Annotated in this window: 67 protein-coding genes, 1 pseudogene and 1 CRISPR repeat array (1 of these 69 cut by a window edge); of the genes and pseudogenes, 53 read left to right on the plus strand and 15 right to left on the minus strand. The window is 54.7% G+C overall.

The window, feature by feature from the left end; genetic code table 11:
* The 4 genes in view from H8711_RS03800 to H8711_RS03815 are tightly spaced (at most 30 nt apart) and all read left to right on the plus strand, a layout consistent with a single transcriptional unit that may run on beyond the window.
* Positions 1-237: the 3' portion of a pyridoxal phosphate-dependent aminotransferase gene (locus tag H8711_RS03800; protein ID WP_249282208.1), read on the plus strand. It extends 819 nt beyond the left edge of the window; only the last 237 of its 1,056 coding nucleotides appear in the window; its start codon lies off the left edge, out of view; its stop codon occupies positions 235-237.
* Positions 234-1,370: an alkaline phosphatase family protein gene (locus tag H8711_RS03805; protein ID WP_249282209.1), complete on the plus strand. Its 1,137-nt coding sequence runs from the start codon at positions 234-236 to the stop codon at positions 1,368-1,370. Before H8711_RS03800 ends, H8711_RS03805 begins: the two co-directional genes overlap by 4 nt.
* Positions 1,352-2,863 carry a cobyric acid synthase gene (locus tag H8711_RS03810; protein WP_249282210.1) on the plus strand — a complete coding sequence of 504 codons (1,512 nt, stop codon included), beginning with the start codon at positions 1,352-1,354 and terminating at the stop codon, positions 2,861-2,863. Before H8711_RS03805 ends, H8711_RS03810 begins: the two co-directional genes overlap by 19 nt.
* 30 nt (positions 2,864-2,893) lie before the next feature.
* Positions 2,894-3,532: a precorrin-8X methylmutase gene (locus H8711_RS03815; RefSeq protein ID WP_249282211.1), complete on the plus strand. Its 639-nt coding sequence runs from the start codon at positions 2,894-2,896 to the stop codon at positions 3,530-3,532.
* Positions 3,533-3,587: 55 nt separating this feature from the next.
* Here the strand turns inward: H8711_RS03815 and H8711_RS03820 are convergent, their stop codons facing one another.
* Entirely contained in the window at positions 3,588-4,931 is a 1,344-nt protein-coding gene (locus H8711_RS03820; protein WP_249282212.1) for an MATE family efflux transporter, read from the minus strand.
* 169 nt (positions 4,932-5,100) lie between these two features.
* On the opposite strand from H8711_RS03820, the gene H8711_RS03825 reads away from it, so the two are divergent.
* Positions 5,101-6,144, plus strand: coding sequence for a DNA adenine methylase (locus tag H8711_RS03825; protein ID WP_249282213.1), 1,044 nt, complete (start codon positions 5,101-5,103; stop codon positions 6,142-6,144).
* Between the two features lie 49 nt (positions 6,145-6,193).
* Here H8711_RS03825 and H8711_RS03830 read toward each other — a convergent pair whose 3' ends face one another.
* Positions 6,194-7,099, minus strand: coding sequence for a radical SAM protein (locus tag H8711_RS03830; RefSeq protein WP_249282214.1), 906 nt, complete (start codon positions 7,097-7,099; stop codon positions 6,194-6,196).
* A gap of 17 nt (positions 7,100-7,116) precedes the next feature.
* Complete coding sequence (locus H8711_RS03835) at positions 7,117-7,335, minus strand: helix-turn-helix domain-containing protein (protein WP_249282215.1); 219 nt, start codon at positions 7,333-7,335, stop codon at positions 7,117-7,119.
* 64 nt (positions 7,336-7,399) lie between these two features.
* On the opposite strand from H8711_RS03835, the gene H8711_RS03840 reads away from it, so the two are divergent.
* The 5 genes from H8711_RS03840 to ispF all read left to right on the plus strand — a co-directional run bounded on the left by H8711_RS03840 (position 7,400) and on the right by ispF (position 10,996).
* Positions 7,400-7,714 carry a DUF6809 family protein gene (locus H8711_RS03840; protein ID WP_249282216.1) on the plus strand — a complete coding sequence of 105 codons (315 nt, stop codon included), beginning with the start codon at positions 7,400-7,402 and terminating at the stop codon, positions 7,712-7,714.
* A 42-nt stretch (positions 7,715-7,756) separates the two neighbouring features.
* Positions 7,757-8,236 carry a Cys-tRNA(Pro) deacylase gene (gene ybaK / locus H8711_RS03845; protein ID WP_249282217.1) on the plus strand — a complete coding sequence of 160 codons (480 nt, stop codon included), beginning with the start codon at positions 7,757-7,759 and terminating at the stop codon, positions 8,234-8,236.
* Between the two features lie 93 nt (positions 8,237-8,329).
* Entirely contained in the window at positions 8,330-9,790 is a 1,461-nt protein-coding gene (locus H8711_RS03850; protein WP_249282218.1) for a S1C family serine protease, read from the plus strand.
* Between the two features lie 13 nt (positions 9,791-9,803).
* Positions 9,804-10,520: a 2-C-methyl-D-erythritol 4-phosphate cytidylyltransferase gene (ispD, locus tag H8711_RS03855; protein WP_249282219.1), complete on the plus strand. Its 717-nt coding sequence runs from the start codon at positions 9,804-9,806 to the stop codon at positions 10,518-10,520.
* On the plus strand, positions 10,517-10,996 hold the full coding sequence (gene ispF / locus H8711_RS03860; RefSeq protein WP_249282220.1) for a 2-C-methyl-D-erythritol 2,4-cyclodiphosphate synthase: 480 nt from the start codon (positions 10,517-10,519) through the stop codon (positions 10,994-10,996). Before ispD ends, ispF begins: the two co-directional genes overlap by 4 nt.
* 61 nt (positions 10,997-11,057) lie before the next feature.
* On the opposite strand, the gene H8711_RS03865 is transcribed toward ispF, so the two are convergent.
* From H8711_RS03865 to H8711_RS03875, 3 genes are read right to left on the minus strand one after another with little or no spacing between them, the layout of a single operon-like run.
* Complete coding sequence (locus tag H8711_RS03865) at positions 11,058-13,103, minus strand: carbohydrate-binding domain-containing protein (RefSeq protein WP_249282276.1); 2,046 nt, start codon at positions 13,101-13,103, stop codon at positions 11,058-11,060.
* Between the two features lie 15 nt (positions 13,104-13,118).
* Complete coding sequence (locus H8711_RS03870; RefSeq protein ID WP_343252367.1) at positions 13,119-13,796, minus strand: DUF4956 domain-containing protein; 678 nt, start codon at positions 13,794-13,796, stop codon at positions 13,119-13,121.
* Complete coding sequence (locus tag H8711_RS03875) at positions 13,789-14,505, minus strand: polyphosphate polymerase domain-containing protein (RefSeq protein ID WP_249282221.1); 717 nt, start codon at positions 14,503-14,505, stop codon at positions 13,789-13,791. Before H8711_RS03875 ends, H8711_RS03870 begins: the two co-directional genes overlap by 8 nt.
* Before the next feature lie 206 nt (positions 14,506-14,711).
* Between H8711_RS03875 and H8711_RS03880 the strand changes: the two genes are divergently transcribed.
* Together H8711_RS03880 and H8711_RS03885 are read left to right on the plus strand one after the other, a co-directional pair.
* Positions 14,712-15,389 carry a response regulator transcription factor gene (locus tag H8711_RS03880; RefSeq protein ID WP_249282222.1) on the plus strand — a complete coding sequence of 226 codons (678 nt, stop codon included), beginning with the start codon at positions 14,712-14,714 and terminating at the stop codon, positions 15,387-15,389.
* A complete protein-coding gene (locus H8711_RS03885) occupies positions 15,386-16,684 on the plus strand; it encodes a sensor histidine kinase (protein WP_249282223.1) in 1,299 nt (432 codons plus the stop codon). The genes H8711_RS03880 and H8711_RS03885 overlap by 4 nt, the downstream gene beginning before the upstream one ends.
* Before the next feature lie 112 nt (positions 16,685-16,796).
* On the opposite strand, the gene H8711_RS03890 is transcribed toward H8711_RS03885, so the two are convergent.
* The 4 genes from H8711_RS03890 to H8711_RS03905 form a co-directional block, all read right to left on the minus strand.
* A complete protein-coding gene (locus H8711_RS03890; RefSeq protein WP_249282224.1) occupies positions 16,797-16,991 on the minus strand; it encodes a FeoB-associated Cys-rich membrane protein in 195 nt (64 codons plus the stop codon).
* A 15-nt stretch (positions 16,992-17,006) separates the two neighbouring features.
* Positions 17,007-19,181 (minus strand): ferrous iron transport protein B, encoded by a 2,175-nt coding sequence (gene feoB / locus H8711_RS03895; RefSeq protein WP_249282225.1) that lies wholly within the window; start codon positions 19,179-19,181, stop codon positions 17,007-17,009.
* 128 nt (positions 19,182-19,309) lie between these two features.
* Positions 19,310-19,531 carry a FeoA family protein gene (locus tag H8711_RS03900; protein WP_249282226.1) on the minus strand — a complete coding sequence of 74 codons (222 nt, stop codon included), beginning with the start codon at positions 19,529-19,531 and terminating at the stop codon, positions 19,310-19,312.
* A 36-nt stretch (positions 19,532-19,567) separates the two neighbouring features.
* The gene (locus H8711_RS03905; RefSeq protein WP_249282227.1) at positions 19,568-19,777 is read right to left on the minus strand and encodes a FeoA family protein; all 210 of its coding nucleotides are present in this window, start codon (positions 19,775-19,777) and stop codon (positions 19,568-19,570) included.
* 308 nt (positions 19,778-20,085) lie between these two features.
* Between H8711_RS03905 and H8711_RS03910 the strand changes: the two genes are divergently transcribed.
* Entirely contained in the window at positions 20,086-21,684 is a 1,599-nt protein-coding gene (locus tag H8711_RS03910) for an ABC-F family ATP-binding cassette domain-containing protein (protein ID WP_249282228.1), read from the plus strand.
* Between the two features lie 116 nt (positions 21,685-21,800).
* Here the strand turns inward: H8711_RS03910 and spoVFB are convergent.
* From spoVFB to H8711_RS03930, 4 genes and pseudogenes are all read right to left on the minus strand, one after another.
* Positions 21,801-22,070 (minus strand): annotated as a pseudogene (gene spoVFB, locus H8711_RS03915) (dipicolinate synthase subunit B); the annotation flags it as partial.
* Positions 22,036-23,751, minus strand: a complete 1,716-nt coding sequence (locus H8711_RS03920) for a recombinase family protein (protein ID WP_249282229.1) — start codon at positions 23,749-23,751, stop codon at positions 22,036-22,038. The pseudogene spoVFB and the gene H8711_RS03920, both read right to left, overlap by 35 nt.
* Before the next feature lie 257 nt (positions 23,752-24,008).
* Positions 24,009-24,310: a CRISPR direct-repeat array (repeat unit 33 nt; unit sequence ATTTCAATCCACGCCCTCCGCAAGGAGGGCGAC).
* A 477-nt stretch (positions 24,311-24,787) separates the two neighbouring features.
* A complete protein-coding gene (locus H8711_RS03925) occupies positions 24,788-25,150 on the minus strand; it encodes a helix-turn-helix domain-containing protein (protein WP_249282230.1) in 363 nt (120 codons plus the stop codon).
* A gap of 554 nt (positions 25,151-25,704) precedes the next feature.
* Positions 25,705-26,037, minus strand: a complete 333-nt coding sequence (locus H8711_RS03930) for a DUF6173 family protein (protein WP_249282231.1) — start codon at positions 26,035-26,037, stop codon at positions 25,705-25,707.
* A gap of 181 nt (positions 26,038-26,218) precedes the next feature.
* On the opposite strand from H8711_RS03930, the gene H8711_RS03935 reads away from it, so the two are divergent.
* From H8711_RS03935 to H8711_RS04055, 25 genes are all read left to right on the plus strand, one after another.
* Entirely contained in the window at positions 26,219-26,377 is a 159-nt protein-coding gene (locus tag H8711_RS03935) for a hypothetical protein (protein WP_249282232.1), read from the plus strand.
* Between the two features lie 149 nt (positions 26,378-26,526).
* Positions 26,527-26,733: a hypothetical protein gene (locus tag H8711_RS03940; protein ID WP_249282233.1), complete on the plus strand. Its 207-nt coding sequence runs from the start codon at positions 26,527-26,529 to the stop codon at positions 26,731-26,733.
* A gap of 54 nt (positions 26,734-26,787) precedes the next feature.
* Positions 26,788-26,928, plus strand: a complete 141-nt coding sequence (locus H8711_RS03945) for a hypothetical protein (protein ID WP_249282234.1) — start codon at positions 26,788-26,790, stop codon at positions 26,926-26,928.
* Positions 26,925-27,089 carry a hypothetical protein gene (locus H8711_RS03950; RefSeq protein ID WP_249282235.1) on the plus strand — a complete coding sequence of 55 codons (165 nt, stop codon included), beginning with the start codon at positions 26,925-26,927 and terminating at the stop codon, positions 27,087-27,089. Before H8711_RS03945 ends, H8711_RS03950 begins: the two co-directional genes overlap by 4 nt.
* Entirely contained in the window at positions 27,090-27,473 is a 384-nt protein-coding gene (locus tag H8711_RS03955) for a pentapeptide repeat-containing protein (protein ID WP_249282236.1), read from the plus strand.
* A 115-nt stretch (positions 27,474-27,588) separates the two neighbouring features.
* Positions 27,589-28,053: a hypothetical protein gene (locus H8711_RS03960; RefSeq protein ID WP_249282237.1), complete on the plus strand. Its 465-nt coding sequence runs from the start codon at positions 27,589-27,591 to the stop codon at positions 28,051-28,053.
* Between the two features lie 35 nt (positions 28,054-28,088).
* The gene (locus tag H8711_RS03965; protein WP_249282238.1) at positions 28,089-28,520 is read left to right on the plus strand and encodes a hypothetical protein; all 432 of its coding nucleotides are present in this window, start codon (positions 28,089-28,091) and stop codon (positions 28,518-28,520) included.
* A 10-nt stretch (positions 28,521-28,530) separates the two neighbouring features.
* Positions 28,531-28,722, plus strand: a complete 192-nt coding sequence (locus H8711_RS03970; RefSeq protein ID WP_249282239.1) for a hypothetical protein — start codon at positions 28,531-28,533, stop codon at positions 28,720-28,722.
* Positions 28,723-28,724: 2 nt separating this feature from the next.
* Positions 28,725-29,954 (plus strand): DUF2800 domain-containing protein, encoded by a 1,230-nt coding sequence (locus H8711_RS03975; RefSeq protein ID WP_249282240.1) that lies wholly within the window; start codon positions 28,725-28,727, stop codon positions 29,952-29,954.
* Positions 29,951-30,328, plus strand: coding sequence for a hypothetical protein (locus tag H8711_RS03980; RefSeq protein ID WP_249282241.1), 378 nt, complete (start codon positions 29,951-29,953; stop codon positions 30,326-30,328). Before H8711_RS03975 ends, H8711_RS03980 begins: the two co-directional genes overlap by 4 nt.
* Before the next feature lie 20 nt (positions 30,329-30,348).
* The gene (locus H8711_RS03985) at positions 30,349-30,957 is read left to right on the plus strand and encodes a DUF2815 family protein (RefSeq protein ID WP_249282242.1); all 609 of its coding nucleotides are present in this window, start codon (positions 30,349-30,351) and stop codon (positions 30,955-30,957) included.
* Between the two features lie 12 nt (positions 30,958-30,969).
* Complete coding sequence (locus tag H8711_RS03990) at positions 30,970-32,961, plus strand: DNA polymerase (protein WP_249282243.1); 1,992 nt, start codon at positions 30,970-30,972, stop codon at positions 32,959-32,961.
* An 18-nt stretch (positions 32,962-32,979) separates the two neighbouring features.
* The gene (locus tag H8711_RS03995; RefSeq protein ID WP_249282244.1) at positions 32,980-33,249 is read left to right on the plus strand and encodes a DUF6378 domain-containing protein; all 270 of its coding nucleotides are present in this window, start codon (positions 32,980-32,982) and stop codon (positions 33,247-33,249) included.
* Positions 33,250-33,264: 15 nt separating this feature from the next.
* Positions 33,265-35,685 (plus strand): virulence-associated E family protein, encoded by a 2,421-nt coding sequence (locus H8711_RS04000; protein ID WP_249282245.1) that lies wholly within the window; start codon positions 33,265-33,267, stop codon positions 35,683-35,685.
* Between the two features lie 275 nt (positions 35,686-35,960).
* A complete protein-coding gene (locus tag H8711_RS04005) occupies positions 35,961-36,149 on the plus strand; it encodes a hypothetical protein (protein WP_249282246.1) in 189 nt (62 codons plus the stop codon).
* The gene (locus tag H8711_RS04010; RefSeq protein ID WP_249282247.1) at positions 36,146-36,424 is read left to right on the plus strand and encodes a PDDEXK family nuclease; all 279 of its coding nucleotides are present in this window, start codon (positions 36,146-36,148) and stop codon (positions 36,422-36,424) included. Before H8711_RS04005 ends, H8711_RS04010 begins: the two co-directional genes overlap by 4 nt.
* Positions 36,425-36,540: 116 nt before the next feature.
* A complete protein-coding gene (locus H8711_RS04015) occupies positions 36,541-36,840 on the plus strand; it encodes an HNH endonuclease signature motif containing protein (protein WP_249282248.1) in 300 nt (99 codons plus the stop codon).
* Positions 36,841-36,960: 120 nt separating this feature from the next.
* On the plus strand, positions 36,961-38,223 hold the full coding sequence (locus H8711_RS04020) for an SNF2-related protein (protein WP_346728184.1): 1,263 nt from the start codon (positions 36,961-36,963) through the stop codon (positions 38,221-38,223).
* A gap of 1 nt (position 38,224) precedes the next feature.
* Positions 38,225-38,989, plus strand: a complete 765-nt coding sequence (locus H8711_RS04025) for an adenine nucleotide alpha hydrolase family protein (RefSeq protein WP_249282249.1) — start codon at positions 38,225-38,227, stop codon at positions 38,987-38,989.
* Entirely contained in the window at positions 38,986-39,393 is a 408-nt protein-coding gene (locus H8711_RS04030) for a hypothetical protein (protein WP_249282250.1), read from the plus strand. Before H8711_RS04025 ends, H8711_RS04030 begins: the two co-directional genes overlap by 4 nt.
* Before the next feature lie 162 nt (positions 39,394-39,555).
* Positions 39,556-39,903: a phBC6A51 family helix-turn-helix protein gene (locus H8711_RS04035; protein WP_249282251.1), complete on the plus strand. Its 348-nt coding sequence runs from the start codon at positions 39,556-39,558 to the stop codon at positions 39,901-39,903.
* Entirely contained in the window at positions 39,893-41,128 is a 1,236-nt protein-coding gene (locus H8711_RS04040; RefSeq protein ID WP_249282278.1) for a PBSX family phage terminase large subunit, read from the plus strand. Before H8711_RS04035 ends, H8711_RS04040 begins: the two co-directional genes overlap by 11 nt.
* A gap of 205 nt (positions 41,129-41,333) precedes the next feature.
* A complete protein-coding gene (locus H8711_RS04045) occupies positions 41,334-42,728 on the plus strand; it encodes a hypothetical protein (RefSeq protein WP_249282252.1) in 1,395 nt (464 codons plus the stop codon).
* Positions 42,725-44,365 carry a phage minor capsid protein gene (locus tag H8711_RS04050; protein ID WP_249282253.1) on the plus strand — a complete coding sequence of 547 codons (1,641 nt, stop codon included), beginning with the start codon at positions 42,725-42,727 and terminating at the stop codon, positions 44,363-44,365. The genes H8711_RS04045 and H8711_RS04050 overlap by 4 nt, the downstream gene beginning before the upstream one ends.
* On the plus strand, positions 44,362-44,577 hold the full coding sequence (locus H8711_RS04055) for a hypothetical protein (RefSeq protein ID WP_249282254.1): 216 nt from the start codon (positions 44,362-44,364) through the stop codon (positions 44,575-44,577). Before H8711_RS04050 ends, H8711_RS04055 begins: the two co-directional genes overlap by 4 nt.
* A 96-nt stretch (positions 44,578-44,673) precedes the next feature.
* Here the strand turns inward: H8711_RS04055 and H8711_RS04060 are convergent, their stop codons facing one another.
* Positions 44,674-45,375, minus strand: a complete 702-nt coding sequence (locus H8711_RS04060; protein ID WP_249282255.1) for a DUF4352 domain-containing protein — start codon at positions 45,373-45,375, stop codon at positions 44,674-44,676.
* Positions 45,376-45,683: 308 nt separating this feature from the next.
* On the opposite strand from H8711_RS04060, the gene H8711_RS04065 reads away from it, so the two are divergent.
* The 15 genes from H8711_RS04065 to H8711_RS04135 form a co-directional block, all read left to right on the plus strand.
* Positions 45,684-46,286, plus strand: a complete 603-nt coding sequence (locus tag H8711_RS04065; RefSeq protein ID WP_249282256.1) for a phage scaffolding protein — start codon at positions 45,684-45,686, stop codon at positions 46,284-46,286.
* Positions 46,287-46,290: 4 nt separating this feature from the next.
* On the plus strand, positions 46,291-47,316 hold the full coding sequence (locus H8711_RS04070) for a N4-gp56 family major capsid protein (RefSeq protein ID WP_249282257.1): 1,026 nt from the start codon (positions 46,291-46,293) through the stop codon (positions 47,314-47,316).
* A gap of 16 nt (positions 47,317-47,332) precedes the next feature.
* On the plus strand, positions 47,333-47,695 hold the full coding sequence (locus tag H8711_RS04075; protein WP_249282258.1) for a head-tail connector protein: 363 nt from the start codon (positions 47,333-47,335) through the stop codon (positions 47,693-47,695).
* Complete coding sequence (locus tag H8711_RS04080; RefSeq protein ID WP_249282259.1) at positions 47,695-48,054, plus strand: hypothetical protein; 360 nt, start codon at positions 47,695-47,697, stop codon at positions 48,052-48,054. Before H8711_RS04075 ends, H8711_RS04080 begins: the two co-directional genes overlap by 1 nt.
* Complete coding sequence (locus H8711_RS04085) at positions 48,054-48,425, plus strand: DUF6751 family protein (RefSeq protein WP_249282260.1); 372 nt, start codon at positions 48,054-48,056, stop codon at positions 48,423-48,425. The genes H8711_RS04080 and H8711_RS04085 overlap by 1 nt, the downstream gene beginning before the upstream one ends.
* The gene (locus tag H8711_RS04090) at positions 48,422-48,832 is read left to right on the plus strand and encodes a minor capsid protein (RefSeq protein ID WP_249282261.1); all 411 of its coding nucleotides are present in this window, start codon (positions 48,422-48,424) and stop codon (positions 48,830-48,832) included. Before H8711_RS04085 ends, H8711_RS04090 begins: the two co-directional genes overlap by 4 nt.
* A complete protein-coding gene (locus H8711_RS04095; protein WP_249282262.1) occupies positions 48,829-49,269 on the plus strand; it encodes a hypothetical protein in 441 nt (146 codons plus the stop codon). Before H8711_RS04090 ends, H8711_RS04095 begins: the two co-directional genes overlap by 4 nt.
* Before the next feature lie 5 nt (positions 49,270-49,274).
* Complete coding sequence (locus tag H8711_RS04100) at positions 49,275-49,799, plus strand: hypothetical protein (protein ID WP_249282263.1); 525 nt, start codon at positions 49,275-49,277, stop codon at positions 49,797-49,799.
* A gap of 4 nt (positions 49,800-49,803) precedes the next feature.
* A complete protein-coding gene (locus H8711_RS04105; protein ID WP_249282264.1) occupies positions 49,804-50,223 on the plus strand; it encodes a hypothetical protein in 420 nt (139 codons plus the stop codon).
* A complete protein-coding gene (locus H8711_RS04110; RefSeq protein ID WP_249282265.1) occupies positions 50,220-50,774 on the plus strand; it encodes a Gp15 family bacteriophage protein in 555 nt (184 codons plus the stop codon). Before H8711_RS04105 ends, H8711_RS04110 begins: the two co-directional genes overlap by 4 nt.
* Positions 50,767-53,010, plus strand: a complete 2,244-nt coding sequence (locus H8711_RS04115) for a hypothetical protein (RefSeq protein WP_249282266.1) — start codon at positions 50,767-50,769, stop codon at positions 53,008-53,010. Before H8711_RS04110 ends, H8711_RS04115 begins: the two co-directional genes overlap by 8 nt.
* Positions 53,010-53,378 (plus strand): hypothetical protein, encoded by a 369-nt coding sequence (locus H8711_RS04120; RefSeq protein ID WP_249282267.1) that lies wholly within the window; start codon positions 53,010-53,012, stop codon positions 53,376-53,378. The genes H8711_RS04115 and H8711_RS04120 overlap by 1 nt, the downstream gene beginning before the upstream one ends.
* A gap of 4 nt (positions 53,379-53,382) precedes the next feature.
* Positions 53,383-55,122, plus strand: a complete 1,740-nt coding sequence (locus H8711_RS04125) for a hypothetical protein (protein ID WP_249282268.1) — start codon at positions 53,383-53,385, stop codon at positions 55,120-55,122.
* A gap of 2 nt (positions 55,123-55,124) precedes the next feature.
* A complete protein-coding gene (locus H8711_RS04130) occupies positions 55,125-55,526 on the plus strand; it encodes a hypothetical protein (RefSeq protein ID WP_249282269.1) in 402 nt (133 codons plus the stop codon).
* Positions 55,526-55,845 (plus strand): hypothetical protein (locus H8711_RS04135; protein ID WP_249282270.1); only part of this gene is annotated, 320 nt, incomplete at its 3' end. The genes H8711_RS04130 and H8711_RS04135, both read left to right, overlap by 1 nt.

Consider the following 55,845-nt stretch of genomic DNA (forward strand, 5'->3'; position numbering starts at 1 on the left):
CGGGCTTTCCTGAGGGAGGGGCTCGCAAAACTGGGCTGCACCGTCTATGGTTCCCATGCCAACTACCTGTTTTTCCGCCCGCATGTCCCCCATCTGCGCGAAAGATTGGAGCCCCGCGGCATCCTGCTGCGGGATTGCGGAAACTTCAAGGGTCTGTCCGGCGAGTTTTGCCGCATCGCAGTGAGGGGGCGGACGGACAACGAGGCGCTGCTGGCGGCGATGGGGGAACTGACATGACCCCGATGCTGTTGGTGATTCTGGACGGGCTGACCGACGAACCGTCGCCGCTGGGAACCCCGCTGGAGACCGCCGCTTGCCCCGCGCTTGGCCGAATCCGGCGGGACGGCGCGTATGGGACGCTGCTCACTGCGCCTGCGGGCCTGCCGGTGGATAGCCTCACCTGCATCTCCACACTGCTGGGGGTGCCGCGCGACCGAATTCCGGTCGGCCGCGCCTATTTGGAGGCGCTGTCCTGCGGTGTGCCGGTGGGGAAGGCGGACGCGGTCTGCCGCTGCAATCTGGTCACAGTGGAAGATGGCCGGCTGGTAAGCTCCTGCGCCGGGGACTGGGACAGGGCGCAGATGCAATGCTACTATCGCTCGGTTTTTCCGAGGATTGAAAGGGAGAGCGGGTTTCGATTGTTCCCGATGGGGGGATACAAAAATCTCTTGGTTGCACAAAGCGGCACGCAAGGATTAAAAGGACTTGTCGCTGTGCCGCCGCATGAACGGATCGGGCAGAAGGTGGATTCTCTCCTACCGCATGGCACGCCGTTGGCCGCGCAGTTGGCGGGTTTGGCGCGCCGCAGCCGGGCGGTGGACGCGGGTAAAACGGTGCGAGAGCATATGCTGTTCCCTTGGGATGCGACCGCTCCGCAGTCGTTCCCCAACTTTGCATCGCTGCACGGACTGCGCGCGGCAGCGGTGTGCGCTACCGAAATTGTGCGCGGAATCGCCATCGCCATGGGCCTGCGGGTGGTCACGCCGGACGGAGCTACCGGAGAAGCCGACACCGATTTAGCGGCAAAAGCGACGGCGGCGCTGCAGCTCTTGTCGGAATACGATCTGGTGCTGGTGCATGTCAACGGTGCGGACGAGCTATCTCACCGGCGTGACGCGGCGGGAAAAACCGCGTTCTTGTCCCGCGTAGACCGCGATTTGATCGCACCGCTTCTGTGGCATGCTCCGCCCAAAACGCGCATGTTGGTCTGTTCCGACCACGCCACCAGCGTCCGGACGGGAAAGCACCTCGCCCTGCCTCAGCCGTTTTGGCTTTGGGGTGCACAGATTCGAGGCGCCCTCGGTCCGTTTGCAGGCGATAGAGCGGTACAACTTTTGAAAGGAATGATCGAATGGCCAAGGCAATTATGATCCAGGGTACCACCTCCAATGCCGGCAAAAGTCTCTTGGCGGCCGCGCTCTGCCGCATCTTCCGGCAGGACGGCTACTCGGTGGCTCCCTTTAAGTCGCAGAACATGGCGCTCAATTCGTTTATTACCGCCGACGGCCTGGAGATGGGCCGCGCGCAGGTGATGCAGGCCGAGGCCGCCGGAATCGAACCGGACGTGCGCATGAACCCGATCCTGCTCAAGCCTCAAAGCGACACCGGCTCACAGGTGATCGTCAACGGAGAGGTTTGGGGCTGTATGGGGGCGGCGGAATACTATGAGAAAAAGCGCGAGCTCATCCCCCACATCCGCCGCGCCTATGACGAGCTTGCAGCGCAGTACGATATCATCGTGTTGGAGGGGGCGGGCAGCCCGGCGGAGATCAACCTGAAGGAAAACGACATCGTCAACATGGGTATGGCCAAGCTGGCGGGCGCGCCGGTGCTGCTGTGCGGCGACATCGACCGGGGCGGGGTATTTGCTGCGCTGGTGGGCACCCTGATGCTGCTGGATGATGACGAACGCGCCTTGGTCAAGGGGACGATCATCAATAAATTTCGGGGCGACCGGGAGATTCTACGGCCGGGGCTCGAGATGTTAGAAAAGATCACGCATACCCCGGTGCTGGGCGTGGTGCCCTATCTGCGGGTGGATATCGACGACGAGGACAGCCTATCCGACCGGTTTTCGCGCACGAGCGCGCCTGCGCCGGTTGAAGTTGCCGTCATCCGCCTGCCGCGAATTTCCAACGCCACCGATTTCAACGTCCTGGATTACCAGCCCGGGCTTTCCGTGCGGTATGTCACCACTGTAGCGCAGTTGGGCAACCCCGATTTGGTGATCCTGCCCGGCACCAAAAACACCATGGAGGATCTGCTGTGGCTGCGCCAATGCGGCCTGGAGGCGGCGATTCAGAAGCACGCCGCGCACGGCGGGGCGGTGTTCGGCATTTGCGGAGGCTATCAGATGCTGGGGGAGGAGCTGTGCGATCCGGATGGCGTGGAGCACGGCGGCAGCATGGCGGGCATGGGGCTTTTGCCCGTGCGCACCATCTTTGAAACCCACAAGGCGCGCACCCGCGCGGCTGGAAAGGTGGGGCAGGTGAAGGGCCCGCTGGATAGTCTTTCGGGTGCAAGGTTCGAGGGTTATGAGATTCACATGGGCCGCACCGAGCGCAGGGCGGGCTGCGCGCCGCTCAACCTCGTTGAGCAGGTGGGGGGCGAGGCGGCTGATCTGCTCGACGGCGCTTGGAGCGGCAGCGTCTACGGCAGCTACATGCACGGTTTTTTCGACAGCGAGGAGGTGGCGGGCGCGCTGGTGCGCTCGCTGTGCCGCGCCAAAGGGTTGGATTGCGACCCTGCTGCGACGGTCGATCTCGCATCATACAAACAGACCCAGTACGACCTGTTGGCCCGCGCGGTGCGCGAATCGTTGGAGATGGATCGGATCTACGGGATACTGGAACGCGGTGTATGACCACATCGCGTGGGCGGAGAGGAGTCAAATATGAAGGTACAACTGCAAAAGGTGCTGCCCGCTGAGATCGAGCGGCGCAGCTTTGAAATCATCGGCGAGGAGCTGGGCGGCATCAAACTGCCGGCCGACCAGGAGGCGGTCGTCAAGCGGGTGATCCACACCACAGCCGATTTTGACTACGCCCGCACCCTGTGCTTTTCGGATGGGGCCGTGGAACAGGGGATCGCGGCGCTGCGGGAGGGCGCTCGCATCGTGACCGACACGCAGATGGCACGGGCTGGGATCAGCAAGCCGACCCTTTCCGTGCTGGGGGGAGAGGCGCTTTGCTATATGGCCGACGAGGAGGTCGCGCGCGCCGCCAAGGAGAACGGCACCACCCGCGCCGTCGCCAGCATGGAGAAGGCCGCTGTTCTTGACGGGCCGCTGATCTTTGCCATCGGCAATGCGCCCACCGCGCTGGTGCGGCTGTATGAGCTGATCCTGGAGGGAAAGGTAGCCCCGCGCCTGGTGATCGGCGTGCCGGTTGGGTTTGTCAACGTGGTCGAATCCAAGGAACTCATCCGGGAATCGGGTGTGCCCTACATCGTGGCGCGCGGACGCAAGGGCGGCAGCAACGTGGCGGCAGCCATCTGCAACGCCTTACTTTATCAAGCAAAACCGCGGGAATAAGTCAAAAAACGGGAGGAAGCCGGTCGGCTTCCTCCCGTTTTTTGATTGGGCATCCTCAGCGCGTCACACAGCGAATCCAGTTTGTGCCGCGCAAGCGCATCAGGCAGAACATTGTTTTCAAAGGGTAATCCAGTTTTAAAATCAAAAATACCACGATTGGGGGAAGGTGAAACAAAAAAGCAGCCAGCGCGCCGAACGGGATAGCGAACCAAAGGCAGCCGATATCCACCAGCGCGGCAAACCGTGTGTCGCCCGCGCCCCGAAAGATGCCGGTGATCAAGGGGTTGGCGTAGGCGGTGAAAAAGATCGAGAAGGCATATGCGATCATCAGTTGATTGGCAAAGGCGAGGGTCTCAGGCTCGATGTTGTAGATCGCAAGCACCGGATTTTTGAGCAGAAGCAGCAGACCAGCCGATGCGATGCCCAGCACAAAGTAGATGCGTTTGAACCGTTTGACACACTCGAGTAGATATGGGATGTCGCCCGACCCGATGATATTGCCGGTCATCACCGCTGTGGCGCTGCCGACGCCAAAGATAAAGGAGGTGGCGAGCTGGTAGACCACGCTGCAAATGCTGTTGGCAGCCACCACCGTGGCGCTGATATGCCCGAGGATGACCGAATGCAGCGAGATGCCGACTGCCCAAAAAAATTCGTTGAGCATCACCGGCAGGCCGTAGTGGATCATATCGTGGATCAGATCGCGATCGTTTTGCAGAAAGGTGCGCAGGCGGTAGTGTATCTTCTTCTCAAAGAAAAGGAGGTACACCAGCAGGATCACACATTCGGTAGCGCGGGCGATCACCGTGCCGACCGCGGCGCCGGTCACACCCAGCTCGGGCGCGCCCATGCGGCCGAAGATGAAGCAGTAGTTGAAGAAAACGTTGACGCAAAAGGAGATGGAGTAGATCAAAACAGAGATGTTTACGGTGCCCACGCTGCGCAGCACCATCAAAAAGGTGGCGCTGATGCCGCCGGTGGTGTAGGAGAGCGCGACTACGCGCAGGTAGTGGATGCCCGCCTCGATCACCGCAGCGTCCGGGGAAAAGATGCGCATAATCTGCCCAGGGAACAACATGACAACGGCGGAAAACAGCAGAGAAAAGGCGGTGATGATCTTGACGGCCAGGCCGGTGATCTTTTGGATCGCCTCGGCGTCTTTTTTGCCCCAGTATTGGCTGGCAAGCACGATTGCGCCGCTCGATACACCGAAGCAGACCACGTTAAAGATAAAGAACATCTGATTGGCCAGCGCTGCGGCCGAAAGCGCCACCTCGCCCAGCTTCCCCAGCATCACGGTGTCCATCAGGTTGACGCTGAAGGAGATCAGGTTTTGCAGGGCGATCGGCAGGGCGATGGCGCAGACTGATGTATAGAATTTTTTGTCGATACAGCTCAATTTCGTATCCTCCTCGCAATAGCCATTTATTATAGCATTGCTGTCAAAAAAGATCAAGCTAATATTTCTTTCGCTTTTTTTCGTGCCTCGTTGCCATTTGGCACGGAATTGTTGTATAATAGAAATCACGAGTTTTTTTGACATTATTAGGATGGACGAGGATGTTATTATGAATTACATTGGCTCCAAGCTCACGTTGATCGACTTTTTGGTCGAGACGATCTGGGAGACCTTGTCGCAAAATGGCGACAACCGCAGGCCGCAGGAACTGCAATTTGCCGACCTGTTTGCGGGTACCGGCGTGGTATCGGTGGCCGCCAAGGAGATGGGATGCAATGTGATTTCAAATGATCTGCAATATTACAGCTACGTCCTCTGCCGCCATTTGGTCCAGGGTGGCGCAGCGCTGACCAAGCAGCAGGGCCAGTTGCTGTGCGACCAACTGTTTGCAACTCCGCCCGAGGAAGGCTTTATCTACCGCAACTACAGCGCAGGCGGTACCGCGGGCAGCCAGCATCCGCGGTGCTATTTTTCCGATTTCAACGCGGCCAAGTGCGATGGAATGCGCACTGAGCTGGAGCGTCTGCGTGAGAAAGAGGAAGTCAGCATGGAGGAGTATTATTTTCTGCTGGCCAGCCTCATCACTTCGGTCGACCGCTACGCCAACACCGCGTCGGTTTACGGGGCGTTTCTCAAAACCCTGAAAAAGACGGCGCAGAAGGATCTCGTACTCACTCCCATGCCGATTATCCACGGGTCTGCGAATTATCAGGTGTACAACGCCGACGCAAACGCATTGCTGAAACATCTGTCTGGTGATATCCTTTATGTCGATCCGCCGTACAATGTGCGGCAATACAGCTCCAACTATCACCTGCTCGAGACGATCGCCCGCTGGGATTTCCCGGTGATCGGCGGCAAAACGGGCGTGCGCAAGGTGCGGCAAAAGAGCGAATTTTGCTCCTACCGCTATGCGGAACGCGCGATGGAGGAGCTGATCTCCCAGGCGAATTACCGCTACATCTTCCTGAGCTACAACAACGAGGGGCTTCTCCCGCTGGAAAAGATCGAGGAGATCATGAGCCGCTATGGGTACTACAGCGCCGTAACGCAGCGTTACCGCCGCTTCAAGGCGGACAGCGATGAGAACCGCTGCCACAAGGGGCGCGCGACCACGGAATACCTGCACATATTAATCAAGGACTCTGTTTGAGGAAACGAAAAACGCCCCGTCGGGAGGAAACTCGCCGGCAGGGCGCATTTTATTGGCTGCGGGCCGGTTCCACCCCTGTGAGGTCGAACGGCGGGATGTACCGGCTGCTTGCGGATTCGGGTTCCTGGACGAATCCATCCTCGATGCCGCTGTAAAAGAGGTACTGCTCCACACGTTCGCGCTCTTCCTGCGTGATCGGCCGGTCGATTTCAGGGTACTCTGCGGCGCGCCCGCAGGGGATGTACTGGCTCATCAGGCTGAACAGTACCTTGCCGCGGCGGAAGTGGCCGGCTACCCAGTCGATCACATCAAAGGAGTTTTCCACATGATTGGGAAGGATGAGGTGGCGGATGACCACACCTTTTTGCAGGATACCGTCCTCGTCCATCTCCCACGGGCCGACCTGGCGGTACATCTCCTGGATGGCCGCAGTCGCGGTCTCGAAGTAGCGCTTCGCGTTGGAATAGCGCAGCGCGAGGGGGTCGTTGGCGTACTTGAGGTCGGGCAGGTAGATTTGCACTTTGCCCTCCAGCAGGCGGAGCGACTCCACGCGCTCGTAGCCGTTGCTGTTGTAGACCACCGGCACAGGGGGCGGCGGGGTCAGGCTCTCAGCGACAGCCTCGATAAAATGGGTGGGGGTGACCAGGTTGATGTTGTGCGCGCCCTGGCTCGCCAATTCGCGGTAGATTTCCCGCAGGCGCTCCACCGGGATTTCGCGTCCGAAGCCCCCGGCGCTGATCTCGTGATTTTGGCAGAAGCAGCAGCGCAGGTTGCAGCCGCTGAAAAATACCGTGCCGCTGCCGCGCGTCCCGCTGATGCAGGGTTCTTCCCAGGCATGCAGCCCGGCGCGCGCCACCACAGGGCGGCGGCCGACGCCGCAGAACCCCGCCGCGCCGCCCTGGGACGGCGCGCGCTCTACGCCGCAGCGGCGGGGGCAGAGATTGCAGATGCTCATATTGGATTCCCCTCGGTTCATCGGTTGATTTTAGGGTTGTTGGTTCGGCCGAGGATGTAGTCGGTCGAGACGCCGTAGTAGTCGGCTAACTGGATCAAGAGCTCGCTCGAAATATCTCGTTCGCCCGATTCGTAGCGCTGGTATTGCGGCTGTTTCATTTGTAACAGATCCGCAAGTTGCCGCTGAGTGAGATCGCGATCTTCGCGCAGGTCGCGTAACCGTCTATAATGGCTCATATGCTGCCCTCCTGATAACCAAACGATTATATTGACATTGTAACGCAAGGGTGCTATATTATGCTTGGCTGATAACCAAATGATTATCGAGGTGATTATAATGAAGTCGATTTTGGAGGAAATCTATTTCGGGGAGTGGCAGCCGGGCGAAGCGGTCACGCTCAAAGACGGCACCATCCAGGCTTTGGAACAGAGCGAAAAGTGGCTGATGGAGCACTTGGGCAGGGAGGAGCGCGGTTACCTTTTGGAGCTGCTCGACGCCCAAAGCAGCGAAACAGGAGAGGTCGCGGTGGAAAATTTTATCAGCGGGTTCCGAGCGGGCGCGCGGCTGATGCTGGAAATTTTCCCGGATGCGTGCTACAATGGGGAACAGATTTGAAAGAGGCCGCGCCTCAAACCGCGCGGCGGAAGGGAGCCTGCTATGGCCGAGACAAAAACCAATGTGATGCGCATTTTAGAAAGGGCGAAAATTCCGTACACCGCCCACGCCTATGACCACGGCGACGGGTTGATCGACGGGGTGAGCGTCGCCCAAAAGCTGGGCCAGGACCCGGCGGCGGTCTTTAAAACGCTGGTGACCAGGGGGGCGAGCGGGGCTTACCACGTCTTTGTCATCCCGGTGGCAAAGGAGCTCAACCTGAAAAAGGGCGCAAAGGCTGCGGGGGAAAAGTCGGTCGAGATGATCCACGTGAGCGAGATCAACAAGGTCACCGGCTATATCCGGGGCGGATGCTCCCCGGTCGGAATGAAAAAACAGTACGCCACCCTGTTTGATTCCTCCGCCCTGGCACAGGAGCACATCATGGTGAGCGCGGGTAAGATCGGCCATCAGGTGGAGCTGGAGCCGAAGGCCTTGGCCGATTTGGTGGGCGGCGGTTTTGCATCCCTCACCGACGAATGAGGGATGCAAAACCGCGCTTTTTTGCTTGTGCTTTCGTGTGAGATAGGGTATCATAGAAAATAATAACGCATGGAAACCAAAGGGGGAGACGGTATGTCAGAACAGCCAGAAAACAACTTTGAAGAGATTTCGCCGGAGCAGTCGGTCGATCGGGAGCCCGCCGTACCGCAGCAGCGGATGGAGGGGTCCCAGCAGGGCAGGCCTCAGCCGTCTCCATCTGAATCAGTCCCGCACCCGTCGCGCCGCCAACGCAAAAAGCGCGGCGCGTTCCAGGTGTTCGGGGTGGTTATCGGGCTGTTGGTCGGCCTCAGCCTGGCTGCGTTTGCAGCGATCGGGGTGATGACCACCCTCAACCTGCTGCCATCTCAAAATATGCCCGCGCCAATGCCCAGCGCGACCGACCCCAGCTCCCTGCCGCAGAATGTCAACCCGGATTATCCGGGGATGGAGCTCAACAACAAGCCGCAGGCCGCGCCCTCAGACGGAGAGTTCACCACTGAGCAGGCGGTGGAGAAGGCATCCCCCAGCGTGGTTACCATCCAGGTGACCGCGAATCTGATGGGCGTCACCTACCATGGCTTGGGCAGCGGCGTCGTCATCGACGAGGAGGGCTATATCATCACCAATGCGCATGTGGTGGAATATGCGCGGAACATCAAGGTCATCCTCAACGGCGAGGAGGAGGAGCTCCCCGCGACGCTGGTTGGAATCGACCGCCGCACCGATCTCGCCGTGATCCAGCTCACCCAGGAGGAAGGGGAGGAGCCCCGCACTCTCGTGCCCGCTGAGCTGGGCAATTCGGATGAAGTCAAGCTGGGCGAGAAGATTCTCATCATCGGTACTCCGCAGGATATCGACCTGGCGGGTTCGGTATCGCAGGGGATCATCTCCGGCGTCAACCGCTCCCTCACGTCGGCCACCACCCACTACACCGGCCTCATCCAGGTGGACGCCGCGATCAATCCCGGCAACTCGGGCGGCGCGCTGATCAACAGCTTCGGTCAGGTGATCGGCATCAACTCGGCCAAATATATCGATGTCAGCTCGGAGGGCTTGGGCTTTGCCATCTCGATCAATTCCGCCAAGCCGATCATCGACGAGCTCATCCGGGAGGGCAAGATCACCAGCCGCGTCTGCCTGGGCTTTACCGCATATGAGGTCACCGAGGAGATGGCCCGCCGCGATCGGATGCCGATGGGGCTCTATGTCGAATCCCTGCGCCGCGGCAGCGACCTCATCAATAAGGGCGTGCTGGAGGGCGATGTGATCACCGAGATCGACGGCGCACCGGTCACCACCTTCGAGGAGGTCAAGACGGCGATCGAGGGCAAGCTGGCGGGCGAGGTGGTCACGATCAAGCTCAACCGTTACAATGTCGAGACCAACGAGGACGAGGATATGGAGTTCACGGTGGCCTTGATGCAGGATATCGATGAGACGACCGATTACAGTGAGATGTTTCCGGACGACGGCTCGGACGATGAAACCAGCCGGCCGGATGTTCCGCCCGAGGTGGAAAACCTCAGCAGCAAGATCGAATGCCGGGCCATGTGAAGGGAGGAAAGCGATGTTCGAGCGGAAAAAGCGGCCGTTTGTCTCCGCGGTGATTGTGGCCGCGGGCGATGCCAGCCGCATGGAGGGGATCGACAAGCAGCTCCTGGATATCGGCGGCGTGCCGGTGGTGATTCGGAGCATCCTCGCCTTCGAGCAGTCCCGCAAGGTGGATGAGATCATCGTCGTCACCAAAAAAGAGAGCATCCCGGAGCTCAACCGGCAGGTGCGCGAGTTCGCCTGCGACAAGGTGAAATTCATCGTCAAGGGCGGGGACAGCCGCCAGCAGTCGGTGTTTTGTGGGATTCAATGTGTGGATGAACGCTGCGCCTATGTGGCTGTTCACGACGGTGCGCGGCCGATGGTGCTCACCGATGCGGTGGACGGCTGTATCGACGACGCGGTGGAATACGGCGCGGCGCTGCTCGCTGTCCGTGTGAAGGACACCATCAAGGCGGCGGACGCGCAGAATATGGTGGAACGGACGGTCAGCCGCGACAACCTGTACAGCGCACAGACGCCGCAGATTTTTGAAATTGGCCTGTACCGCCGGGCGATGCAGATGGCGTTGGATCGGGGAACCGATTACACCGACGACTGCCAGCTGGTCGAGGCGGCGGGGCAGAAGGTCTACCTCTCGCAGGGGGATGACAGCAATATCAAGATTACCACGCCGGACGATATCCCCTTTGCGGAGGCGCTGCTGGCGCAGAGGGAGGGGAATTTCCTGTGAGAATCGGACACGGTTACGACGTGCACCGGCTGGTGCCCGGCCGCAAGCTGGTGTTGGGCGGTGTGACGGTTCCGCACGAAACCGGGCTGCTGGGTCATTCGGACGCGGATGTGCTGACCCACGCTGTGATGGACGCGCTGCTGGGCGCGGCGGCGCTGGGCGATATCGGCGGCATGTTCCCCGATACCGACCCCGCCTACGAGGGGGCGGACAGTATTGCGCTGTTGGAAGCGGTGGCCGCCCGGCTGGCGGAAAGTGGCTATGCGGTGGGCAACATCGACTGCACGGTGATCGCTCAGCGCCCCAAGTTGAAGGAGTTTATCCCGCAGATGCGCGCCAACCTGGCCGCCGCATGCGGCATTGCAGAGGGCGCGGTCAACGTGAAGGCGACCACCGAGGAGCGCCTCGGCTTCACCGGCCGCGAGGAGGGTATCGCCGCCCACGCGGTTTGCCTGTTGCTTGAAAAGATTTTATAGACGGTCAAAAACATCCGGACGGCGCACCTGGGCCGTCCGGATGTTTTTTGGTGATCAGTGGTTACCTGCCAGGAGCTGCGGCATCGCCGGGCGCTGCGCCACGTCCAGGCCGTTCCCCATTCGGAAAACCGCCCTGTCCGCGGCCGCCGCCCATCATCCCGCCGCCCATGCTGCCGGTCATGGCGGTGCCGTCCTGCGCCACACGGGTGACCGCTGCGGAGAGGGTGATGTCGCTGAGCTTGGTCCCACCGGAGTAGGCGCTGGCCCCATAGTAACCGCCGTCGGCCTCCCCGTCGCAGCTGCCGCCGGTGGAGAGCTGGTAGCTCGCACCCTGCGTCAGGTCGGGGGTGCTGATGACGATGTTCTGGAACGACTTAGACGGGGCGAAAGTGAGGAGGGTATTGCCTTGTGCATCCGAGAGGTTGACCAATGTTCCAGCCTCCTGCACCTGCGTGAAGTTCACCATCAGGCTGCTTTGGGTGGAGCTGTCGCTCGGCGATTGCGCCATGTCCGCGCTGCCCGCCGCCGCTAGGACTCCTCCGGTGATTTCGCAGACGCCGTCGTAGTCGATCGCACTGTTGCCGCCGCTGGTCGGGCCGTTGATCAGCACTGTACCGCCGTCCAGGTAGAGCGCCCCGTTGGAATCGAGACCGTCTCCCGAGGCGTCCACCAGGACAAAGCCGCTGGTGATTCGGATATAGTTGCCGCTCCCGGTGCGGAAGGTGTCCGTGCGGCCGGTGTTGCCGTCGCTGCCGCCCGCTGCGTTGATACCGTCATCGCTGGCGGTAAGGCGGATATCACCGCCGTTGATCTCGACGGTCGCGCCCTCCAGGCCCTCGTAGGAGGTATTGATCCGGATGGAGCCGCCGTTGATGGCCAGCGCGCCGTCCGCGTGAAAGCCATCGTCGCCGGTGGAGATGGTGAAGTTGCCATCCTCCACGGTCAGGTCGCCGTTGGTGTGCACCGCATCGTCCGCCGCATCAATTGAAAAGCTGCCGCCTGAAATGGTCATACCGGTACCGGACTTGATTCCCTTGTAGCTGTCCGATTGATTGGAGCCGTCCGCTGTGTCGGTTACTGAAAAGGTCACCGCAGTAGGGATAGGTTGCTGTGCCCCGGCGGGCCCGCCCTCAAATTCCGGGGGAGTTCTGCCCCTGTCGTCCCGCATATCGCCCTCCGGCCGGACGCTGGGCCCGCCCATACCGCCGGGATTTTGCCCGAAATCGCCGCCTTGAACCGCTGCATTGGCGCTGCCCCCGCCGGCCACGATGGTGTAGGTGCCGCCAGTCACGGTCAGGGAGGTTTCCGCCTGGATGCCGTCATTGCCTGCGGTGATCTGATAGGTGCCGCCGTCCAGCCTGATCCATCCTTTGGAGGTATCCTCGTCATTGTTGGATTTGATGCCGTCTCCGCCCGACTCGATCGCAAAGCTGCCGTCGACAATCGAGACAGAATCCCTGCCGCGCAAACCGTCGTTTACCGCTTGGACCGAGAGGTTGCCCGCGGTTACGATGAGATTATCCTTGCTGCCGATGCCGTTGTGAAAATTCCCGGTGACTGCCAATTGCCCTTGGCCGGTGATGGTCAGATCGTCTTTGGCAAAGATCGCGGCGTCCGGTTCGTCGCCTCCGTCGGGATAGAGATATTCCGAACCGTCTGTGACAGCGTTCTGGGTGCCTTCCGCCAGGATCAAGACGGTTTTGCCCGCCTGTTTGGCGTAGATGCCGGCGCTGTGAGAGCAGGTGATGGACGCGCCGTTGAGCACCAGACGTACCAGGTCGTCCTTGCCCGCATCCACCACGATCTGCCCGTCGTCGAGCTGGCCGCTGACCTGATAGGTGCCGGCCTGGGTGATGGTGACAGTTGTGCCGCTGACGGAGACGCCGGTTCCCTCCGCGGTCGCTGAAGTACCGTTCAGGGTGATTTTTACAGCGTCCGAAGGGTCCCAGGAGTCGTCGCTGTCTTCGCTGGAAGCAGCGACTGTTTGAACAAGCTCCGCCGGTTGGCTGCCTGCAGAGCTGGGGGCGCTTTCTGCGCAGCCGGACAGGGGAAGGGCGCAGAGAGCCAGCACCAGCAGGACGATGGTGAGTTTGCCGGTATACTTCATCAAAGAATGCCTCCTTTACAGTTCGTCACGTTCACTGGAGAGGCGGCCGCACACGATGTTCAGGTTGCCGTTGCGGCACCGCAGCTCATCCAGGAACTCCTTGTTGATCGATTCGCCCTTGAGCTCGACGAGATAGACGAGCTCGTAAAGGCTGCCCATATTGGTGGTTTTCACACGGATGAGCTCCGCGCGACGGGTATATCTTTCAAACAGGTCGTCAAAAATTCCGTCGTAATCCAGGCTTTCAGGGATAGTGACCTTCAGTTCGCGCTGGGTGTGATCCGGTGCGCCAAAACGTGAAGCGGAAAGCGCCAGCATCGCGCTGCCGACCACAACCAAAAATAGCGTGGCGTAGGCCAGATATCCCATGCCGGTGGCCAACCCGATGGCCATGGCGAAGAAAATGCTGCCGATCTCGCGGGCACTGCCCGGCACCGAGCGGAAGCGCACCAGACTGAACGCGCCCGCCACAGCGACGCCGGCCCCAAGGTTGCCGTTCACCAGCATGATGACGATCTGCACCATGGCGGGCAGCAGCGCCAAGGTGACGACAAAGCTCTTGGTATAGGTGCTGCGGTGCATAAAGATGGCGGAGATGCACACGCCCAGCAGCAGCGAGGTTGCGGTACAGGCCAACATGTTCAGCAGGGTGAGGCCGTTTTGGGTGACACTGGCGAAGATAGAATTAAGCACAGATCATTCCTCCTGTCATGACTTTTTGCAGATGGTTCTGATAACATACCCCATACTTGGAAAAGCTCGTGGGGTAGAGCGCCAGGGAATCAAATAGGCGGCACATCCACAGCGGCATCGCGCCGGGGAGCTTGACTTCCATCAGGGTTGTGCCGCGGTCGAGGATGGGGGCGCCCCAATCGCCCTTATTGAGATCGAGTGAATCGCCGCGCCACCGGATACCGGTGTCGAAGGTGACGCGCAGAGAGGGATTCTCCCGGCCGAACAGGGCCACGCGGTCGTAGGCGATAAACGCCTTGGCAGCCACCGGATACCTGCTGCGGAACCAGTCGATCTCGCTGAGAATTTGATTCGGGAAGGGGCGCTGGCCGATGGCGAGGTAACGCCCCGCCTCCTCCAGCGTCAGGGGGACACGCCGCTTGTAGACCACACCGCGGAACTTCTTCTTCAGCTCCAGAAAAACGGTGCTGTCCGCCTGGGGAATGCCATAGCTGCGCAGCCGCAGTTTCTCCTTATAGATCGGTTTCTCGATCGATGCGCGGATGAGTGTGAACTGGTCGGTGTCGTAATACAGGTTGCAGATGGTGTGTTTTCCATAATCGTCCGGCTGCATTTTGTCACACAGCAGGGGATAGAGCGCCTGATACTGTGCCCAATCGAGCAGGTATTTCTTCTCGTAGCGCTCGAACACAGATTGAATTTGGGCCATATGACAACCTCCCTTTCTGTTGAGATGGATTGACGGGTTCGCCTGTAGGGCGCCGCCCTTCCGATGGTTTTATCATACAGGCTGTTTCTGAAATTAGTCTGAAAAAAGATTTCAGAGTAATTTCAGCTTTTTTCGCTACAGTAGAGAAAAAGAAAATTCCGCTTCACGGCGGATTGTGTTATGATAGAATGGAGGAGGGGGACAGGATGCGCGTATTGATTGTGGAGGACGAGCAGCGGCTGGCGGAAGCGCTCAGCCAGATTATGCTCGAGCAGAGGTATGCGGCGGATGTGGTGTATGACGGCAACGATGGGTTGGCTTACGCGCTCAGCGGCCAATACGATGTGGTGGTTCTGGACGTGATGCTCCCCGGGCGGAATGGTTTTGATGTGGTGCGTGAGATGCGTGCGCAGAAGAACGCCACGCCGGTGCTGCTGCTGACAGCGCGGGACGAACTCCCTGACAAGGTGAAGGGGCTCGACTGCGGCGCGGACGACTATATGACCAAGCCGTTCGCACCTGAGGAGCTGCTGGCGCGCGTGCGCGCTCTCTCGCGGCGGCAGGGGGATGTGGTGCTCGAGGAGCTCGCATTTCAGGACCTGACCTTGAGCCTTTCGACGCGCTCACTCGCCTGCGGGGCCAAATCGGTCACCCTGGGCTACAAGGAATTCGAGGTGCTGCGCCTGTTGCTGACAAATCCTCGGATGATCGTCCCGAAGGAGGATATCATTACCAAGGTCTGGGGGAGCGATTCCGATGCGGAGGACAACAACGTCGAGGCGTATATCTCGTTTTTGCGCAAAAAACTATACTTTTTGGGTTCGCGCGTTTCGATTGGAACCGTGCGCAAGGTCGGTTATAAATTGGAGGCGGTGGAGGTATGATTAAGCAGCTGCGCCGCAAATTCATCTGGATCAATATGCTGCTGGTCAGCATCGTCCTGTTCGCAGTGATCGGCGCGTTTTTGTTTTCCAACAGCCAGCGGCTGGAGCGGGAAAGCTTCGCTGCCATGAAACAGGCGGTGAGTCTGCGGCACGGCGAGGTACCGCCGCAGGTGGAGATGGGAAAGAAACCGCCGCGTCAGGCGCCGCCTGACGGGAGTCCCCAGGCGGAAGGGGGAGCGGCTTCGCCTGACAAGCGCCAGGCGTATTACAGCATTCCGGTGATCTGCGTGGAGTTGGACGGGCAGAATCAGGTGCAAACAGTACACGGCGAAGAAAACATCACCGTATCGGACGAGGCGCTCGACAAAATGGTGGAGATGGCGCTGGCAGATGGGGGGCGCAGTGGGCGGCTTGCGGAATACAGCGCACGGTTTTTGGTAGAACAGACGCCGAATGGCACGAAGATTGCCTTTGCAGATACCGGCGGCGAGCAGAGCCAGATGATGAGCCTGGTGCTTACCTCGTTGGCCGCAGGGGCGGGCGCATTATTGGCGTTTTTCCTCATCAGCCTGTTTCTGGCTCGCTGGGCGCTCCGCCCGGTGGAGCGCGCGTGGGCGCAGCAGCAGCAGTTTGTCGCTGACGCTTCGCATGAGCTCAAAACCCCGCTGACGGTGATTCTGGCGAACATGGGTATCGTGTTGTCCCACCCGGGGGATACGGTGCAGCAGCAAGAAAAGTGGATCGAGAATACCCAGGCTGAAGCGATGCGGATGAAGCAACTGGTGGACGACCTGTTGTTTCTAGCCAAGTCGGACGCTTCGGGCGTGCCCCGGCTCACTGGAACGTTCAATCTGAGCGACGCGGTTTTAGGCAGCGTCCTGCCGTTTGAATCGGTCGCCTTCGAACAGGGGGTGAGGCTCAACAGCGATGTCGCCCCGGGCATCGATTTTACCGGCAGTGAGGGGCAGATCAAACAGCTCGCCGCGATCCTGTTGGATAACGCCTGCAAATATGCGGGCAAGGGCGGCAGCGTCACCGTCCGGTTGTGGGTGGAGCAGGAGAAAATCCGGCTGGCGGTGAATAACACCGGGACGCCCATCGCTCCTGAAGATCAGCAGCACATCTTTGAGCGGTTTTATCGTGCGGACAAGTCGCGTGTGCGCAGCCGGGGTGGCTATGGTCTGGGGCTCGCAATCGCCAAACAGATTGTGGATGCCCACGGTGGCAAAATCGCAGTGGAATCGAGCGAAACGCTGGGGACGACCTTTCTGGTCTCCCTGCCAGTCAGAAAATAAACGCAAGAACGCCCGGCGATCGATAAGACCGCCGGGCGTTCTTTGCCTCGGGTATTTGGTAAAGTCCGCGCGCGGTAATTGTGGAGGTATCGCACGCGAGCGAGGTATGGCTTTATGATTTTCCGCCGGAGGGTGGAGCGGAATGGTGCTGCGGCGATGTGTGGGCCGCGGAATGGCAGTGTTCGCAGTGACAGCCGCAGCTATCGCAGCCGCCGGCACATCCGCCATTTTTCACATTTTTGTGGATCGACCAGGCTGCAAAGCCGGTGATCAACAGGAGTAACCCGCCGATAATCCAGGTTCCCATCCAAAAACGCCTCCTTTATTGCGCTTTGACTGCGGCCGGAACGACCGCCTTCAGGTGCCCATCTTCTTTGTATCCTTTGCGGAACAGGAGCCAAACGTAGCAGATCAGGAACACCACTGCGACGCCGGTTCCCAAACCGAACCCGTGGCCGGAGAAGAGCAGACCGAATTGATAGATCATCAAAGAAACGGTATAAGCGAAAATTGTCTGATAACCGATGGCGAACCAGGTCCACTTGGCGTTGTTCATCTCCCGCTTGATCGCACCGATCGCCGCGAAGCAGGGGGCGCACAGAAGATTGAACACCAAGAAGGAATAGGCCGACAGAGCGGTGAAGTGCTGCGCGATGTTGCCCAGCGCGCCGAAGTCTCCTGCTTCCACCAGTTCGAGCGCGTCGCCCGCCACCGCATACAGGGTGCCGAACACGCCCACGACCTCCTCTTTGGCCACCAGTCCGAGCACGGTTGCCACGGTAGACTGCCAGTTGCCAAAGCCCAAGGGCGCAAAGACCGGAGCGATCGCGCTGCCGATTGCGGCCAGGATGGAGGCGTCCATATCTTCAACCATGCCAAAGGAGCCGTCCACGAAGCCGAAACTGGATGTGAACCAGACAAAGATGGATGCCAACAGGATGACGGTACCAGCCTTCTTAATGAACGACCAACCGCGCTCCCAGGTGCCGCGCAACACATTGACTACGGTGGGCAGATGGTAGGCGGGAAGCTCCATCACAAATGGGGCCGGGTCACCTGCGAACATTTTGGTCTTTTTGAGGATGATGCCGGAGATAATTACCGCCGCTACGCCGATAAAATATGCGGAAGGGGCGACCCACCAGGCGCCGCCGAACAGCGCGCCCGCGATCAGCGCCACAATCGGCATCTTCGCGCCGCAGGGGATGAAGGTGGTGGTCATAATGGTCATCTTGCGGTCGCGGTCCTGTTCAATGGTGCGCGAGGCCATGATGCCCGGCACGCCGCAGCCGGAACCGATCAGCATCGGGATGAAACTTTTGCCCGAAAGGCCGAAGCGCCGGAAGATGCGGTCCATGATGAAGGCGATGCGCGCCATGTAGCCGCAATCCTCCAAGATGCACAACAGCAGGAACAGCACCAGCATCTGGGGGACAAAGCCCAGCACCGCGCCGACGCCCCCTACGATGCCTTCCACGACCAGGCCGACCAACCAGTCGGCGGTGTTGATGCTGACGAGGAAATTTTCCACAGCGGGGGAGATCCACTCGCCAAACAGGGTGTCGTTGGTGAACCCGGTGACGATGTCGCCGATGGTGGTCACCGAAATATAATAGACGAAGAACATCACCACCGCAAAAATAGGCAGAGCCAACCAACGGTTGGTGACAATTTGGTCGATTTTATCTGAGGTGGAAAGACCGGAATGCTTTTTATGTACACAGTTTTTGACCAGCTTGGCGATGTAATTGTACCGCTCATTGGTGATGATTGATTCACTGTCGTCGTCCATCTCCTGCTCACAGGCAGCTATGGCCTTTTCGATTTGCATCGATTCCACCGGAGAGAGGGCGATCTGGGCCAGAACCTTTTCATCCCGCTCGAACAGCTTTACCGCATACCAGCGGCGGTTTTCTGCGGGTATTTTGCCGGATGCGGCTTCCTCAATTTCCGTCAACGCTTGTTCGACGCGATCACAGAAGGTGTGCTGCGGTTCGGTCCGACGCCCCGATTGGGCCAGCTGCAACGCGGTCTGGGCAGCCTTCATCGAGCCTTCCCCTTTGACCGCTGCAGTTTCCACAACCGGGCAGCCCAGCGCGGCCGACAGCTTTTGCACGTCGATCCGGTCGCCGTTCTTGCGCACAACATCCATCATGTTCAGCGCGATCACCACCGGGATGCCCATTTCGGTGAGCTGGGTGGTAAGGTAGAGGTTGCGTTCGATGTTGGAGCCGTCCACCAGATCGAGAATCACATCGGGATGTTCCCCCACCAAATAGTTGCGCGTGACGACCTCCTCCAGTGTATAGGGGGAGAGGGAATAGATGCCCGGAAGATCTGTAATGGTCACATCCTTGTGGCCTTTGAGCCGGCCTTCCTTTTTTTCCACCGTCACACCCGGCCAGTTGCCCACAAACTGATTGGAACCGGTCAGGTCATTGAACATGGTTGTCTTGCCGCAGTTTGGGTTGCCTGCAAGCGCAATTTTGATTGACATATTCGGTTACCTCCTCTGCGGGCCTCCGCCCGCTGTTGTATCCGCCTTTGAAGTTTAAAGTTAGCATAAACTAACCATCGACCGCAAAAAACGCGGCTGCTTTGCATCGATTCAACCTGCGTTCCGCGTCATTCCACCAGAATGTTTTCCGCGTCGCCCTTGCGGATCGACAGCTCATAACCGCGCACAGTAATCTCAACAGGGTCGCCCAAAGGGGCCACCTTGCGCACATAAATTGACGTGCCCTTGGTGATGCCCATGTCCATGATGCGCCGGCGCAGCGCTCCTTCGCCGTCCAGCTTTTGAACGACTACTGTTTCGCCGCATTTGGCGGTTTTGAGAGTTTTCATATCGCTGTTCCTCCTTTGGATGGTATACCAACCGCATTAGACCATGATTTGATTGGCCATGCCTTTGCTCAGAGCAATGCGCGTGTCCTTCACATTGACGATCAGGTTGCCGCCGATCTCCGAAATTACAGTCACAGCTCCGCCCTCTACAAAGCCGAGGCTCTCCAAAAAGCGTTTGGTTGCGTCTTTTCCGTGGATCTTTTTCACTGTGTTGGTCTGTCCCGAAGGGGCCATAGTCAACGGCATAATGAAAACCACCCTTTCTTTTTTGGTTAGATTTGGCTAACCTCTGGTCTGTTTAGAAGGGGTTAGAAACTGCTAACCCCTTTACGCCCATAAGTTTACCATCGCTAACTGAGTTTGTCAAGGAATTTTTTTCTAAACTTAAAATATTTTAACCTGAACTCTCCGACGGAGGCAGGTTTTGCTAAGATTTCGCAAAACCGGGAAAAAGGGCTTTTTAAAAGGTGAAATCTATGCTACAATAATAAAGTATGCGGTTTGCCTGGAACGTGTGTTTCGGCAAAAGATAATCCGAGCAATTTGGAGGAACTATGATTACTGTAACCGATCTGGCCCTTTCCTTTAACGGGCAAACTTTGTTTTCCAACGTCAACCTGCTGTTTCAGTCGGGCAACTGCTATGGCGTTATTGGCGCCAATGGCGCGGGAAAATCCACCTTTTTAAAAATATTGAGCGGCGAGTTGGAGCCCACCAAGGGCGAGGTTGCTATTTCGCCAAAAACCCGCATGTCGGTTCTCAAGCAGGATCACTATGCGTATGAGGAGTACACAGTACTGGAGACCATTTTGCAGGGCAATCCGCGCCTCTATGAGGTGCTTCAGCAGAAGGACGCGCTGTACAATAAGGAGGATTTCACCGAGGAGGACGGCAATCTCGCAGCCGATCTCGAGGCGGAATTCGCGGAGCTGGGCGGCTGGGACGCGGAGACTGATGCGGGCAAGCTGATGCAGGGCCTGGGCATGGACAATAGCGTCCTGTATTCGCAGATGTCCGTCCTCTCAGAGAAGGAAAAGGTGAAGGTATTGCTGGCGCGCGCCCTGTTCGGCAATCCGGATATCATCATGATGGACGAGCCGACCAACGGCCTGGATATCAAATCGATCGCCTGGCTGGAGGACTTCCTGCTCGATTACGAGGGCACCGTCATCGTGGTATCGCATGACCGCCACTTCCTGAACAATGTGTGCACCCACATTGTCGACATCGACTACACCAAAATCAAGATGTATGTCGGCAATTACGATTTCTGGTATGAGTCCAGCATCCTGATGCAGCGGATGCTCAACGATCAAAAGAAAAAGGCTGAGGACAAGATCAAGGAGCTGCAAGCGTTCATCCAACGTTTTTCGGCCAACAAATCCAAATCCAAACAGGCAACCAGCCGCAAAAAGTTGATCGACAAGCTCACCGTGGAGGAGATGCCTGCCTCTTCCCGCAAATATCCCTATGTCGGTTTCACGATGGATCGCGAGCCGGGCAAGGAAATTCTCGCAGTTGAAGGAATCAGCAAGACGGTGGATGGGGTAAAGGTGCTCGATAACGTCTCGTTCCGTGTGGCCAAAGGGGATAAGGTCGCGTTTGTGGGCGAAAACGAGATCGCCAATACAACCCTGTTTAAAATTCTGATGGAGGAGCTGGAACCGGACGAGGGAACCTTCAAATGGGGCGTCTCCACCACTCAGAGTTACTTTCCGGCCGACAACAGCAGCTATTTTAACGATTGCGACCTCTCGATCATCCACTGGTTGGAGCAGTATGCCAGCGATACCCACGAGACCTACCTGCGCGGGTTCCTGGGGAAAATGCTCTTTTCCGGCGAGGATGTGAATAAGCCGGTTAAGGTGCTGTCGGGCGGCGAGAAGGTCCGCTGTATGCTTTCTCGCATGATGATGTTCGGCTCCAATGTATTGGTGCTCGATCAGCCCACCAACCACCTCGATCTCGAATCGATCACCGCGGTCAACGACGGCCTGATCGATTTCAAGGGGATCGTGCTGTTCGCATCGCACGACCATCAGTTTATCCAGACGGTCGCCAACCGCATCATCGAGATCACCGAGCACGGCTGCATCGACCGCATGGGCACCTACGACGAGTATTTGGAGAGCCGCTACCGTTTCAATCAATAAGTGCATATGAAATAGCGGGGCTGCATGTCAAGTGAAGCATGCTGCCCTGTTTTTTTGCTTAAAGCCGCCAACAGAGAGAGTCCGGAACCCCGCAGCGAGGTTCCGGACTCTTGCTATTATTGAATGATGGGTTGGAGCTGTAAGTTTTTTAATGCATGTTCCAACGTCGGCTGAATCAATGTGAAGTCAGCGACCAGCGAAGTGGGCTTTTTGATGCAGTCGTCCTGCCGATATGGAACAAAGTAGAGGTTGCGAACGTTCAGCAGTTGGCCAATGTTACGCGCCGATGCGCCCAGACCATCGTTGGTGGATACCGCGATAACCACCGGCCGCGCATTGCGCAGATGAGCCTTACAAGCCATGGTGACAGATGTATCTGTCACAGCTAAAATTACTAGAATCGGGAGAGCTACCCGGCCCTCCGCCAGCAATAGAGTCGTTAAATAGATCAATCACATATTCGTCACCGTGCCAAGTGATTTTTTTAATAACGAGCTTCAGAAGTTCGCGCTTCGCATCAAAGTCCTTTTGATCGATGGTGTCGCAGAATTCAGCGGTCGCCGCTTGAATGATTTGAATGTTGGAAATTTCATTGTTTGCGGCGTATTGCTTGCGTTTTAATTGCTCCAACTCCAATTTAAGTTTCTTGCTTTCCGCAACGTTCTGGCGCAGCGCCGCCTGAATTGGCGCGTCGGTCTCGTCGGAGCTGCTGCGCGCGAGGCGCAAAGCCAGGGCGATTCCATCCTCTTCATTCCGCTTGATCTTGGTGTTGCACTCCTTTATTTGCGCGGTGTAGTCCTTCCTCTCTGCTTCGGCGGCGCGATACGCCTGCTCCATGCTGGTGAAGGTGTCGCCGCCCACGGAAAAGTGCGCCTTCAGCAGGGCGATTACATTCTGGTCGAACTCAATTCCATTGATGTTCGCTATATCGCATAATTCCCCGGCACTGCGGTCTTTCCGGCTGCATTTATAATAGAATGTTTTGATGCCCTGGGAGTTGACGCGATTTCCTTTCACCATCATGGGCGCGCCGCACTTTCCGCACCGGATGAGACTTGCCAGCAACGCGACGCTACTGGTATCCCACCGGGGGTACTTATCTCCGTTTTCCTGAATTTTGGATTGAACCGCTATCCATTTGTCGCCGGGGATCACGCCGGGGTGAAGGGAAACCGCAACAATCCAATCCTCTGGCCGGCTTCGCCGGCGCGTGGTGTTTTTGGTGCCATTGGTGTAGGTCTTACCGTAACCGATAAGGCCGTGCTGTCCATCGTATTCGTGGCGGTCATTTGCAAGATTTGCCCCGCGCGATTGCAGAAAGTCGTGAACGCAAGGCTCATTGGTGGCATATACCGGATTGGTCAGGATTTGCCGCAATACCGCCTTGCTGAATTCTTTCCCACCCGGGGTGAGAATGTGGTTGCCAAGTAGATATCGTTCCAATCCACGCAGACTTCCAAATTCGATATACAGGTCAAATAGCTCGCGGACAAGGGGCAGTTCGCTTTCGACCGGTTGCAATACGTACCGGCTGCGCTTATCGCCGTTTTCATCCACGGATTTTTGTCGAACTGCGGTGAAGCCCATCGGCGGCGTCCCGCCTTGCCATCGTCCGGTGCGATACAGCCGATACTTGTTATCCTTGATGCGTTCGGCAATCGTCTCGCGTTCCAACTCGGCAAATACTGACGCAATGTGGATCATGGCGCGCCCCATCGGGCTGGATGTGTCAAAATTTTCGCGGATGGAAACAAAGCCGATCCCACGGTCCGTCAGATCATCCAGAATGGTGGAGAAGTCAGACACACTGCGGCTGATACGATCCAGACGGTAACACATAAGGATGTTATATCGGTCATTCTCCATGTCCCGCATCAGCCGCTGAAACTCTGGCCGGGCGGTGTTTTTGCCGGAAAAGCCTTCATCCTCATAGACCATAAACTCAGAATCGTGCCCAAACTTATGAAGCGCATATTCCTTGCACATTTCAACTTGATTTTCAATCGATTCGCCCGCGCCGGTATAACGCGATTTGCGGGAATAGATCGCTATGACCTGGTGATCCACAATAACGACCTCCTCCTATTCTTCATTTTATTCCGCTCCGGTGTTACAGCGCCGGAGCGGTTTTTTATACTTTTTTTGCGTTAATTCCGATTTGTTTTGTAATATTTGTACGGATAGGCTATATAATTTGATACGTTTGCTGGGATTATTGCTGTATATTTAGTGGCATTTTTTGTCGGATATGTAATTGTCATTTCAATCCACGCCCCCGCAAGGAGGGCGACCAACACCTCAAAGCCCGGCCTCCAGCTCATCAAATTTCAATCCACGCCCTCCGCAAGGAGGGCGACAGGAAATCTGCTCAACTTAATCAACACCAAGTCATTTCAATCCACGCCCTCCGCAAGGAGGGCGACCCAGCATCACCGTCAATATCTGACGGCGATAGAGATTTCAATCCACGCCCTCCGCAAGGAGGGCGACGTGCCACTTAAGCCCTGACTGGTCGATCTGTCCATAAATTTCAATCCACGCCCTCCGCAAGGAGGGCGACCGCTTCAACATGTTACCGCCTCCCCTCTTACTTATTTCAATCCACGCCCTCCGCAAGGAGGGCGACAGTAAAATTAAATAAATAGGCACACTATACAAACCATTTATTAGAGCATTACACTAGTTTTTTGATTATCTATCCGTCTCGAGCCCCTAGAACAATGCGGCGAATAGATCAATTTTTGGTGCGAACCCAATAGGATATCTATGTGCACTTGTATATCGCACCTTTTGTCCCATAAAACGGATTTTGACGAGGCGAGATTGAAAACTTTTTGGCCGCAATTTGGTAGGATTGGCATTTGATTGTGAACAGAAACTATGGTAAAATGATATCAGAAAAAACAAATGTTTTCTAACAACGGACAGAATGGAGGTCTAGCAATGTCAACCAATCCCGACCCGACAACCACATATCGCCATAATATCTGCGGCAGCATGGCAGATCGGCACGATAGCGGGCCGGGTATCATACGTTGCGGCGATATGCCGCGAGATATAATTGAATTTAGGGATTTACATGGCCAAATAGAGCGGAAAAACCTCATTTCTGCTTGTCTTCTTGCTCTACGAGATATCGCATGTAACGCAGAGCATCTTGACGAAGATTTTCGGGAAGCGACATAAATATATCTTCATGAATGGAGAGCTGATCGTCTGTATCGACGGTTGGCTCTTCTTTTCTGTATCCGAATGCAGATAGAATATCGGTGATCCCGTACAGGTCGCAAAGCTTCAGAAAATAATCCGGAGCGGGTTGACTGTTCCCGCTTTCCCAGCTGTATACAGTTTTCACTGATGCTTTTTCGTATCCCGATGACTTCATCAATTCAGACACATCCTGAACTTTCAGGCCCGCTTTAATGCGGGCCTGTTTTAATGTCTCCCCGATGCGGTGTTGTTCCACGGTTAACCACCTCCTTATATCAACTTTATTATATCCATTGAGATTTGCGGTGTCAATATTTTTTTCTAAGATTTTCAGAAAAAATGTATTGACATTCCATGTTTCTTGGAATATAATTAAATCAAATCCTGAGAAACTTAGAATTTTGGGGGTGAGAAAATGAAAATTAATAACCGAGTGAGCCCTGACAATGGAACAAAATTACTGGCTGCTCATATCAGGACAAAAGGAATTTCGATCAAGCAAGTGTCAGACCAAACTGGGATATCATATGACAAACTGATCAGGAGCCTATCAAAGGAATCCCGCGCCTTAAAAACAGATGAGTTTCTTTGCGTGTGCCAATTCCTTGAAGTTGACCCAATGAGATTCTACGTCCCGCAGAACCACAACCAAGCAAGCTAGGAAGGAGGCGTGAATCGTGGATTACGAAAAAACAATGGACACGCTTCAAAAGCAGCTGCAACTGCTGTCGAAGCGCGCCCAAAAGGCACGATCTGTAAGAGAACTTGCAAAAATAAGTGATTCAATGGCAAATATCGCAATGGTAAGCGTTAGTTTGGCTGAGCAAATCCGATTCTCCTCGCGGGGGTCTTCGGGTCTGGCCTCTCAACAGACATCAAAAGAAAATTCAACTCGCTCACATGCTGGATAAGCTGGGCTGGCTTTCCATCGACAAAACCACGGAAAACAATAATGGACGGATTGCAATACCCGACATCTGTAACGTGCAGTAAAATGCTTTGCCCAAAATGACATAACCTGAATGCAACTTCGTGGTCGCCGTCAAGCCCTTGCTCGAACTTTTGGATTTGCTTCATTATGATTTCGTATTGGTAATCGGCCAGATAATATTCGCGCGTGGGCCTAAGGTCTTTAAGTTCCAAAAAAATCACCCCCTTTCACCGCAATTGTACTGCGATGAAAGCGCAGAGGGTGGAAAAACCAGTCGAACGGGTGAAAAAATTGTTGACAAACATCGAAGCGTAACCGCTCCGATGAAACATCGAATCATGTCGTAAGATGAAGAAAAAGCCGTCCGGAGGGCGGCGGAAAGGAGCAAAAAGCATGTCAGAAAAGTCCATTGATAGATTAGAGGCGGCACTACTCAATTTTGTGGAGCGCGTGACAGATGGGAAAACCGCAACCTCTGAAACAGAAATTGCGGTTCTACCAGAGGTTGCGAAGGTGCTAGTACTTATAAAAATTTTCAATAGAGATTTATAAGAAAAACGGTTTATCGTGCATCCCCAGCCAAATTATACCACGGCGATAAGGGCGCGACAACACGATAAATCAAATAAGGCCGCCCTAAGGGCGGCGGGTGATAGGACATCCGGTCGAAATCATAAGATTCTGTGGGGAGGTGAAGCCCAGTGCCGAAAAAAGTAAACTACCGTGATATGCCACACAAAATCACCATTGGTGGAAAAACCAAGGAAGAGATGGGAACAAAAGCATACAACGAAGCATTCGCGCGATGCATGATTCGCGCGATGTTCAGGGCTCGCGATATGGGGCTGCTCACGGAAGATCAAAGAAGCAAGCTCGAAGGATGGGAATATAATCCCCCAGACGAATAGCGCCGTAGTCGGCGCGGAAAACATGTGGACAAGCAGGGAGGAGACGACTGCATAATGAGCGACCGACAACGGATCGAGCAGTGGATCAAAGGGATGGAACGGCTGCTTGCAAAGTGGAGCAGGCCGGATATCCAGAGATGGCGCAAGGCGCTGCAAGAGGAGGCCCGGCGCGAAGGACGGAAGGAGACAACATGACAAGGGCGGCACTGAGCATCATAGGAATATGGATTGGCTTGCCAATGACCGGCAGCCTGCTGGACGGCGGGCGGACCTGGGCGGGTATCATCGCAGGTATCGCAAGCCTAATCCTGATCGCCAGCGGAGCGATCACAATATATGACGAGGAGGATACATAGATGAGAGAGTTGACTGACAGCGAAAAGCGAATCCTGGATGACCACGAAAAATGGCTGCGCAGAGATGATAGTGGGGTGCGTGCCGACCTGTACGGTGCCGACCTGTACGGTGCCGACCTGTACGGTGCCAACCTGCGCAGTGCCGACCTGCGCAGTGCCAACCTGCGCGGTGCCGACCTGGACTATAGTTGTTGGCCGTTGTGGTGCGGCAGCCTTGACGCCATCATTGACAAGCGCATATTCGCGCAGCTCGCATATCACCTGTGCCGTACAGTATGTGATGATCCGGAGGTACAGGAGGCGCAGCGATCGTTAAGACACATCGCCAATCAATTCCATCGCGTGGATGAGTGCGGTCGGATAGGAGATGGCGAAGATGCTTGACCTGGGAATCGTGCGGTTTGAAGGCGTGGCAGGGGCGTTGGAGCTTATGGGCCTAATATGTGCCCTGATGCTGGGCTATGCGCTCGGGAAACTGGGGAGAGGGAGGTGATCGAAAATGAAGCAGGAGTACAACACTTACACCGAGATTACACAGAAGCTGTTGGACGGCCTCAAAATCGGGGACATGGTTAGAATCAACGATTGGAAACAGTCAATACCAGTGTGTGGCGTGTCAAAACATTATATTGTCATGGCGGCGCGACAATTTGGAAATTGGCGTTGCGTTGTTATCCAAAAAGAGACCTGGGCTGGCTACGACCGAGATACCTATGCCTGGCTTGTGGGCAGGTATGTGTGCCGCACACACGGACTGCCGGGTACCATGTTTGACCTCGACGACCCGTCCGAAGTCAAGAAGTACCTCAAAAACCTGGAATCCGTAAGCCTGGACGAGACGGCTCCATACGGGGCGACGGCGATCAATACGCTTAGGATTAGGAAGAGACAAAAAAAGAGCGCCCGGACGGCGGCAACCATCCAAGGCGCAAAACCAAATTGCTGTAAGTCAAGTATATCCTAAGGGGACAAAAAAGTAAATAGGGAGGATACATAACCATGGAGATCACAATTAAGCTCACGGCAACCCCCGAACTATGCAGAGCTCTCGATTCGCTGGCGAAGCTGATCAGCGTGACGGAGGAGATCAAACCCGGAGCCGTGAACGCGCAAGCAACCACCCAGGCGACAATGCCCGTGACGCAGACCCCCGCCTCAACGGTGCCGGCGGTACCGGTTGCGCCTGTACAAAATCCAACGCCACACACAGCTCCGGTCGCGCCCCCTGCACCCACAGTACCCGTGGCGGGCGCTCCTAGTTACACCATAGACCAGCTGGCAGTGGCCGGCGCGGCTCTCGTAGACGCCGGCAAGATGGAGCAGCTACTCGCCCTATTAGCTAAGTATGGCGTGGCGGCAGTCACCCAACTTCGGCCGGAGCAGTTTGGCGCGTTCGCTACAGAGCTCCGGGCACTGGGCGCTCAGATTTAAGGAGGTACTTATGAATCCAATTGTACTGAAATGCAACGGCCCGTCTTTAGAATGTATCGGGACGGTCCGGCTTACCCCAGAGGCTGAAAAAGTAGTTCGCCGCCTGCGCGAAAAGACCAATCTGCCCATTCGCCAAATTGTTTCCGAGATTATTATACAGGCGGAAAGCCTTATTGACATCGAGAACGGGGAGGAAGACTGAGCATGCCGCCCGAAAAACATGCATTGCTTTCCGCATCATCTGCATCCCGCTGGTTAGTCTGCACGGCGGCCCCCCGTTTTGAGGAGGGACTGCCAGAGAGCATCAGCACCTATGCGAAGGAGGGCCGCCTGGCTCACGCCATTGCAGAACTCAAGGTCCTCAAAAAATTTACCGCAGCCGTCACCCCTGGGGCCTACGCCACTCGCCTCAACAAGCTCAAGAAAGAGGAGCTTTATGACCCGGAGATGGACAAGACCACTGATCTCTACCTGGATCACCTGGTTGAGCAAGCAATGCTCTATGACAGCGCGCCCACCGTGGCGGCTGAGGTCAAGGTTGACTTTGGTGAGTATGTGCCAGAGGGGTTCGGCACTTGTGACTGTGTGATGATCGGTTGCGATACCCTGAGCATAACCGACTACAAGCACGGCAAAGGCGTGCCCGTGTCCGCGGTGGACAACCCCCAGATGCGCCTTTACGCCCTGGGCGCTCTCAAGCGCTACGTCCCCGTGTTTGGTGACACCATCAAGAAAGTCCGCATGACCATTGACCAACCCCGCCTTGACAGCTACACCTCAGACATCATCACCGTGGAGGAGCTGAAAGCGTGGGGTGAGAGCATCAAACCCATTGCACAAAAGGCTTTCTCCGGCCTTGGTGAGTTTGTCCCCGGTGAGCACTGCCGCTTTTGCCGTGGCAAGGCTCAGTGCCGTGCCCGTGCCAAGGTAAACACCGCTTTGGAGGATTTCAAGGACTGCGTGCCCATGAGCAAGGCTACCCCGGAACAACTTGCCCAAGCAGAGGAGGACGGCAGGGATGGCATCCCCACGCATCTCCTCTCTGATGCGGAAATTGGTGACCTGCTTATCCGTGGCCAGCAGCTTGTCCAGTGGTACAAGGACCTGGAGGAGTACGCCACCAAGGCCCTGCTGGATGGCAAGCCCATTGAGGGCTGGAAACTGGTGGCGGGCCGGAGCAACCGCACCTTTACGGACCAGGATGCCGCCATCAAGGCTGTCATTGCCGCCGGATATGATGAGGCTCTGGTTTATGATCGCAAGCCCAAGACCCTCTCTGAGCTTGAGAAACTGATGGGCAAGGCGGAGTTTGCTGAGAAAATCGGCAGCTTTGTGGTCAAGCCCCTTGGCAAGCCCGCGCTGGCGCTGGCCACGGACAAGCGTGAGGCCTACAACCCCGCCGCCTCCGATTTTGCTGGGGTGGTGCAGGAATGACCAACACAACCATCCATTTCCAATACGAAACCACCCGGTTTGAGATTTATCTGGATAAAATCACCGGGCTACCCGCTCCGAACATCCGCAAGCTGTTCAAACTGATGCTTTCAGAGCCTTGGAACAATCAAGCCGCCATTGACACCGTTGAGGCATTTCTGCCGGCGCAGATTGAGAAGTCCAAAGAGGCGTGGAGGCAGGCATCCGCTGATTTCAACAACGGTTGGCGGCTTGTGCAGAATAAACGGAGCAAACAGGGCCGTGCCATTATGGCCCAAAACAACAGGATCCATAAAGCCGTAAAGAGCACCAAGGGCATCCACCAACATTGGGTGCGGATTTATGGCTATTGGAATGACCACAATAAACAATGAAGTATAAGGAGATAACGATTATGTATCAGAATGATCCCATGAAAGTATTGACTGGAGAGGTGCGCCTGTCCTATGCCAATCTGACCACGCCCAGAGCTGCCCAGCAGGGCGCAGAGCCCAAGTATTCCGTCGCCATCCTCATCCCCAAGAGCGACGCGGCCACCAAGGCTGACATTGACAGCGCCATCCAGGCTGCGGCCAATGCCGCTCTGGCCAAGGTGTGGAATGGTGCCCGCCCCCCTGTTCTCAAGGTGCCCATCCATGACGGCGATGGCGTGCGGCCCTCTGGCATGCCCTTTGGCGATGAGTGCAAGGGGCATTGGGTGATGACCGCCTCCACCAAGAACAAGCCCCAGGTAGTGGGCATCGACAACATCAACTGTGAGCTGGCCCCCTCTGACATCTATAGCGGCATGTATGGCCGGGTCACGGTCCGTTTCTTCGGCTACTCCAACAGCGGCAACAAGGGCGTAGGCTGCAGCCTGGGCAACGTGCTCAAGACCCGTGACGGTGAACCTCTGGCCGGCGGCGCATCCGCAGCGGCTGACTTTGCGGGCCTCGGCGCCACTCCGGCGGCCTCCTGGAACACCAACAACGGCATCAACCCCATCACCGGACAGCCCATGTAAGGAGAGATCAACATGCGCCATCTCAGCATAGATCTTGAGACCTATTCCAGCGTGCCGATTGCAAAAGCCGGTGCGCAAAAGTACATATCAAGCCCGGACTTTGAAATCCTGCTTTTTGCGTACAGTATGGATGGCGCTCCTGTTGAGGTCATCGACTTGGCACGGGGGGAAACTCTCCCCCCGTGGTTGGTCCAGGCCATCACCAGCCCCGACTATATCAAGCACGCATACAATGCCCCCTTTGAGTGGGGCTGCCTGTCCAAATATCTGGACGCCGCTCTGCCGCCGGACCAGTGGAGGTGCACCATGTTTCACGGCCTCTACTGCGGCTATACAGCGGGCCTGGATGCCACTGGGCGGGCTCTGGGGTTGGCTGAGGACAAGCGCAAGCTCAACACGGGCAAGGCCCTCATCCGCTATTTCTGCGCGCCCTGCACCCCTTCCAAGGCCAACGGTGGCCGCACACGCAACTACCCGCACCACGACCCCGCCAAGTGGGAGCTGTTCAAAGATTACTGCCGCCAGGATGTGGTTACGGAGATGGAGATTGAGCGGCGGCTCTCTGCTTTCCCAGTGCCGGACTTCGTGCAGGAACAGTGGGAAACGGACCTTGTCATCAACGCCAGAGGCGTAGCCATTGACATGGACTTTGTAGAGGGCGCTCTATACCTTGGGGAGACCGTACGCAAAAATCTGATGCAGGAGGCCACTGAGCTCTCCAGGCTGAACAACCCCAACAGTGTGGCCCAGCTCACCCAATGGCTCCGGGAGGAAACAGGTGAGGAGCTGGCGGACCTGCGAAAAGATACCGTTTCCCGGTTGCTCCAGCAGGATGACAACAGCCCGCAAGTGCAGCGCATGCTGGAAATCCGCCAGGAGCTTGGCAAGACATCCACAAAAAAGTACAACGCCATTGAGATCGCTGTGTGTCCGGATGGCCGTGTCCGTGGGCTGCTCCAATTCTACGGCGCAAACCGCACCGGCAGATGGGCTGGGAGGCTGGTACAGGTCCAAAACCTGCCCCGCACCTACACAGAGCCGCTTGACCTTGCCCGTGATCTGGTAAGGAGCCGCAACCTGGATGCGCTGCGTGCGGTTTATGGTAGCGTGCCTGATACCCTCAGCCAGCTCATCCGTACGGCCTTTGTGGCCCCGGAGGGCCATGTCCTCATTGACGCCGATTTCAGCGCTATCGAGGCCCGTGTCATCTCCTGGCTAGCCGGTGAGCAGTGGCGGCTTGAGGTGTTCCGCACCCACGGGAAAATCTATGAGGCCTCTGCCTCCCAGATGTTTGGGGTGCCCATTGAGCGCATCAAAAAAGGCAACCCAGAGTATGCGCTCCGACAAAAGGGCAAGGTTGCAGAGCTGGCCCTCGGCTACCAAGGCAGCACCGGCGCGCTCATCAACATGGGGGCTCTTGATATGGGCATCCCGGAGGAAGATCTGCCGGACATCGTGAGCCGCTGGCGCGAGGCCAACAAGCGCATCCGTGATCTGTGGTATTCCATGGACAACGCCGCTGTGCAGGTCATCACCCAGGGCGGCTCTGTTGGCATCAACGGCCTCATCATCACCCGCGAGTACGACTACAACCAAGGCATCGACTGCATGACCATCCGGTTGCCTTCTGGCCGCAAGCTCTACTATGTGAGCCCCGGCATCGGTGAAAATCAATGGGGCAACCCGTCCATTTCTTACATGGGCATGGACCAGAAAACCAAACGGTGGAAACGCATTGAGACTTACGGCGGCAAGCTGGTGGAAAACTGCGTGCAAGCCATCGCCCGCGACTGTCTGGCGGAGACCATTGAGCGGCTGGAGGACGCAGAGCTCCCGGTGGTATTCCATGTCCATGACGAGGTGGTCATTGATGTGGCTCCCTGGAGTGATGAGGGCGCCATGCTGGAGCAGGTGGTCAATATTATGCGCCAGCCCATCCCCTGGGCGCCGGGCCTACCCCTCAATGCTGATGGCTGGGTGGGCGGCTACTTCAGGAAAGACTAATCGAAAGGAGACCGCATTGTGAAAAGAGCTGAAATTTTAGAGGCCGCCCGCGTCTGCGTGTGCGGTGAACGCGAACGGGACTACGGCGCACCGGAGGACAGCTTTGCCCTCATCGGCAGACTTTGGACTGCTTACCTGGGCACGCCGGTTACCCCCAAAGACGTAGCCATGATGATGGCGCTGTTGAAAATGGCCCGCATCAAGGTCGGTGACAAGGCGGACAGCTTCATCGATCTGGCGGGCTATGCAGCCTGTGCGGGCGAGATCGCGGGGAAGAACTCAGAATAAAGGAGTGCCGCCGTTATGCAATACGACCGCAAAATAACCATATCCGCCGGCAACAACCGGCGGGCAATGAACTGGACCGCCCAGACCATGCTCATTTCTGAACTGTGGGCCCGGCTCCAGACCCCCGCCAGGGGCACGGAGCCCCTGGCAGAATACCTGAACATGAAAAAGGCGCGGCAGGATGACCTCAAGGATGTTGGCGGCTTTGTGGCGGGCTCTCTCTCCGGCCCGCGCCGAAAAGCAAGCAATGTGACTGGGCGTGACATCATCACGCTGGATTTGGACAACATCCCCGCTGGCGGCACGGAGGACGTGATCCGCCGGGTGGAGGCGCTGGGCTGCGGCTATTGTATTTACAGCACCCGTAAACACAGCCCGGCGGCCCCCCGCTTGCGTGTCCTCCTGCCTCTGGACCGCACGGTGTCCGCGGATGAGTACGAACCCCTAGCCCGCAAGATGGCGGAGTACATAGGCATTGAGCTCTGCGACCCCACCACCTTTGAGGTGTCCCGCCTCATGTACTGGCCAAGCTGTTGTTCTGACAGCCAGTATGTATATCTCTGGCAGGACAAGCCCCTCCTCTCCGCCGGCGGCCTGCTGGCCCAATACGAGGACTGGCGGGACTGCACCCTCTGGCCACAGGTGCCGGGCGCTCTGAGCCTGCCCAAGCTGGCAGTCAGGCAAGGTGACCCGGTGGCCAAGACGGGCGTTGTGGGCGCTTTCTGCCGCACCTTTGATATCTACCGGGCCCTGGATGAGCTTATCCCCGGCATGTACGAGCCCGTGGAGAGTATGCCCGGAAGATACACCTATCTGGGCGGCTCTACCACCGGTGGCGCCGTGATCTATGACAACGGCAAGTTTTTATACAGTCACCACGCCACTGACCCGTGCAGCGGCCGCCTGGTCAATGCCTTTGACCTTGTGCGCCTCCACCGCTTTGGTGACAAGGACGATGAGGCCCAACCGGGCACACCCACCAACCGGCTCCCCAGCTACCAGGCCATGTGTGAGATGGCCGTCTCCAATGCGGATGTGGCCGCTCTGATGAGCCAGGAGCGATACCAGGAGGCCGTCAAGGACTTTGAGGGTGTGGAGCCCACCAACGAGAGGGACTCCGCCAACTGGATGAGCAAGCTGGCCGTGAATAGCCAGACAGGCCTCCCCAAAGCCACCATTGATAATGTCTGGATTATCCTGGAGCACGACCCTCTCCTCAAGGACAAGTTCGCCCTCAACTGCTTTGCGGGCCGCGGTGAGGTGCTGGGCGCCCTCCCGTGGGACGGCCGCACACAGCGCCGCCTCTGGGATGACAACGACAACGAGGGCCTCTATTGGTATATGGAACGCTACCATCACATCACCGGCAACGGCAAGATCGACGGAGCCCTGTCCCTGCACTCCACAAAGCACGCTTTCAACGAGGTGCAGGACTATCTTCAGGGCCTCAAGTGGGATGGCCAGCTACGGCTTGATACCCTTTTCATTGACTACCTGGGCGCTGTCGATACCCCATACACCAGAGCGGTGACCCGCAAGGCGTTCGCCGCCGCCGTCACTCGCGCCATGGCGCCGGGCAGCAAGTATGACACCATGCTCATCCTCTCCGGCCCCCAGGGCATAGGCAAGAGTACCCTGTTGGATAAGATGAGCCGGGGCTGGTTTAATGACAGCATCCGCACCTTTGAAGGCAAGGAGGCCTCTGAGCTCCTGCAAGGCGTTTGGCTGGTAGAGATAGCGGAGTTGGACGCTTTCCGGCGCACCGATATTGCCCGCATCAAGCAGTTTCTCTCCCTCCGCAATGACCGTTTTCGGGCTGCCTACGGCCGCCATGTCAAGGAGTTGCCCCGGTGCTGTGTGTTCTTCGGCACCACCAACACCTCCGATTATTTACAGGATCGCACCGGCAACCGCCGCTTTTGGCCCGTGGACACCGGTGTGCAGCCGGTCACAAAGAGCGTGTGGGCTGATCTGCCGGAGGAGGTTGACCAGCTCTGGGCGGAGGCTGTGGTCCGCTGGCAGACGGGAGAGCCCCTTTTCCTCAAGGGTGATCTTGAGGAGGCCGCCAAGGCCAAGCAGGAGGAGCACCGTGAAGTAAGCACCCGTGAGGGCATCGTGCTGGACTTCCTGGCCAAGCGGGTGCCGGAGGACTGGCAAAGCTGGCCTCTGGACCGCCGCCGCATGTTCTGGGGTGGCGCCGTGCAGGGTGAGGTCAAGCTGGTGGACCGGGACCGGGTGTGCGCCCTGGAAGTGTGGTGTGAGGCCCTGGACGGCAAGCAGCGGGATATCCGCTACTCTGACACGGCGGAGATAAACGGCATCATTGAGGCTTGCTCAAACTGGGAAAAAAGCAAGAGCTCTTTGCGCTTTGGTTACTGCGGCAAACAGCGTGGTTTTCTGAAAATCCGTGATAATTTATGGGATAAACTGGAATAAAAAGGCCGGAACATTCCCCGGAACATCTTAAAAACGGCGCTTGAATGTTCCGGGCCATGTTCCGCCTAATGTTCCGGGGAATGTTCCGGGCTAAACCCTTGAAAACACTGGCTTTTTTGAGTATCTGGAATATTGGAACATTTATTTTCTATTAAATATAAAAATAGAGAGAATAGAGAGAATAGAGAATATATATACTCTCTAATCCCCCTAATATAAGAAATATATAGAAAAAATGCTGAATGTTCCGCCCCAAAACAGAAAGGTGGATAAGAATGAATGTGAAACACTGGCTTGAAAATATTGTAAAAGCAAGAGGCCCCATATCACCCAAGGATGTTTATGCCGAGGGTAAAAAAGTGGGCATCACAAGAAAAGAGATAAAAGCCGCAAGATGCTGGCACGGAAAATATGTAAACACAGAAATCTGCGGTGACAGAACATTGTGGCGGTGGATGCCATGAAAGAAAGTTATATTGAGGGCTACATGGCCCGCAAGGTAAAAGAGCACGGAGGGCTGTGCTATAAGTTTGTCTCCCCCGGCAATCCTGGTGTGCCTGACCGTATTGTCATCACCCCCAACGGCCGCACCATCTATGTAGAGCTGAAAACAGAGATTGGGAGGCTGACCAAGATGCAGAAATGGCAAAGGGGCGAGTTGGAGAAACGGGGGGCGGATGTCCGTATACTGTGTGGGATGGATGCCGTGAAAGAGTTTTTAAGGGAGGTTTTTGGCTGATGGGTAGACCGAGAGCTGCGGGACCTGAGTTTTGTACGAAATGCGGAAAAGAAATGTACAGACCTCCGAGTGCCAGAGCCGGTGTGAGCCGTCCGTTCTGCTGCAGGGCTTGCCAAATGGCGTATCTCAATGCGGAGAACAACCCCAAGCGGATGACACCGGAAGTGAGGCAGAAATTGCGAGAATCACGTTTGAACACGGGTAACGGTAAGACATACACAAAGTTTTTTGGGAGGCATACGCATCGTGTCGTAGCGGAATTGATGCTGGGCAGACCCTTGCGACCCGGAGAGGTGGTGCACCACATAGATGGGGATAAGCGAAACAACGACCCTAAGAATCTAATGGTTTTTGAAAATCAAACCGCGCACGCCAAATGGCACACGCAGCAAGGAGGTGATAACAATGAAATTTGAGCCGCATAATTACCAAGCCTATTGTATTCAGCGAGTAGTTGAGGATCCCGCAGTTGGCTTGTTCCTGCGGCCCGGTTAAATGGCCTTGGCAAAACGGTCATCACCCTCACGGCGGTCAACATTCTCAAGTATTTCCGCTGGCGGGTGTCCAAGGTCCTGGTGGTAGCACCCAAAACGGTGGCAGAGGCCACCTGGAGCAAGGAGGCAGCCAAGTGGGATCATCTGCAACACCTCCGCATTTCAGCAGTGCTGGGCAGCACCTCCAAGCGGATTAAGGCTCTTAATACTCCGGCGGATGTGTATGTTATCAACCGAGAAAACGTAGAGTGGCTGGTGGACTATTATAAGCAAGCCTGGCCTTTTGACATGGTAGTGTTGGATGAGAGCACCAGCTTCAAGAACTCCCAAAGCAAACGCTTTAAGGCATTGAAACGGGTACGGCGTTTCGTCAAAAAGATGGTGCTACTGACCGGCACGCCGTCCTCCAAGGGCCTCATCGACCTGTGGGCTCAGGTGTACTTGCTGGACCAGGGGGAGCGGCTGGGGCCCACTCTGAGCGCCTACCGGGAGCGATATTTTGACCCGGATCAAAGGAGCAGGACCCAGATTTTCTCCTATAAAGCCAAGGATGGGGCGGAGAGTGCGGTGCTGGAGGCTATCTCTGACATCTGCATCTCCATGAAAGCGGAGGATTATTTGCAGCTGCCGCAGATCATCCAGCACGAGGTGCCGGTGCTGCTTGACCCCAAGGCCACGCGAGACTATGAGCAGTTTGAGCGGGACCTGCTGCTGGAGGTGGATGAGGATGTTATCACCGCTGGCACCGCCGGGGTGCTGGTGGGCAAGCTGTTGCAGTATTGCAACGGCGCGGTCTACGGCACCGAGGGTCAGGTGGTCCATGTCCATGACTGCAAGCTGGATGCTTACATGGAGCTGTTGGAGCGTTTGAACGGCGAACCCGCCTTGACGTTCTACGGATACCAGCATGACCGGGATCGCATCCTGGAGCGGCTGCAAAAGCAGCGCAAGGATCTCAAGGTCAGGGTTTACAAGGGCGCTGGGGACGCCGATGCCTGGAACAATGGAGATGTTGATGTGCTGCTGGTGCATCCGGCCTCCTGCGCCTATGGCCTCAACCTTCAGGCCGGCGGACGCAATGTCATCTGGTACGGTCTCAACTGGAGCTTTGAGCTTAATGACCAGGGCAATTGCCGCTTATGGCGGCAGGGGTCCCCTTACGACAAGGTCTATATCCACTACCTCATCGTGCAGGGGTGCGAGGATGAGGACGTTATGGCGGCTATCCGAGACCGTGCTGACACCCACGAGGCCGTCATGCGGGCCCTGAAAGCAAGGATTGAGAAGACGCGAGGGAGGGGCTAGCATGGAGCACATTTTATCGCTGAGCTACGGCAAAGATAGCATGGCCTGTTTGGGAGCTATCGAGCGTTTGGGGTGGCCCCTGGATCGCATCGTTACGGCCGATGTTTGGGCTACGGATGACATCCCAGCAGATTTGCCGCCTATGGTAGAGTTTAAGGCGAGAGCTGATGCGATCATCAAAGAACGATGGGGCATTACGGTGGAGCATGTCAGGGGGAAGTATACGGCGGAAACGCTGATGTACCGCCGCCGTGTAAAAGGTAATCACGCGGGCCAAATAAGGGGCTGGCCTATGACCAAGGGGCAGAGAATGGGGTGCGAATTGCAGCGGCCGTGCAAGGTAAAACCGTTACAGGAGATACAGCGCGGAGGCATCATCTATCTTGGGATTGCGGCAGATGAGCCAAGCCGAATAGCTGGGCATATCAACAGGCCGAACGTAAAACTCCCATTGGTTGAGATTGGCTGGCAGGAGGATTACTGCGGTCTATGGTCCAAGTATTCCGGGCTGCTTGCGCCTATATACACCGAAGAGGTGCGGGGCGGGTGCTGGTTTTGCCCAAACCAGAGGGTTGATTCACTCCGCCGGCTGCGGAAGAACTACCCAGATTATTGGGCTCTGATGTTGAGCTGGGACGGGGACAGCCAATTCCCGTTTAAGCCAAAGCGCACGCTCCGCGACTACGACCGCCGATTTCAGGCGGAGGACGAAGGCAGAATTGCCCTCGAAGGCAAAAGATTTCGGTGGGAGGAGGTCACACCGTGACGAATCAAGAAAAGAAGCAATATTTGCTACAGTATCGGAATAATGAATCTGAGATCAGCCGAACTATCGAAGAATTGACGAGGTGGGAAAGCAGAGCCCGTCGGGTCACCAGCGGATGGAGCGATCTGTCCAGCGGGACAAGCAATCAGGGCGACAGAATCCAGATGTGCGTCGAGAAGATCATAGAGATGCAGAACAAGTTGGCGGAGCAAATTGACAGAGGAGTTGCATTGCGTGAGGATATCGAGAAAGCAATTGGAGCAGTAGCGGATGATCGGCTAAGGCTGCTGTTGCGGTACCGGTACATAGACGGATATACTTGGGAGAGGATTGCAGTAGAGATGCACTATTCGTGGAGACAGGTTGTTAGAATGCACGGCAAAGCACTCGAAGAGATGTCATAGAATGTCATATCGAAACAATGATATAGTGTAATTAGAAAAATCCGCTCATGGGGTACCACGGGCGGATTTTCTGCGTCCAAAGGGAGGGATGCAACATAGCCAAGCCATGGATGATGCGCAAGCCAAAGGGCGAGAAGATAATCAAAAAAGCGTGGTGGTGATGTGACGACAAAACGAAACAAAACGGTGCTCGGGAAAAAACAGCTCAAGGCGGCGGAAATGTTGTCAAACCCTGATTTCAGCGGGACAATTACGCAGCTATGCGAGCGTATTGGTGTCGCAAGGTCTACGTTTTACCGGTGGCTTGAGGACGAGACGTTCCGCGATTACGTGGATGGCCTGATCGATAGATATACGGACAGCGAGCTGTCACGTGTTTGGAAAGCCCTTATGCGCCGTGTTGACGTCGGGGATATCCAGGCGATCAAGCTGTATTTTGAGCTCAAGGGACGGTACAAACAAGATGCCGTCGGGCGCGACGCGGGAGTGCAAATCGTTGATGACATATAAACTATCTAAAATAATATCCCCTGCGTTCGCAGAACCGCACCGAAAAATTAAGATGGGCGTAGTTAATGAGCTGGTCTGTAAGGGCGGACGAGGGTCCGCAAAGTCAAGTTATGTCAGCGTGGAATTGGTGCTGGAACTCCTGAAGCACCCTCTTTGCCATGCGGTAGTGATGCGTAAGGTGGGCAACACCCTCCGCACATCGGTATACGCGCAGATATGCTGGGCTATTGCTGAGCTTGGATTGGCGAACAAGTTTCGGTGCACAGTGTCGCCGATGGAGTGCGTATATATCCCAACTGGGCAAAAGATTATGTTTTTTGGGATGGACGACCCTGGAAAGCTCAAATCAATCAAAGTAGCGTTCGGCTACATCGGGATTGCGTGGTTCGAGGAACTGGATCAGTTTGATGGCGAAGAGCAAATCCGCAGCGTGGAACAGTCATTGTTCCGCGGCGGTGTGTACTCTATGTGCTTTAAGAGCTTCAACCCTCCTGCCATGGCGAGAAACTGGGCGAACCGCTATGTGATAGAGAGCAAGCCTGGGAAAATAGTGCACCATAGCACCTATCTTACAACTCCGCCGGAGTGGCTGGGGCCTCGTTTTCTGGCCGATGCCGATCACTTAAAGTCCATCAACCCAACCGCATACCGGCATGAGTATGGAGGGGAAGTTGTAGGCTCAGGCACGCAGGTGTTCGAAAACTTGCGGTTAGAGCCGATATCAGAAAAATTTATTTCCGAACAGGACTGGCATTACTTTGGTCAAGACTGGGGCTGGTATCCAGACCCCAACCAATTTGTGGGATGTACATACAGTAGCAAAGACCGTGTCCTGTATATTTACGAGGATTATCGGGCCAATCGTTGCCCGGACGACCGGTGGGCGGAAACTATCAAGGCCCACAAGAACGACCGCATTGTGGCCGATCCTGGTGGTGGCGGAGACAAGTCAATCAGCAATTTTCGGTCCATGGGATTCGACATGGTGGCCGCCAGAAAGGGGCCTGGTAGCGTTGAAGCTGGAATCAAGTGGCTACAATCCCTGCCGGCTATTGTGATTGATCCAGAACGATGCCCAAATGCAGCGAAAGAATTCAGCGAGTATGAATATGAACGCAACGAAAAGACCGGCGAGGTTCTCCAGGGCTACCCAGATGCAGCGAATCACGTTATCGATGGATGCAGATATGCCTTGGAGCAAGTATGGAGGAGGCGTGGGATGTGATAACTAAATTAAAAACATGGCTCTATAAACGATTTTTGCCTGCCTGGTGTCGGGACGATCTAACGGAGGCAAACGAAAGACTGCGGGAGAAGCTTGCTGTGCAAAGGCGGGAAATCGAACGCCTGAGCGCATATATTGACGGAATGGAGTACGCCATGCGGCGGAGACCCCGTATCATCATCAACGCAAAAGAGGTGAGGGAGGAATGAGTATACTCACCGCACTCTTTGACGGCAATAAAATTTATAATTTTGAACAAGCGTTTGGGGTTAAGGATATCACTTCGGCGCCGATGAAAGCTGCAATCGGGGACTGGATGGGACTATATTACCAGACTGAGCCGACGGACAGGGAAGACCCGTGCCAACGTATTCCGGTGGCCGTAGTACATAAATTGAGCAAAACCACATTTTCTGAGTATGAGGCGGGTGCTGCTGGTTCCGGCCCTAAAACCGAGTATATAACAAGTGTTTTGGGCGCACTGGATGTGTGTCGTAAGAAAGCGATGCAGCAGGCGCTTATTGGTGGACAGTGCTATCTCAAGCCGATTTTTTTATCTAAGGGCGTCTCCTTTGGCGTGATCTCTCGCAGTGACTATTTGGCGCTCGGACGCGACGAGCGCGGTGATCTGACCGACATCGGCACAGCGGAGCGCACCATAGTGGATAGACTGTATTATACCCTGCTGGAGCGGCGCACGGTGGATGCAGATGGGTGGCTGAAGATTGAAAGTAGACTATATCGGTCAAACACAGAGGACATCTTAGGCACCGAAATTCCACTGCAAGCCCTGGAGAAATATGCGGCGCTGGAGCCTGTTGTGGTGTTTCCGAAGCCAGTTGGCAGTATTGGACTGATACCGCTACGCGTACCCTTGGAAAACACAGTAGATGGCAGCCTGGATGCAGTCAGCGTATATGCTCCTGCTGCGGGCCTGATCCACAATATCAACCGCAACGAGGCGCAACTCAACGGGGAATTCGAGCGCGGGAAAAGCCGTATCTTTGTAGACGATACGCTGCTTGAACGCCGGGACGGCCGAAAAGCATTAACGGACGATGTTTTTGTGGGGGTTTCGGGCGACTACCAAAGCGGAGGGATTGACATCTTCTCCCCGCCTTTGCGGGAGGCATCCTTTCTTGCGCGAAAGACAGAATACCTCCGAAACGTGGAAAGCCTAATTGGCTTAAAGCGCGGGCTGTTGTCGGAGGTTGAGGCGATGGAGCGTACGGCTACGGAGGTGACGTCCAGCGCGGGCGACTACAACCTATCCATCATTGATCTTCAGGAGATGTGGGATGGTGCTGTACGCGAGGCTGTGAGGGTATGTGGTGTGCTGGGCCGAATGTATAAAATTTATGCTGGGCCGGAGATCAACCCAGGTAAGGATGTAATCATCAATTGGGGAAACGGAATCCTCTACGATGAAGATCAAACCTGGGGCGATTACAAGGCTATGGTAGCGGCGGGAATGCTGAAGCCAGAGATTGCGGTTGGCTGGTACTTTGATATGCCGACCGAAACAGAGGAAGATTTACAGAAGATTAGAGGGCGATATATGCCAGAGGTTGAAGAAATGGCGAAACCTGGTGACGAATGATGTTAACACCAGAACAGATTGACGCCATTCGGGACGCCGCTACAAAGCTTACAGACCCAATCAGCAGCTACCTTATTTCTGAGATTGCAAGACGTATTTCAGAGGCGGGGCAATTGACTTCCACCGCTGCATACGAGGTTTGGAAACTCCAAAACTTAGGCGTATCACAAAGGGAAATTAAGAAACGCATCCGAAAGCTGTTAAAGGTTTCACACCAAGAATTACGTAGATTACTTACGCAATCAGCAGAGGTAGGATATAACTACGACATAATGAATTTCCCTTTTGCCCAGGCTGTTCCATTCGCAGAAAATATCGTCCTTCAACAAACGATAGCGGCAGCAGTAAAACTGGCACAGGATGATCTGACTAATATGGTACAAACCATTGGTTTTGTAGCGCCTGATGGGAAAACGTACCCGCTGACCGCTGCATATAAAAAGGCGTGTGATTTCGCGTTCGAGCAAGTCGCCACAGGTGCGTCGGACTACAACACCGCAATTCGACAGGCCACCAAGAATTTAGCGCATAAGGGAGTGCAGTGGATCGACTATCAATCTGGTGCTCACACGTCTCTGGAGGCAGCGGTGCGGCGCAACATTATGGGCGGGCTGGGCCTGATGCAGGAGCAGATCAGTCGGCAAGAGCATGATAGTCTAGGCGCCGACGGATGGGAAATTTCAGCTCACGCAGCAAGCGCCCCAGATCATGAACCGATCCAGGGCAGGCAGTATTCGGATGCCGAATATATGGCCCTGAACAATAGCCTCGCTCGCCGCATTGGTACACTGAATTGCGGCCATGTGGCCTTCCCTGTCATTTTGGGAGTTAGCGTGCCGCAGTACACGCCGGAAGAACTGGCGAAGTTTAAGCGGGACAACGCTACTGGCATTGAATACCTGGGTAAGCACTACACTATGTATGAAGCAACACAGATGCAACGGAAGCTTGAGCGCTCTATGCGTGCTCAGAAACGAAAAATTCTGGTGGATGAATCGACAGGCGACACAGAAAAATTGCAAATAGACCAGATTAAGCTTCAGGTGCTAAGCGGCGAGTATAAGCGCTTTTCTGCGGCGGCCGGACTTCGGACACAGTCTGAGCGGGCCGAAATAGCGAACTTTGGAAAGGGACAGGCGGCAAGGGCTAAATCAGGATACGCAAGAGTTGCAACAGCCGCAAATTCGATGTATGATATTGGCAGCGGAGAAAAGAATATCAAGGCGTATATGCGAGATTTGCCGCTACGGCGAAAAATTCAGTCCGACCAAGTGATAACAACCATCGAGCCCGGACAATTCAGAAAACATGTTGCGGGAACAAACGAATATAAGCAATATGTTGAGAAGCTGAAAAAGCAGGGGAAAAACGGGCCAAGCCGCTTGACCGTCAGCGCAGACGAGGCGCAGGCTTTGGTAGATCAATACAAGGGTACCGGGATATTAGAGCGAACAAACGATGGCGTGTGGCAAAGCAAGGAGGTTGTTACCATGCATCCTGATGTGATCGGCGTTGTCGTTGATAACCGCAATGGGGCTGAGGCGGAAACGACAGTATTCAAAATCCACTACGGCAAGCGAGGGACGCATATTGTCCCCGACTACCCGAGCAAGAAGGGGGCGAAAGGCAGAAGATGAGATATACGGAAAAGAAACTGTTTGATTTCATGGATTCGGAGCGGGAAGTCTGTGTTACCTGCACAGATGGACAGATTTTTTCGGGCCGCTGCTGGGCATACTGCGCCGTCGAGAATGAGGAGGAGGGCGGTGTGTTTGAGCCAAGTCTCGATGTTGGCCCAGGTACCGTCCTCTATATCAGTAGGATCGAAAAAATTGAATTTATAGATTAAACCACCAACCTTTTGGGAGGTGGTTTTCTTATGCCGCAAATTTGACGCGCAAAAACGGCGGCGCCCTGCAATTTTAACAGGGCGCCGCCGAAAGGATCACTTTTCGTATACAAACTTTATTTTGCCACTGTGAAACTGGCTCGGCTGATAGTTGATTTCCAAACGTTCCATATCTTTTGGAACTTCGTACCCCAACACTCCACTCATTTTCTTTCCAGGTGCGATTGTCCCGTCTAAGCTTTTTAGACCACCGTCCTCCGCAAAGGAGACGAGGCTGATATTTGCGGCGTAATCGTCACAATACGCATCAAAACTCATAATTGAACTGACGTTTATTTCTTTGGCCGAGTTGTTTTCAATTTCAAACTCTACAGTTACAAAGACATTCCCATCCCCTGGATGGATGAAATCCGTTCCGAACGATTCAGAGACATTGACCATGGTGGCCTTAATCCCGAGGAATTCCGCAGGTTCGTTCAGCCCGTAGACACCATCTTCTTTGTTGTTCGCCTCGTCTGAAGAAAGGGATGTTGTGCCGCTAGATGAACTCTGATTCGCCGAAACGCTGGTCGAAGTCGGCTCATTGGAACCCGAAAGAGCTCCAACAACGAAAACAACGGCAAAAATAGCAACCGCGATTACGATAACAACGAGGCACCCGTTTTTCTTTTTTGGAGGAGGGGCTGGGTTGCCTTGGGACGGGGCGGGTTGCTGAGGCGGGTTAACGAAAACCGGTTGCCCGCACTTGGGACAAAAATTTGCGTCTTGGAATTCTGTGCCGCACTTCTTACAAAACATGAGAATGCCTCCTAAACCTGTCGTATTTTGTTAAATTATACCGCGTATATGAGTCGTAATTACACGAATTTAGGAATTCGATGAAAAATATAAAGGCAAAGGTGATGATTTTGATTTACGAGGGAAAAGAGAAGATTAATGGAGAAAGGCGGTGATCCAGATTTCTCCCGGCGCGGGGTAAGGCGCCGCCCTGAGCAAGGCGTTAAAAGGCTCTATTGTTATGCCGATACGGCGGAACCGGCCGTTTAACCGGTTCACCCACTGACCGGAGAAAGACCGGTGGATAAATTATTTTAGGGGGATCCGAATTGAAGAACATTTACGAGATTCTATCCGGGTTAAATTTAGAAATCCCGGAGGGCAAAAAATCAGATTTTGAGAAAGATTTGTTTGCCAACTACAAAACTGTGGCTGACTATGATAAGCAGGTCGGCAAGGTTGCGCAGTTGACAGACCAGCTCAAAAGCACTACAGACGGCCTGAAAGCATTTGAGGGCGTGGACGTCAACGAACTCAAGGGACGGATCATAAAATTGCAAGGCGACCTTGCGAGACAAGAGTCGGACTATCAAGCCAAAATTGCCGATATGGCCTTTGAAAGCTTACTGTCCAGCGCGGTGACTGCCGCGAAAGGACGCGACGCAAAGGCTGTATGCAGCATGTTGGACATCGATGCACTAAAAAACAGCAAAAACCAAGAGGCGGACATCAGAGCGGCCATGGATCAGCTAAAGAAGGATAAGAGCTACTTATTTGAGGCCGATCGAACCCCTCCCCCTTACGCCGCAGGCACCGGCACACAAAAAATGACCGGGGCTGTTACCAAGGAGTCGTTTGCAAGGATGGGTTATCGCGAGCGACTGGAACTGAAACAGAACAATCCAAAATTGTATGAACAAGTAAAGGAGTAAAACTATGCCTGATGTTATCACTACCCTGAATAAGCTAATTGATCCGGAGGTTATGGCCGACATGATTACCGGAAAGATTCCCAAGAAAATTCGAGTCATCCCATTTGCCAAGGTGGACGCCACCCTTGAGGGCCAGCCTGGAAGCACCATCACCGTCCCATCGTGGGGGTATATCGGCGATGCTTACGATGTAGACGAAGGTGCAGACGTTACTATCGAGGCTATGAGCACTTCTAGCAAGACCGCAACCATCAAGAAAGCTATGAAAGGTGTGTCTTTAACCGACGAGGCAGTGCTCTCGGGTTACGGCAATCCGGTGGGTGAGGCGGCCAATCAGTTGGCCCTATCTATCGCCGCCAAGGTGGATAATGATGCGATGGACGCGCTGCGTACAAGCACCCTCTCCTATGACGGCACAAGCGCAAAAATCGCCTATAACGGCATTGTAGACGCTATCGATGTATTCGAGGAGGAAGTCAACACTGAGAAGGTGCTGTTTGTCCACCCTGCACAGGTTACTACTTTGCGCAAAGACAGCAATTTTATTTCCGCCGACAAATACAAGGAGGGCGTAATGCTCACCGGCGAGATCGGCATGATCGCTAATACTAGGATCGTCCCATCCAAGAAAGTCGTGAAGATCGGTTACATCAAGGCTGAATCCGGCGACAGCGGAGCAGTGAAAATCGTGGACGAAACCGCAACCCCGTCCTCTGGAGAATCCAAGTTATCCAGCCTGACCGCCGGAGATTTTTGGGACTCTGAAGAAAGGGCTGTATTTGTGCCTGAGGTCAATGATTACGTTGTACCGGTTACGGCGGCCTACTACCTTAATCCGTTGGTAAAGCTGGAACAGGATGACGAGACGGAGGACGCGCTTCCTGCTATCACAGTGTATCTTAAGCGAGAGACCAATGTGGAAACTGAAAGAAAACCAAAGAACCGCACCACGGAAATTACCGCCGATCGTTTTTATGTGGTGGCGCTGTCCAATGAATCTAAGGTGGTTCTGGCAAAATTCAAAGCCTGATCCTGGAGGTAGGCCTATGGTCGATTTCATATTCTATAGGACCAAATATAAAGGCGATACTATCCCTAGTGCTGATTTCCCCAGCCTTATCAAGCGGGCTGGGGATCAGCTTGCCCGGTATAAACGCATTTACATAGTTACAGCGCCGGAGGCAGATTCCGAGGGCATGGCGGTCTGCGCCATGGCTGATGCGCTGTATGGATTTGATTTGATCGCCAATGGGGAGGGCGGAGCGGTACGATCAGCATCTATCGGTAGCGTTTCCGCTAGCTACAGCGGCGCTGGGAATGACGCAGTGGATGTGACTCCAGTGGGCCAAGCCAGAGAATTGTTTCGCTGTGCCTGCTTATACTTAGATATCTACCGGGGGGTGCACTAATGCAAACCTTGAATGTCCTTGGCACTCCGTACACAATAACCGTAAGAAAATACAAAGAGGATGAAGCCTTTGAGCGTGAATCGATTGACGGGTACTGCGATCGCTATCTGCAGCAGATAGTCATCTGTGATATGACAACCTGTAAAGGGTGGGAATACGAATCTGCCGAAGCTGCAAGGAGTGCGCAGCGGCAGATTTTACGGCATGAAATTGTTCACGCTTTCTTTGACGAATCCGGGCTCGCGGATAGTTCTTTTAAGGTTGATGGACCGTGGGCAAAAAACGAGGAATTGGTAGACTGGATTGCTTTGCAGGGGCCAAAAATTTATGCCGCATGGCAAGAAGCGGGGGCGTTGTGATGGCCCGTATCAAGCGCCGCGCCTCTCCTGTGGAGTATAAGCTGTGCAATCAGACGGTGACGGTCTACCACAAGGATAATGAGATATACACCAGAAGGGTGTACACTCACGCGTTCTTGGATTTTAAAAAAAGCCAAAACATAGACAAAACAGGCAGCGCTGAAGCAAATGGCTTTTTGCTGGTTATTCCGTGTCCGGAACAAAGCGTTTATGTCGGCGACAAAGTCTTACTAGGAATTGGCCCTGAAGTCTCCACACGGGAAGGGTGGGCGTCGCTTATCCCGGCGAAAGTCCCGGGGCTTGTGGTAGTCAAATATGTTGATACAAAGTATTGGAACGGGAAAATGGTGCATGTGGAGGCGGGCGGATGAACATAGTGGGAAGAATAGCCGTTAATATGAAGCCCATAGATCAAATACTGAAAGCAAAAGGGCTTACGAGGGGCGGAGATGTGCAGCGATATCACACTGCAAATGTCTTGCGAAGGATAGTAAAGTACATGCCGTACCGAAGCGGAGCCACCATCAAGTTGACTCAGGCGCAAACACATATTGACACCCCCGAGATTGTGACTGATACGCCTTATGCGCGGTATCTCTACTATGGAAAGGTGATGGTTGGGAAGGCTCCAAAAACGGTTACGGATGTCGACTTGCAATACACAAAGGACAAAAATCCGCTGGCCGGCCCATTTTGGGATCGCAGGTTGAAAGCTGCGGAAATACCCGCAATGCAATCCGAGCTACAGGAATATGTAAGAAGGAGGGAAGGCCGATGAGCGCGTTAGCAAAGCTGAAGAGCTGGCTGGCTGAATATCCCGGGTTTGACATCCTTTCTGCCTTTCAGGTGGACTACACAGACCAGATACCTCGAAACGGTGGATTGTTTCCGTCTGGCTTGGTGGAAATAGAGCGCCGCCGGGATATTCTTGGGAATGTTACTGTGACCAACCAATATAATTTCGGACTATACTATGTCTTTGAGAAAGCGCCTGGCGACGACCAGGGGGCCACTATAAATGCGGACTGGATCATGGATTTTCAGGAGTGGGCGCAAGAGCAATCTGCGACAGGGGCGGCTCCGGTTTTTGGAGACGCGCCGCAAAACGAAAAGATTATAGCCCAAAACGGAGTTTTATACGAAGCCGATGGAGAGGGAACGGCGACCTATATGGTTCAGCTCTCCGTCCAGTATGTAAAGAAATTTGAGAGGTGAATGAAATGGCCGATATAACTTTTAACACTGCGGCTGATGCGGCGGTTGAACGCGAACTATTGCTACTATATCTGAATACGGGCACCTCCTCGGCACCCGCGTGGAGCGTCATTGGAAAGCGCGTGGAGGACAGTTCCATCGAGTTTGACTGGGGAGACGAGACCAAGACAGACATTCTGGGGCAAACCTACACCACAATGAAAAAGCCGGCCCTGACGCAATCATTTGAGCCGTGTGAACTGGATGCAGGAGACGAGGCACAGGTGAAACTGTGGAACCTGGCGATCAAGGATCAGGACGTGGCCGCACTCTCAAACCAAGACATGCTTTTGGTGCATCTTTATGCGGGCACCAAAAATACAGCGGTGTTCGCCGAACGATACAGTTCGTGTGCAGTCAAGCCGTCTGGCTTGGGGGGTTCCTCGAATGTGGGAATGCCTATTGACGTGATCTTTGGCGGAAAGCGGACTGTAGGGACGGCATCGAATGCGAACGGCACAGTAACATTTACGCCGGATTCTGAGGAGTGATTAAATGAACAAACTGACATTTGACACTGGACTAAAGACTTACACAATCAATGAAGCGTGCGAAGTGCGATTCAACCCGACCGACAGCACATTTGTGCGTCGGCTGTATGAAGCGTTCGACGCGCTGGAAAAAAAACAGGACACATATCGAGAAGAAGTGGAAAAGCTTTCGGAACCGGAAAAAATTCTTGCCTTTGCAGATGCGCGCGACGCGGAGATGCGCGGGGTGATAGATGGCCTGTTAGGAGATTCGGTCTGCTCCTCGTTGTTTGGTAATATGAACGTGTACGCGCTTGCAGACGGCTTGCCTGCATGGTGCAATCTGATGCTGGCAATTTTTGCTGAAGTGGATGCATCAATGAGCAAGGAGCAAAAGTTGACCAATCCGCGCATCAAAAAATATATGGAAAAGTATAAAAGATGATTTACGACTTACCAACGAGCGTAAAGATAGACGGCAAGGACTATGAGATCAGATCCGATTACAGGGCGGTGTTGGATATCTGCACCGCCCTGTCCGATCCGGAACTTACAGATCAAGAAAAGATATTGGTGGCCCTCAGTATCTTCTACCCGGATTTAGACGAAATTCCGCCGGATATGCTTGAACAAGCGGTAAAAAAGTGCTTCTGGTTTATTGACTGTGGAGAGATTTCACCGCAAAAAAAGGCCCCGAAACTGATGGATTGGGAGCAGGACTTTAAACACATTGTAGCGCCCATAAATCGTGTATGTGGGCGTGAGATAAGGTTGGCGGAATATATGCATTGGTGGACCTTTGTTGCTTTTTACCACGAAATAGGTGGAGAATGCCTGTTCGCCCAAATTGTGCGGGTGCGTGACCATCTGGCGCGGGGTAAAAAGCTTGATAAAGAGGACCGAGAATGGTATCGAAGAAACCGAGAACTGGTGGATCTAAAGCGCCCAACAACGACAGAGGAGAACGAATTGCTGAAGCAGTGGGGAGGTGGATGAAACGGCGGACGGGGCGATTGTGATTTCGACCGAGCTAGACAACAAAGAGCTGGAAAAGGAGCTTGCACACACCAAAAAGAAAATAGACGCGCTAAAAGAAAAACTCAACCAAAAGCAAAATGATATGGAGCCCCTCACTCAGGAAGCGAACCAACTGCGCACAAAAATAAGAGAGGCTACAGATGCGGCCAAACAATACGGGGAACAGTGGAAAGCTGGAGTTCTTGGGGCCGATCAACAGCAGGCTGCATCCTTGGATAAAGTGTCCAAGCTCCGATCCGAATACGAGGCGATTCTTAAAAAAATGGCCCCATATGATAACGCATTAGTGAAAACAGCAACAGAGTTGGAACGGCAGGAGGAAAAAGCTGCGCGCCTCTCCAAAAATTTGGCCGAGGCTAGCACAGGCGGGGTACGAATAGGAGACGCTTTAGATCGGGCAAGCAACTATCTGGACAAGTTCACACAACGCATCAAGGGACTTGCGCGTCGAGTATTTGTGTTTACGGTCATCACGTCGGCACTGCGTGCAATACGGGACTGGATGTCCAAGGTTATCAAAACGAACAGTGAAGCAACCGCGACGATGGCAAGGCTCAAGGGCGCGCTTCTGACATTGGCACAGCCGTTGGTTGATGTTGTTGTTCCAGCGTTCACTTGCTTGGTCAACATCCTTACACGCCTGATATCGGTTGCTGCACAGCTTATGGCGAGGTTATTTGGCAAGACCGGGAGCGAATCCAAGAAGGCGGCCTCAGAATTGTATAAGGAGACAGAGGCGCTCAATGCGGTCGGGGCCTCAGCCAAAGATGCAGAGGGAGCATTGGCTGGGTTCGACGAGATTAATGTGTTGCAGCAATCGGACGCTGGCGGCGGTGGAGCTTCCAGCAGCATATCTCCGAGTTTTGATTTTGACACAGGGATATCGGAGGATCGGCTGAATAACATTTTGATGATCGTTAAAATGATTGGCGCCGCGCTGCTGGCGTGGAAGCTTTCCGATTCTTTTGGCGGGGGAATTAAGATGTTCCTTGGCTTGTTATTGGCAATTGATGGGGTTGTTGGTTTTGTGAAGAGCACATTTGATGCGTGGGTGAACGGGGTATCGTGGGAAAATCTTATGTCTATGACGGGACGGATGCTTGAATTGGTGGCGGGACTTTGGATTGCCTTTGGTAAACTGGGCGGCGGCATAGGGCTGGTCGTCTCTGGGATTGTGATGCTGGTGACTGCTTTTCACGACGCCGACAAAAACGGCTGGAACCTGCAAAATACTATGATGGCTATTACGGGAATCATAGCCACTGGACTTGGCATCGCCCTTTTAGTGGGATCGTGGATACCGCTGTTGATTGCGGGTATTGCGGCGCTGCTGCTGGCGATAGTCAACGCCTTTGGAGATGGGGAGGCCCTTATCGAAGGGTTTAAAACCATCCTGGGAGGGTTTAAGGATTTTTTTGTTGGTATCTTTACCGGGGACATTGGCCTGGCTATAAGCGGCGCAGGAAAGATATTTGAAGGTTTGGGTACCGTATTCAACACTGTAGTGGATGCGATCAAAAATATGTTTCTTAGTTTTCTGGACTGGTTGAATGAAAAAACCAACGGAAAATTCAGCGGTATCATCAATATAGCGAAAGCTATCATAACTGGGTTCTTTGATTACATCAAAAGCATTGCAGGAGTCTGGATAGATGGCATAAAACAGATTTTCCAAGGCCTTATCACATTCTTTACGGGCGTATTTACCGGAGACTGGGATATGGTGTGGCAGGGAATTAAGGATATCTTTGGTGGAATTTGGAACATCATCGTTGGGCAACTGGAAACTGCGGTGAACTTTATTATCAAGGGCGTCAACTGGCTCATTGATCAGCTCAACAAGATTCATTTTGAATTTCCAGATTGGGTTCCTGGTGTTGGGGGTAAATCGTTTGGCATTAACATCTCGCATGTCAGGGAAATACAACTGCCAAGGCTTGCAGAGGGCGCGGTTATCCCCGCAAATCGAGAGTTTTTAGCGGTCTTAGGCGACCAAAAGAGTGGGACAAATATTGAGGCCCCACTAGAAACGATAGAGCAAGCGCTGGCAAATGTCATGGATGCACGCGGCGAGCAGGAGATCGTCATCCATTTTACCGGGAGTATGGCTGCGCTTGCGCGGGTACTCAAGCCCGAACTGGATCGCGCGACGGCCCGAAAAGGGATAAAGCTGGTACGAGGAGGAGCAATCTGATGATGTATATAGATGGAGATCAATACGATGTGCCAGTGCTCTCTATTAAGCGAAAAGCGGACTTCCTGGATAAGTATGCAGAGCGCACGGAAGACGGAGTACTTCGCCGCGAGCTGATTGGTGTCTACTTCAACTATCAGTTGCAGCTTGGCAGTACCGCGGATGTGAATGAATATGCCAGACTTTGGGGAAAGCTGACAGAACCGCAGGAGTTTCACACGGTAATTGTGCCGGACGAGGCTGGAGACTACACGTTTGTTGCCTATTTCTCAAATGTTCAAGATGAGCTGTTGAGAATACATAAATCTAAGAATTACTTCAAAAACTTAACAGTTAATTTCACAGCCCAGGCCCCAGCGAGGAGGTGATTCGGTGGGAACCTCGACAAAAATCTATTTTGGGCTATTGGATGTCACTGCTAGGGAGGACAGTACTCCAATCTGCGCGGATAAGCAGGACTTTGTCTCGCTATCCGATCTTAAATCGGAGGTGCCGCTGAGTCCACCGAAGTCAGCAACCCTGGAAGACAGCTTTTTTCTGCTGGACGGGAGCTTCTCGCCATTTCCAGACGCACCATCCGGTGCGGGGTGGGGGTTGTGGTCGGCGTCAATGTCTGGATCGGATGGATCGTTTTCAACGCCTCCTGTCTTAGAAGTGTCTTTCACTGAGCCGCACAGCAGTATCGGCTTGACGCTTACTTTTTCGCCTGATACAAACGATTATGCAAATAGCGTGCTTGCAGTCTGGTACGATGGAAGCGAAAACATAATCGCACAAAAGGCATTCGCTCCGGACGGCGCTCAGTATTACGTCGAGAAAAAGGTTGAGGGCTACCGCAAGGTGACCCTCACTTTTTATTCTACCGCAAAACCGTACAGATACCTGAAACTGCAAAATATTGAATACGGGCTTGTCTCCATGGAACTTTCGGGGGAAAGTATTGTGTCGGCATCCATCCTGGAAGAGATGGATCCAACTTCTGCCGAACTTACAGTAAATACCCTTGATTTGCAAGTGTACAGCAAAGACTCAAGGTTTTCGTTGCTCAACCCTCAAGGCGTCTTTTCCGTCCTCCAACAGCGCCAGAGGTTAGCGGTTTCAGAGATAGTCAATGGGGTGGAAATCCCAATGGGCACATACTATTTGGACGCCTGGAAAAACGCGGATGACTATAGCGTGGATTTGTCCGCAGTCGACTTGATTGGCATTATCGATCAGACCAACTTTAGCGGGGGAATGTATAACAACGTTGCGGCGAGTGATATTGTGGCATCTATAATGACCTCAGCGGACGTGCCATATAGCCTTGATGCAAGTCTTGAAAACAAGACCCTGTCTGGGTATCTTCCGATCTGTACACATCGCGAGGCGTTGCAGCAGGTGGCATTTGCGCTGGGGGCCGTGGTGGACTGTAGCAGAGGGGATGAAATCCGAATTTGTTCTCCCCCGAGCCGCCCCACCAGCCATATCAGCAAATCCAGAAAGTTTTCTGGAGGTACGGTAGAGCTGAGAAGTTTGGTCACTGGTATAGATGTGGTCGCGCACAAATACCAACCAAACACAGAATCGCGAGAACTGTTTTCTGACACGTTGGAGGCAGGAGACTATCAAATCGTCTTTACCGATCCAGCCCACAACCTCTCTATATCAGGAGGAACGATCCTATCTAGTACAGTCAATCAGGCGGTCATCCGCGTTTCTGCGGCTGGAAAGGTGGCATTAACGGGCCAAGGATATACCGATACGAGAAGAATCGTGTCTAAGCGGATGTTGGATTTGCCTGCAAATACGACGTCAAATGTACTTCAGGTAGACGATGCGACGCTCGTGACCGGAGATAACGCTGATGCAATTGCGCAGCGCCTTTATGACTACTACCAGCTGCGGTACAACAACGAATTCAAATTGTTAACCAGCTCAGAAAGGGTCGGTGATTGGGTTGTTGTTGATAGCTTGCGCGATGAAAGGCTGAAGGGGACGATAGAATCTATGGAGATCGATCTGACCGGGGGGTTTATCACATCAGCCCGTGTAGTCGGAGCGCGTATCCCTACAATTACCGGGTATCAACTTGGCGAACTGATTTCAGGCGAAGAAATGGGGGCGCTGTAATTATGGCGTGGATTACGCCGATTGTAGATCGCACGGCTCAAGATGTTATTGAGCATACGGAGAAGGGGTATTGCAATGTGGGCGACATCAACAGGTTGGAAGAGAATTGCGCTGTACTGGGTGAACTGCTTGGAGTTGAAATATCTACTCAGACATGGAGCCGAACAGACAAGCCCCCGGAGGCCGCATTTAGACGGATTAACGACAATATAGCGGCGCTCCGGGAAGCGTTTTACACATATGCTGTAACACCAGCAACACCTGAATATCCTTTGAACAGTTGGGACAAGTGGAACTCCGCAGAAAAAATTCTGGCGGATATGTATGAACTATATCACAAAACAGCCGCCGCGACACCAGGCCTGGGAGAGTGTTATGCGGGCGAGCAGATAGGAGTGATCTAATGTCGTTTACTAAGAAAACGTGGGTAGATCGGCAGGTGGAATATCCAGGGAGGCGGAAATTGACGCCCACAGGGACGGCGGACGTATACGATGTGTCAAGGGAAGAGGGGCTTGAGGTCGCTGCTGGAGACGCGTTGAATGCTGCGAATCTTAATAACCTAGAAAATCGCATTGCCGGCGCAATAGGAAACACTGCCAATAAGTCCACCCTAACCACCAAAACCCTGTCCAAGACAGGCTGGACAGGCAGTGAGCCCCCCTTTACCTACAGCCTGTCGGTGTCCGGCGTGACAAGCAGCAGCGTGCAGGAGATATTACC

Source organism: Ligaoa zhengdingensis, assembly GCF_014384885.1.
In the GTDB taxonomy this organism is placed as follows: domain Bacteria; phylum Bacillota; class Clostridia; order Oscillospirales; family Ruminococcaceae; genus Ligaoa; species Ligaoa zhengdingensis.

Excerpts from the sequence above, each read along its gene's own strand:
- H8711_RS03805 (WP_249282209.1), top strand. The coding sequence starts at position 234 with ATGACCCCGATGCTGTTGGTGATTCTGGACGGGCTGACCGACGAACCG.
- H8711_RS03810 (WP_249282210.1), top strand. The coding sequence starts at position 1,352 with ATGGCCAAGGCAATTATGATCCAGGGTACCACCTCCAATGCCGGCAAA.
- H8711_RS03815 (WP_249282211.1), top strand. The coding sequence starts at position 2,894 with ATGAAGGTACAACTGCAAAAGGTGCTGCCCGCTGAGATCGAGCGGCGC.
- H8711_RS03825 (WP_249282213.1), top strand. The coding sequence starts at position 5,101 with ATGAATTACATTGGCTCCAAGCTCACGTTGATCGACTTTTTGGTCGAG.
- H8711_RS03830 (WP_249282214.1), bottom strand. The coding sequence starts at position 7,099 with ATGAGCATCTGCAATCTCTGCCCCCGCCGCTGCGGCGTAGAGCGCGCG.
- H8711_RS03835 (WP_249282215.1), bottom strand. The coding sequence starts at position 7,335 with ATGAGCCATTATAGACGGTTACGCGACCTGCGCGAAGATCGCGATCTC.
- ybaK (WP_249282217.1), top strand. The coding sequence starts at position 7,757 with ATGGCCGAGACAAAAACCAATGTGATGCGCATTTTAGAAAGGGCGAAA.
- H8711_RS03850 (WP_249282218.1), top strand. The coding sequence starts at position 8,330 with ATGTCAGAACAGCCAGAAAACAACTTTGAAGAGATTTCGCCGGAGCAG.
- ispD (WP_249282219.1), top strand. The coding sequence starts at position 9,804 with ATGTTCGAGCGGAAAAAGCGGCCGTTTGTCTCCGCGGTGATTGTGGCC.
- H8711_RS03865 (WP_249282276.1), bottom strand. The coding sequence starts at position 13,103 with ATGAAGTATACCGGCAAACTCACCATCGTCCTGCTGGTGCTGGCTCTC.
- H8711_RS03875 (WP_249282221.1), bottom strand. The coding sequence starts at position 14,505 with ATGGCCCAAATTCAATCTGTGTTCGAGCGCTACGAGAAGAAATACCTG.
- H8711_RS03880 (WP_249282222.1), top strand. The coding sequence starts at position 14,712 with ATGCGCGTATTGATTGTGGAGGACGAGCAGCGGCTGGCGGAAGCGCTC.
- H8711_RS03885 (WP_249282223.1), top strand. The coding sequence starts at position 15,386 with ATGATTAAGCAGCTGCGCCGCAAATTCATCTGGATCAATATGCTGCTG.
- H8711_RS03890 (WP_249282224.1), bottom strand. The coding sequence starts at position 16,991 with ATGGGAACCTGGATTATCGGCGGGTTACTCCTGTTGATCACCGGCTTT.
- feoB (WP_249282225.1), bottom strand. The coding sequence starts at position 19,181 with ATGTCAATCAAAATTGCGCTTGCAGGCAACCCAAACTGCGGCAAGACA.
- H8711_RS03900 (WP_249282226.1), bottom strand. The coding sequence starts at position 19,531 with ATGAAAACTCTCAAAACCGCCAAATGCGGCGAAACAGTAGTCGTTCAA.
- H8711_RS03905 (WP_249282227.1), bottom strand. The coding sequence starts at position 19,777 with ATGCCGTTGACTATGGCCCCTTCGGGACAGACCAACACAGTGAAAAAG.
- H8711_RS03910 (WP_249282228.1), top strand. The coding sequence starts at position 20,086 with ATGATTACTGTAACCGATCTGGCCCTTTCCTTTAACGGGCAAACTTTG.
- H8711_RS03935 (WP_249282232.1), top strand. The coding sequence starts at position 26,219 with ATGTCAGAAAAGTCCATTGATAGATTAGAGGCGGCACTACTCAATTTT.
- H8711_RS03945 (WP_249282234.1), top strand. The coding sequence starts at position 26,788 with ATGAGCGACCGACAACGGATCGAGCAGTGGATCAAAGGGATGGAACGG.
- H8711_RS03950 (WP_249282235.1), top strand. The coding sequence starts at position 26,925 with ATGACAAGGGCGGCACTGAGCATCATAGGAATATGGATTGGCTTGCCA.
- H8711_RS03955 (WP_249282236.1), top strand. The coding sequence starts at position 27,090 with ATGAGAGAGTTGACTGACAGCGAAAAGCGAATCCTGGATGACCACGAA.
- H8711_RS03960 (WP_249282237.1), top strand. The coding sequence starts at position 27,589 with ATGAAGCAGGAGTACAACACTTACACCGAGATTACACAGAAGCTGTTG.
- H8711_RS03965 (WP_249282238.1), top strand. The coding sequence starts at position 28,089 with ATGGAGATCACAATTAAGCTCACGGCAACCCCCGAACTATGCAGAGCT.
- H8711_RS03970 (WP_249282239.1), top strand. The coding sequence starts at position 28,531 with ATGAATCCAATTGTACTGAAATGCAACGGCCCGTCTTTAGAATGTATC.
- H8711_RS03975 (WP_249282240.1), top strand. The coding sequence starts at position 28,725 with ATGCCGCCCGAAAAACATGCATTGCTTTCCGCATCATCTGCATCCCGC.
- H8711_RS03980 (WP_249282241.1), top strand. The coding sequence starts at position 29,951 with ATGACCAACACAACCATCCATTTCCAATACGAAACCACCCGGTTTGAG.
- H8711_RS03985 (WP_249282242.1), top strand. The coding sequence starts at position 30,349 with ATGTATCAGAATGATCCCATGAAAGTATTGACTGGAGAGGTGCGCCTG.
- H8711_RS03990 (WP_249282243.1), top strand. The coding sequence starts at position 30,970 with ATGCGCCATCTCAGCATAGATCTTGAGACCTATTCCAGCGTGCCGATT.
- H8711_RS04000 (WP_249282245.1), top strand. The coding sequence starts at position 33,265 with ATGCAATACGACCGCAAAATAACCATATCCGCCGGCAACAACCGGCGG.
- H8711_RS04005 (WP_249282246.1), top strand. The coding sequence starts at position 35,961 with ATGAATGTGAAACACTGGCTTGAAAATATTGTAAAAGCAAGAGGCCCC.
- H8711_RS04010 (WP_249282247.1), top strand. The coding sequence starts at position 36,146 with ATGAAAGAAAGTTATATTGAGGGCTACATGGCCCGCAAGGTAAAAGAG.
- H8711_RS04015 (WP_249282248.1), top strand. The coding sequence starts at position 36,541 with ATGGCGTATCTCAATGCGGAGAACAACCCCAAGCGGATGACACCGGAA.
- H8711_RS04025 (WP_249282249.1), top strand. The coding sequence starts at position 38,225 with ATGGAGCACATTTTATCGCTGAGCTACGGCAAAGATAGCATGGCCTGT.
- H8711_RS04040 (WP_249282278.1), top strand. The coding sequence starts at position 39,893 with ATGACATATAAACTATCTAAAATAATATCCCCTGCGTTCGCAGAACCG.
- H8711_RS04045 (WP_249282252.1), top strand. The coding sequence starts at position 41,334 with ATGAGTATACTCACCGCACTCTTTGACGGCAATAAAATTTATAATTTT.
- H8711_RS04050 (WP_249282253.1), top strand. The coding sequence starts at position 42,725 with ATGATGTTAACACCAGAACAGATTGACGCCATTCGGGACGCCGCTACA.
- H8711_RS04055 (WP_249282254.1), top strand. The coding sequence starts at position 44,362 with ATGAGATATACGGAAAAGAAACTGTTTGATTTCATGGATTCGGAGCGG.
- H8711_RS04060 (WP_249282255.1), bottom strand. The coding sequence starts at position 45,375 with ATGTTTTGTAAGAAGTGCGGCACAGAATTCCAAGACGCAAATTTTTGT.
- H8711_RS04070 (WP_249282257.1), top strand. The coding sequence starts at position 46,291 with ATGCCTGATGTTATCACTACCCTGAATAAGCTAATTGATCCGGAGGTT.
- H8711_RS04075 (WP_249282258.1), top strand. The coding sequence starts at position 47,333 with ATGGTCGATTTCATATTCTATAGGACCAAATATAAAGGCGATACTATC.
- H8711_RS04080 (WP_249282259.1), top strand. The coding sequence starts at position 47,695 with ATGCAAACCTTGAATGTCCTTGGCACTCCGTACACAATAACCGTAAGA.
- H8711_RS04085 (WP_249282260.1), top strand. The coding sequence starts at position 48,054 with ATGGCCCGTATCAAGCGCCGCGCCTCTCCTGTGGAGTATAAGCTGTGC.
- H8711_RS04090 (WP_249282261.1), top strand. The coding sequence starts at position 48,422 with ATGAACATAGTGGGAAGAATAGCCGTTAATATGAAGCCCATAGATCAA.
- H8711_RS04095 (WP_249282262.1), top strand. The coding sequence starts at position 48,829 with ATGAGCGCGTTAGCAAAGCTGAAGAGCTGGCTGGCTGAATATCCCGGG.
- H8711_RS04100 (WP_249282263.1), top strand. The coding sequence starts at position 49,275 with ATGGCCGATATAACTTTTAACACTGCGGCTGATGCGGCGGTTGAACGC.
- H8711_RS04105 (WP_249282264.1), top strand. The coding sequence starts at position 49,804 with ATGAACAAACTGACATTTGACACTGGACTAAAGACTTACACAATCAAT.
- H8711_RS04110 (WP_249282265.1), top strand. The coding sequence starts at position 50,220 with ATGATTTACGACTTACCAACGAGCGTAAAGATAGACGGCAAGGACTAT.
- H8711_RS04120 (WP_249282267.1), top strand. The coding sequence starts at position 53,010 with ATGATGTATATAGATGGAGATCAATACGATGTGCCAGTGCTCTCTATT.
- H8711_RS04130 (WP_249282269.1), top strand. The coding sequence starts at position 55,125 with ATGGCGTGGATTACGCCGATTGTAGATCGCACGGCTCAAGATGTTATT.